Annotated in this window: 52 protein-coding genes and 4 pseudogenes (1 of these 56 only partly in view); 24 read left to right on the top strand and 32 right to left on the bottom strand. The window is 74.3% G+C overall.

The window, feature by feature from the left end:
• Positions 1-220: the final stretch of a carbohydrate kinase family protein gene (locus ACZ4WV_RS18410; RefSeq protein ID WP_465747855.1), read on the top strand. It extends 653 nt beyond the left edge of the window; only the last 220 of its 873 coding nucleotides appear in the window; its start codon lies beyond the left edge, outside the window; it ends in the stop codon at positions 218-220.
• Between the two features lie 147 nt (positions 221-367).
• On the opposite strand, the gene ACZ4WV_RS18405 is transcribed toward ACZ4WV_RS18410, so the two are convergent.
• Positions 368-2182, bottom strand: a complete 1815-nt coding sequence (locus ACZ4WV_RS18405) for a helix-hairpin-helix domain-containing protein (protein ID WP_465747853.1) — start codon at positions 2180-2182, stop codon at positions 368-370.
• A 122-nt stretch (positions 2183-2304) separates the two neighbouring features.
• Positions 2305-2994: a sensor histidine kinase gene (locus ACZ4WV_RS18400; RefSeq protein WP_465747851.1), complete on the bottom strand. Its 690-nt coding sequence runs from the start codon at positions 2992-2994 to the stop codon at positions 2305-2307.
• A gap of 260 nt (positions 2995-3254) precedes the next feature.
• On the opposite strand from ACZ4WV_RS18400, the gene ACZ4WV_RS18395 reads away from it, so the two are divergent.
• Complete coding sequence (locus tag ACZ4WV_RS18395; protein WP_465747849.1) at positions 3255-3860, top strand: helix-turn-helix domain-containing protein; 606 nt, start codon at positions 3255-3257, stop codon at positions 3858-3860.
• Complete coding sequence (locus ACZ4WV_RS18390; RefSeq protein ID WP_465747847.1) at positions 3857-5185, top strand: MFS transporter; 1329 nt, start codon at positions 3857-3859, stop codon at positions 5183-5185. Before ACZ4WV_RS18395 ends, ACZ4WV_RS18390 begins: the two co-directional genes overlap by 4 nt.
• Here the strand turns inward: ACZ4WV_RS18390 and ACZ4WV_RS18385 are convergent.
• Positions 5182-5859, bottom strand: a complete 678-nt coding sequence (locus ACZ4WV_RS18385) for a DUF6629 family protein (protein WP_465747845.1) — start codon at positions 5857-5859, stop codon at positions 5182-5184. The two genes, ACZ4WV_RS18390 and ACZ4WV_RS18385, sit on opposite strands and share 4 nt — an antisense overlap.
• A gap of 310 nt (positions 5860-6169) precedes the next feature.
• A pseudogene (locus ACZ4WV_RS18380) lies at positions 6170-7009 on the bottom strand (DMT family transporter); the annotation flags it as partial.
• A 297-nt stretch (positions 7010-7306) separates the two neighbouring features.
• On the opposite strand from ACZ4WV_RS18380, the gene ACZ4WV_RS18375 reads away from it, so the two are divergent.
• Positions 7307-7570: a dsRBD fold-containing protein gene (locus ACZ4WV_RS18375; RefSeq protein WP_350736967.1), complete on the top strand. Its 264-nt coding sequence runs from the start codon at positions 7307-7309 to the stop codon at positions 7568-7570.
• A 73-nt stretch (positions 7571-7643) separates the two neighbouring features.
• Here the strand turns inward: ACZ4WV_RS18375 and ACZ4WV_RS18370 are convergent, their stop codons facing one another.
• Together ACZ4WV_RS18370 and ACZ4WV_RS18365 are read right to left on the bottom strand one after the other, a co-directional pair.
• Positions 7644-8024, bottom strand: a complete 381-nt coding sequence (locus ACZ4WV_RS18370; protein WP_465747843.1) for a helix-turn-helix transcriptional regulator — start codon at positions 8022-8024, stop codon at positions 7644-7646.
• Between the two features lie 239 nt (positions 8025-8263).
• A complete protein-coding gene (locus tag ACZ4WV_RS18365; protein ID WP_465747841.1) occupies positions 8264-9151 on the bottom strand; it encodes an alpha/beta fold hydrolase in 888 nt (295 codons plus the stop codon).
• Between the two features lie 142 nt (positions 9152-9293).
• Here ACZ4WV_RS18365 and ACZ4WV_RS18360 point away from each other — a divergent pair, with 142 nt between their 5' ends.
• Positions 9294-9731 carry a MarR family winged helix-turn-helix transcriptional regulator gene (locus ACZ4WV_RS18360; RefSeq protein WP_465747942.1) on the top strand — a complete coding sequence of 146 codons (438 nt, stop codon included), beginning with the start codon at positions 9294-9296 and terminating at the stop codon, positions 9729-9731.
• 21 nt (positions 9732-9752) lie between these two features.
• Here the strand turns inward: ACZ4WV_RS18360 and ACZ4WV_RS18355 are convergent, their stop codons facing one another.
• Positions 9753-10679 (bottom strand): AEC family transporter, encoded by a 927-nt coding sequence (locus ACZ4WV_RS18355; RefSeq protein ID WP_465747839.1) that lies wholly within the window; start codon positions 10677-10679, stop codon positions 9753-9755.
• A gap of 155 nt (positions 10680-10834) precedes the next feature.
• On the opposite strand from ACZ4WV_RS18355, the gene ACZ4WV_RS18350 reads away from it, so the two are divergent.
• Positions 10835-11293, top strand: coding sequence for an HD domain-containing protein (locus ACZ4WV_RS18350; protein WP_465747837.1), 459 nt, complete (start codon positions 10835-10837; stop codon positions 11291-11293).
• A 297-nt stretch (positions 11294-11590) separates the two neighbouring features.
• On the opposite strand, the gene ACZ4WV_RS18345 is transcribed toward ACZ4WV_RS18350, so the two are convergent.
• Both ACZ4WV_RS18345 and ACZ4WV_RS18340 read right to left on the bottom strand, forming a co-directional pair.
• Positions 11591-11959 (bottom strand): aggregation-promoting factor C-terminal-like domain-containing protein, encoded by a 369-nt coding sequence (locus ACZ4WV_RS18345; protein WP_465747835.1) that lies wholly within the window; start codon positions 11957-11959, stop codon positions 11591-11593.
• A gap of 501 nt (positions 11960-12460) precedes the next feature.
• Positions 12461-14002, bottom strand: a complete 1542-nt coding sequence (locus tag ACZ4WV_RS18340) for a carboxyl transferase domain-containing protein (protein ID WP_465747833.1) — start codon at positions 14000-14002, stop codon at positions 12461-12463.
• 330 nt (positions 14003-14332) lie between these two features.
• On the opposite strand from ACZ4WV_RS18340, the gene ACZ4WV_RS18335 reads away from it, so the two are divergent.
• The 3 genes from ACZ4WV_RS18335 to ACZ4WV_RS18325 all read left to right on the top strand — a co-directional run bounded on the left by ACZ4WV_RS18335 (position 14333) and on the right by ACZ4WV_RS18325 (position 16315).
• Positions 14333-14725: a ribonuclease gene (locus tag ACZ4WV_RS18335; RefSeq protein ID WP_465747831.1), complete on the top strand. Its 393-nt coding sequence runs from the start codon at positions 14333-14335 to the stop codon at positions 14723-14725.
• A gap of 163 nt (positions 14726-14888) precedes the next feature.
• Positions 14889-15560: a TetR/AcrR family transcriptional regulator gene (locus ACZ4WV_RS18330; RefSeq protein ID WP_465747829.1), complete on the top strand. Its 672-nt coding sequence runs from the start codon at positions 14889-14891 to the stop codon at positions 15558-15560.
• A gap of 230 nt (positions 15561-15790) precedes the next feature.
• Positions 15791-16315, top strand: a complete 525-nt coding sequence (locus ACZ4WV_RS18325) for a universal stress protein (protein ID WP_465747826.1) — start codon at positions 15791-15793, stop codon at positions 16313-16315.
• A 31-nt stretch (positions 16316-16346) separates the two neighbouring features.
• Here ACZ4WV_RS18325 and ACZ4WV_RS18320 read toward each other — a convergent pair whose 3' ends face one another.
• Positions 16347-17069 (bottom strand): dienelactone hydrolase family protein, encoded by a 723-nt coding sequence (locus ACZ4WV_RS18320; RefSeq protein ID WP_465747824.1) that lies wholly within the window; start codon positions 17067-17069, stop codon positions 16347-16349.
• A 292-nt stretch (positions 17070-17361) separates the two neighbouring features.
• Here ACZ4WV_RS18320 and ACZ4WV_RS18315 point away from each other — a divergent pair.
• Positions 17362-17484: pseudogene (locus ACZ4WV_RS18315) on the top strand (carbohydrate ABC transporter permease); the annotation flags it as partial.
• Positions 17485-17513: 29 nt separating this feature from the next.
• On the opposite strand, the gene ACZ4WV_RS18310 reads toward ACZ4WV_RS18315, so the two are convergent.
• Entirely contained in the window at positions 17514-18269 is a 756-nt protein-coding gene (locus tag ACZ4WV_RS18310; RefSeq protein WP_465747822.1) for a VOC family protein, read from the bottom strand.
• Positions 18270-18407: 138 nt separating this feature from the next.
• Positions 18408-19049 carry an alpha-ketoglutarate-dependent dioxygenase AlkB gene (locus ACZ4WV_RS18305; protein WP_465747820.1) on the bottom strand — a complete coding sequence of 214 codons (642 nt, stop codon included), beginning with the start codon at positions 19047-19049 and terminating at the stop codon, positions 18408-18410.
• Between the two features lie 113 nt (positions 19050-19162).
• Between ACZ4WV_RS18305 and ACZ4WV_RS18300 the strand changes: the two genes are divergently transcribed.
• From ACZ4WV_RS18300 to ACZ4WV_RS18285, 4 genes are all read left to right on the top strand, one after another.
• The gene (locus ACZ4WV_RS18300; protein ID WP_465747818.1) at positions 19163-19582 is read left to right on the top strand and encodes an ester cyclase; all 420 of its coding nucleotides are present in this window, start codon (positions 19163-19165) and stop codon (positions 19580-19582) included.
• Positions 19583-19611: 29 nt separating this feature from the next.
• Positions 19612-20697, top strand: coding sequence for a LuxR C-terminal-related transcriptional regulator (locus tag ACZ4WV_RS18295; protein WP_465747816.1), 1086 nt, complete (start codon positions 19612-19614; stop codon positions 20695-20697).
• Positions 20698-20730: 33 nt separating this feature from the next.
• Complete coding sequence (locus ACZ4WV_RS18290; RefSeq protein ID WP_465747814.1) at positions 20731-21354, top strand: hypothetical protein; 624 nt, start codon at positions 20731-20733, stop codon at positions 21352-21354.
• A gap of 105 nt (positions 21355-21459) precedes the next feature.
• Positions 21460-21978, top strand: a complete 519-nt coding sequence (locus ACZ4WV_RS18285; protein WP_465747812.1) for a universal stress protein — start codon at positions 21460-21462, stop codon at positions 21976-21978.
• 35 nt (positions 21979-22013) lie between these two features.
• Here ACZ4WV_RS18285 and ACZ4WV_RS18280 read toward each other — a convergent pair whose 3' ends face one another.
• From ACZ4WV_RS18280 to ACZ4WV_RS18235, 10 genes and pseudogenes are all read right to left on the bottom strand, one after another.
• Positions 22014-23657: an amidohydrolase gene (locus ACZ4WV_RS18280; RefSeq protein WP_465747810.1), complete on the bottom strand. Its 1644-nt coding sequence runs from the start codon at positions 23655-23657 to the stop codon at positions 22014-22016.
• On the bottom strand, positions 23642-24505 hold the full coding sequence (locus tag ACZ4WV_RS18275) for a PaaX family transcriptional regulator (RefSeq protein WP_465747808.1): 864 nt from the start codon (positions 24503-24505) through the stop codon (positions 23642-23644). The genes ACZ4WV_RS18280 and ACZ4WV_RS18275 overlap by 16 nt, the downstream gene beginning before the upstream one ends.
• Before the next feature lie 152 nt (positions 24506-24657).
• The gene (locus tag ACZ4WV_RS18270; protein ID WP_465747806.1) at positions 24658-25410 is read right to left on the bottom strand and encodes a maleate cis-trans isomerase family protein; all 753 of its coding nucleotides are present in this window, start codon (positions 25408-25410) and stop codon (positions 24658-24660) included.
• Between the two features lie 57 nt (positions 25411-25467).
• A complete protein-coding gene (locus ACZ4WV_RS18265) occupies positions 25468-26361 on the bottom strand; it encodes a fumarylacetoacetate hydrolase family protein (protein ID WP_465747804.1) in 894 nt (297 codons plus the stop codon).
• Positions 26362-26376: 15 nt separating this feature from the next.
• Positions 26377-27516 (bottom strand): cupin domain-containing protein, encoded by a 1140-nt coding sequence (locus tag ACZ4WV_RS18260; protein WP_465747802.1) that lies wholly within the window; start codon positions 27514-27516, stop codon positions 26377-26379.
• A complete protein-coding gene (locus ACZ4WV_RS18255; RefSeq protein ID WP_465747800.1) occupies positions 27513-28484 on the bottom strand; it encodes a carbon-nitrogen hydrolase family protein in 972 nt (323 codons plus the stop codon). Before ACZ4WV_RS18255 ends, ACZ4WV_RS18260 begins: the two co-directional genes overlap by 4 nt.
• Positions 28485-28486: 2 nt before the next feature.
• Positions 28487-30841, bottom strand: coding sequence for an oxidoreductase (locus ACZ4WV_RS18250; RefSeq protein ID WP_465747798.1), 2355 nt, complete (start codon positions 30839-30841; stop codon positions 28487-28489).
• A pseudogene (locus ACZ4WV_RS18245) lies at positions 30838-31182 on the bottom strand (acyl-CoA thioesterase); the annotation flags it as partial. The pseudogene ACZ4WV_RS18245 and the gene ACZ4WV_RS18250, both read right to left, overlap by 4 nt.
• A gap of 72 nt (positions 31183-31254) precedes the next feature.
• Positions 31255-32907: pseudogene (locus ACZ4WV_RS18240) on the bottom strand (AMP-binding protein); the annotation flags it as partial.
• 254 nt (positions 32908-33161) lie between these two features.
• Positions 33162-34235 carry a hypothetical protein gene (locus ACZ4WV_RS18235; RefSeq protein WP_465747796.1) on the bottom strand — a complete coding sequence of 358 codons (1074 nt, stop codon included), beginning with the start codon at positions 34233-34235 and terminating at the stop codon, positions 33162-33164.
• A 353-nt stretch (positions 34236-34588) separates the two neighbouring features.
• On the opposite strand from ACZ4WV_RS18235, the gene ACZ4WV_RS18230 reads away from it, so the two are divergent.
• The 7 genes from ACZ4WV_RS18230 to ACZ4WV_RS18200 all read left to right on the top strand — a co-directional run bounded on the left by ACZ4WV_RS18230 (position 34589) and on the right by ACZ4WV_RS18200 (position 41214).
• A complete protein-coding gene (locus ACZ4WV_RS18230; RefSeq protein WP_465747794.1) occupies positions 34589-35788 on the top strand; it encodes a peptidoglycan-binding protein in 1200 nt (399 codons plus the stop codon).
• Between the two features lie 215 nt (positions 35789-36003).
• Positions 36004-36636 carry a DUF2269 domain-containing protein gene (locus ACZ4WV_RS18225; RefSeq protein WP_465747792.1) on the top strand — a complete coding sequence of 211 codons (633 nt, stop codon included), beginning with the start codon at positions 36004-36006 and terminating at the stop codon, positions 36634-36636.
• Between the two features lie 133 nt (positions 36637-36769).
• Positions 36770-37777: an LLM class flavin-dependent oxidoreductase gene (locus tag ACZ4WV_RS18220; protein ID WP_465747790.1), complete on the top strand. Its 1008-nt coding sequence runs from the start codon at positions 36770-36772 to the stop codon at positions 37775-37777.
• 604 nt (positions 37778-38381) lie between these two features.
• A complete protein-coding gene (locus tag ACZ4WV_RS18215) occupies positions 38382-38765 on the top strand; it encodes a hypothetical protein (RefSeq protein ID WP_465747788.1) in 384 nt (127 codons plus the stop codon).
• A gap of 70 nt (positions 38766-38835) precedes the next feature.
• Positions 38836-40221, top strand: a complete 1386-nt coding sequence (locus ACZ4WV_RS18210; protein ID WP_465747786.1) for a hypothetical protein — start codon at positions 38836-38838, stop codon at positions 40219-40221.
• 82 nt (positions 40222-40303) lie between these two features.
• Positions 40304-40699, top strand: coding sequence for a roadblock/LC7 domain-containing protein (locus ACZ4WV_RS18205; protein ID WP_465747784.1), 396 nt, complete (start codon positions 40304-40306; stop codon positions 40697-40699).
• Between the two features lie 140 nt (positions 40700-40839).
• A complete protein-coding gene (locus tag ACZ4WV_RS18200) occupies positions 40840-41214 on the top strand; it encodes a hypothetical protein (protein ID WP_465747782.1) in 375 nt (124 codons plus the stop codon).
• 79 nt (positions 41215-41293) lie between these two features.
• Here ACZ4WV_RS18200 and ACZ4WV_RS18195 read toward each other — a convergent pair whose 3' ends face one another.
• The 7 genes from ACZ4WV_RS18195 to ACZ4WV_RS18165 all read right to left on the bottom strand — a co-directional run bounded on the left by ACZ4WV_RS18195 (position 41294) and on the right by ACZ4WV_RS18165 (position 48417).
• Entirely contained in the window at positions 41294-41695 is a 402-nt protein-coding gene (locus ACZ4WV_RS18195; RefSeq protein WP_465747780.1) for a DUF6188 family protein, read from the bottom strand.
• 10 nt (positions 41696-41705) lie between these two features.
• Positions 41706-42848: an NUDIX hydrolase gene (locus tag ACZ4WV_RS18190; RefSeq protein ID WP_465747778.1), complete on the bottom strand. Its 1143-nt coding sequence runs from the start codon at positions 42846-42848 to the stop codon at positions 41706-41708.
• Between the two features lie 350 nt (positions 42849-43198).
• Positions 43199-44083 (bottom strand): SGNH/GDSL hydrolase family protein, encoded by an 885-nt coding sequence (locus tag ACZ4WV_RS18185; protein ID WP_465747776.1) that lies wholly within the window; start codon positions 44081-44083, stop codon positions 43199-43201.
• The gene (locus ACZ4WV_RS18180) at positions 44080-45261 is read right to left on the bottom strand and encodes a glycosyltransferase (protein ID WP_465747774.1); all 1182 of its coding nucleotides are present in this window, start codon (positions 45259-45261) and stop codon (positions 44080-44082) included. The genes ACZ4WV_RS18185 and ACZ4WV_RS18180 overlap by 4 nt, the downstream gene beginning before the upstream one ends.
• Positions 45258-46586: a glycosyltransferase family 4 protein gene (locus ACZ4WV_RS18175; protein WP_465747772.1), complete on the bottom strand. Its 1329-nt coding sequence runs from the start codon at positions 46584-46586 to the stop codon at positions 45258-45260. The genes ACZ4WV_RS18180 and ACZ4WV_RS18175 overlap by 4 nt, the downstream gene beginning before the upstream one ends.
• A 111-nt stretch (positions 46587-46697) precedes the next feature.
• On the bottom strand, positions 46698-46886 hold the full coding sequence (locus ACZ4WV_RS18170) for a YegP family protein (RefSeq protein ID WP_465747770.1): 189 nt from the start codon (positions 46884-46886) through the stop codon (positions 46698-46700).
• A 127-nt stretch (positions 46887-47013) separates the two neighbouring features.
• Positions 47014-48417 carry an amino acid permease gene (locus tag ACZ4WV_RS18165; RefSeq protein WP_465747940.1) on the bottom strand — a complete coding sequence of 468 codons (1404 nt, stop codon included), beginning with the start codon at positions 48415-48417 and terminating at the stop codon, positions 47014-47016.
• A gap of 391 nt (positions 48418-48808) precedes the next feature.
• Between ACZ4WV_RS18165 and ACZ4WV_RS18160 the strand changes: the two genes are divergently transcribed.
• Entirely contained in the window at positions 48809-49033 is a 225-nt protein-coding gene (locus ACZ4WV_RS18160; RefSeq protein WP_465747768.1) for a hypothetical protein, read from the top strand.
• A 73-nt stretch (positions 49034-49106) separates the two neighbouring features.
• Here ACZ4WV_RS18160 and ACZ4WV_RS18155 read toward each other — a convergent pair whose 3' ends face one another.
• The gene (locus ACZ4WV_RS18155; protein WP_465747766.1) at positions 49107-50048 is read right to left on the bottom strand and encodes a deoxyribonuclease IV; all 942 of its coding nucleotides are present in this window, start codon (positions 50046-50048) and stop codon (positions 49107-49109) included.
• A gap of 286 nt (positions 50049-50334) precedes the next feature.
• On the opposite strand from ACZ4WV_RS18155, the gene ACZ4WV_RS18150 reads away from it, so the two are divergent.
• Together ACZ4WV_RS18150 and ACZ4WV_RS18145 are read left to right on the top strand one after the other, a co-directional pair.
• On the top strand, positions 50335-51414 hold the full coding sequence (locus ACZ4WV_RS18150; protein ID WP_465747764.1) for a right-handed parallel beta-helix repeat-containing protein: 1080 nt from the start codon (positions 50335-50337) through the stop codon (positions 51412-51414).
• 96 nt (positions 51415-51510) lie between these two features.
• Positions 51511-52545: a methyltransferase gene (locus ACZ4WV_RS18145; protein ID WP_465747762.1), complete on the top strand. Its 1035-nt coding sequence runs from the start codon at positions 51511-51513 to the stop codon at positions 52543-52545.
• A gap of 94 nt (positions 52546-52639) precedes the next feature.
• On the opposite strand, the gene ACZ4WV_RS18140 is transcribed toward ACZ4WV_RS18145, so the two are convergent.
• Positions 52640-53338 carry a class F sortase gene (locus tag ACZ4WV_RS18140; protein ID WP_465747760.1) on the bottom strand — a complete coding sequence of 233 codons (699 nt, stop codon included), beginning with the start codon at positions 53336-53338 and terminating at the stop codon, positions 52640-52642.
• A gap of 187 nt (positions 53339-53525) precedes the next feature.
• Positions 53526-53972 carry a hypothetical protein gene (locus ACZ4WV_RS18135; protein WP_465747758.1) on the bottom strand — a complete coding sequence of 149 codons (447 nt, stop codon included), beginning with the start codon at positions 53970-53972 and terminating at the stop codon, positions 53526-53528.
• Between the last annotated feature and the right edge of the window lie 333 nt (positions 53973-54305).

The following is a 54305-nucleotide window of genomic DNA, read 5'->3' as shown; positions in this document are numbered from 1 at the left end:
CGGAGCCGAGGCGACCACCGTCGACGTGCCCGGCGAGGGGCTGTTCACCGTGCCGGTCCCGCCGGTCGCGCAGGTGCGCGACCTCACGGGGGCGGGGGACGCGTTCGCGGCGGGTTTCCTGGCCGGCTTCCTGGACACCGGGGACCTACGGCTGGCTGCCGGACTCGGGCACCGCAGTGCGGCCCGGGTGCTGGCCTCGCCGGGGGCCAGCGTGGGGTAGGCGGTGCCGTCGAGGGGGCTGCCCGGTCGGGGTGCTGCCCGGCGAGGGTTTTGGGGGCCCGGGTCCGCGGGTCGGTCGCGCGGTGGGGCGGGGCTATCCGTGCAGGGCGGTGGGGCGGGGCTATGCGCGTAGGGCGGTGGGGCCGGGCTATGCGCGCAGGGCGTCCTTGCGGAGGAAGCGCTTCAGCCGCTGCCACGTCCAGGCGTTGACCACGTCCTCCGTGGTGAGCCAGCCGCGCTGGGCCGTACCGATGCCGAGGCGCGGGTAGGCGAGGTGGCCGGTGGCGTGCGCGTCGCTGTCGATCGCGAAGCGCACGCCGTGCCGCTTGGCCCGCAGGATGTCCTCGTCGCGCAGGTCGAGCCGCTGCGGGGCGCTGTTGATCTCGATCGCGGTGCCGGTGCGGGCGGCGGCCGCGAACACCGCGTCCAGGTCGACGTCGATCGGCCCGCGCCGGCCGATCCGGCGGGTGGTGAGGTGGCCGATGACGTGCACGTGGGGGTTCTCGCAGGCGCGGATCAGCCGGCGGGTCTGGGCGGCCCGGTCGAGGGTGAAGTGCGAGTGCACGGACGCCACGCAGATGTCGAAGCCGGCCAGGAACTCGGGCGGCCAGTCCACGCCGCCGTCCGGGCCGATGTTCAGCTCGGTGCCGTGCAGCAGCCGCAACTTCGGGTGCCGGTCCGCCAGTCGGCGCAGCTCCGCACGCTGGGCGAGCATCTTCTCGTCGGTCATCCGCTGCATCACCAGGTCCGGCGCGTGGTCGGTGACGGCGAAGTAGGAGTAGCCGCGCGCCGCCGCCGTGTCGATCATCTCGGTGAGGGTCGCCAGGCCGTCGGTGAGGTCGGTGTGGGTGTGCAGGTCGCCGCGTAGGTCCGACTCCTGGATGAGGTCCGGGAGTTCGCCGTTCAGCGCGGCCTCGATCTCGCCCCGGTCCTCGCGCAGCGTCGGCGGGATCCAAGGCAGGCCGAGCGCGGCGTAGACCTCGTCCTCGGTCTCCGAGACGATCTTGGCGCCTTCCTCCTCGGCGCCCTTCTCAGCGCCTTTCCGAGGAGCTTTCGCGGCCTTGCCGGTGCCCGTCCCACGTCGCTTCCGGGCTTCGTCGCCCACCTGGAACAGCCCGTACTCGGAGAGCTTCAGCCCGGCCCGCACCGCCATCGTGCGCAGCTTGATGTTGTGCGCCTTCGACCCGGTGAAGTAGACCAGGGCCGCGCCCCAGTCCTCCTCGGGGACGACCCGGAGGTCCACCTGGACGCCCTGGGTGGTGCGGACGGAGGTCTTGGTCGGCCCGCGCGCGATCACCTCGGCCACGTACGGGAGTTCGGTCAGCGCGGCCATTAACGGGGCGGAGTCGGCGGCGGTCGCCAGCACGTCGATGTCGCCCACCGTCTCCCGCATCCGGCGCAGCGAACCCGCGTACGCGCAGCGGGTGCAGCCGGGGACGGCCGAGAGGGCCGCCACCACCTGGTCGGCCAGCTCGATGGCGGTGTCGAGCAGGGTACGGCCGCCGGACTGCCGCATCAGCTCGATGCCGTGCAGGATCTTCTCGCCGCTGCGCTCCCCGAAGCCCGCCAGGCCGGACAGCTTGTCGCCGCGGACGGCTTCGGCGAGTTCGTCGACGGAGGCGATGCCGAGGTCGCGGTAGAGGGAGAGGGCGCGCTTGGGGCCCACGCTGGGGACGGCCATCATCTCGCGCACGCCGGCCGGGATCTTGGCGCGCATGGTCTCCAGCGCGGGGATGCTGCCGGTGGCCAGGTACTCGGCGATCTTCTCTGCGGTGGACTTGCCGACGCCGGGGATCTGCTGGAGGCCCTTGAGGTCCAGACCGGCCAGGTCCTCGGGGTGGCCGCCGACCGCTCGGGCGGCCTTCTCGTAGGCGCGGGCCCGGAAGGCGTCCCCGCCGGTGATGTTGATCAGGTCGGCGTACTCCTGGAGCAGTTCCCTGACCTGGTCGTTGAGCCGGGGCATGGGGCAAGTCTAGGTTCGACGGGCGCCGTTCGCCGCCCGTGGCCGGCCAGTCGCAGGTCGGTCAGTCGCCAGGTCGGCGAGTCGTAGGTCGGTCAGTCGTAGGTCGGTCAGTCGTAGGTCGGTCAGTCGTAGGCGACGGTCAGCAGCAGGACCACGGTGAGGCCGCCGCCGGGGGTGGGCTCGACCGCGAGCCGCCCGCCCGCCGCCAGCACCAGGCTGTGCAGCGCCGGGCCCACCGGCCCGGTGGCGCGCACGCCCGTCGACAGTCGGTCGAACCCCTCGGGCGGCTCGTACGATCCGCGGTCGCAGATCCGCAGCTCGACCCGCTCCCGCCCGTACGCCTTGGCGCCGCGTCCGGCCGCGGTCCAGGGCGCCGTCCCGCCGGTGCCGGTGACCTCCGCCCGGACCAGCACCCGGCCGCCGAGCGGGCTTCGCCGGATCGCGTGGTCGACCAGCCCGGCGAGCGCGGCCTCCATCCGCCGGGCGTCCCCGGTCACCACCGGAAGCCCGGGAGTCAGCCGGACCGTGACCGCCGCGGCCCGGCCGCCGCCCCGCACCACCCGGCGCACCACCTCGGCGACCTGGACGTGCCGCGCCTGCGGCTCGCAGCCTGCCGGCCGGCCGGTCCACCGCAGCCGCTCCAACTCGGTGCGGGAGAGCGACCGGGGCGAGGCCATCGCGAGAGGCCGGAAGGGGCCGCGGCCCTCCGGCTCGGCACCGCCGCCCTCGCGGGCGGCACCGCGCGTGCCGCCGAGCACGCCCAGTGCCCGGGCCCCCGAAGCGACGTAGCCCCAGAGCTTCCCGCGTGCCATCGCCCAGCCCCTCGTGCCTGACCGGTGGCCGTCATCCGTCCCGCGGCCGACCGGGGCGGGCCGCTCACCGGGCCCTGCTGCCAGCCTGCGCCTGCTCCGCCCGGGTGACAATCCGGCTCCGGGAGGCGATGGCGGCGGCCGCCCCCGCCGAGCGGCGGGCCCGGCACCCGCCGACCGGCGGGGGCTCTTGCGGGCGCCGCAAAAGGACCTTCGCAAAAAACCCTTTGCAAACATCCCTTTGCGGTCTTACGCTGCCGGCCATGACCGAAGAACGCGGTTGGATGCACAGCGCCGATCCGCAGATCGTCCTGACTGCCAAGGGCATGAGGGCGATGGCCCACCCGGTGCGCATGCGACTGGTCGGGCTGCTGCGCAAGCACGGCCCGTCCACGGCGACCAGGCTAGCCGAGCAACTGGGGCTCAACTCCGGAGCCACCAGCTACCACCTGCGCCAGCTCGCCGCGGCGGGCTTCGTCGAGGAGGACACGGAGCGGGGCAACGCCAGGGAGCGGTGGTGGCGTTCGGCGCACCGGCTCACGGTCTGGACGGGGGACGACATGGCCGACGAGGAGCCCGAGACGGCCGTCGGGTTCCTGCATTCGGTGCTCGCCGCCCACACCCTGACCGCCCATCGTGCGCTCGACGCCTTCGAGACCATGCCGCGGGAGTGGCGCAAGGAGGTCCAGCTCAGCGACCTGCTGCTGCAGCTCACGCCGGCCGAGACCGGGCAGCTGGCCGATGAGCTGAACGCGGTGGTCCGCCGCTACCGCCGGACCGGTGCCGAGGGGCCGGCCCCCGAGGGCAGCGAACAGGTCTCCGTGGTCCTCCACGTGCTGCCCGACCCGGCCGAGGGGGGAGCCGAGTGACCACCGCCCTCGCCGCTCCACCGGCGCGCAGCCTCCGACCCCTGGCCGGGGTGCTCGCCGCCACCGCCGTCTCCCTGAGCGGGACACGGATCTCGGCCATCGCCCTGCCCTGGTTCGTCCTCGCGACCACCGGCAGCGCCACCATGACCGGCCTGGTCGCCTTCGCCGAGATGACGCCGTACGTGCTGGTCAAGGCACTGACCGGGCCGCTGGTCGATCGGCTCGGGCCGCGCGTGGTGTCCTGGACGACGGACGCGGTGAGTGCCGTCGCGGCCGGGCTGGTCCCGCTGCTGCACTCCCGGGGCCTGCTGCCGTTCTGGCTGCTGCTCGCGATGGTGGCGGTGATCGGGGCGATGCGCGGGCCGGGGGACCTCGCCAAGTCGGTCATGGTCCCGGAGGCGGCCGACCACGCCCGGGTGCCCATGGAGCGCGCCACCGGGCTGGCCGGCGTCACCGAACGGCTGGCCTCCACCATCGGCCCGGCGATCGGCGGCGGGCTGGTCGCACTGATCGGGCCGTTGGCCGGGCTGGTGGTCAACGCGGGCACCTTCGCACTCGGCTCGCTGCTCATCGCCCTGGCCCTGCCGCGGGACATGGGGCGTCCGGCCGTCCCGGCCGTCCCGGCGGGCGCGGTGCCGACGGAGGAGTCCGACCAGGGCGGCGGCTACTGGCGAATGTTCCGGGAGGGCTTCGGCTTCCTCCGGACGGAGCCGCTGCTGCTCACCGTGACCGTCATGGTCGGCATCACCAACCTGCTCGACGCCGGGTTCAGCACCGTTCTCGTCCCGGTCTGGGCCCGGGAGTCCGGGAACGGCCCGGCCGGGATCGGCCTGATCGGCAGTGTCCAGGGGGTCACGGCGGTGGCCGGCAGCCTGATCGCCGCGGCGCTCGCCCACCGGCTGCCCCGCCGTACGGTCTTCTTCGTCGGCTTCCTGGTCGCCGGCGCGCCGCGATTCCTGGTGCTCGCGTCCGGCGCGCCGATGTGGGCGGTGGTCGCGGTCTTCGCGGTCGGCGGCTTCGGGTCCGGTTTCCTCAACCCCATCCTCGGGGCGGTCCTCTTCGAACGGGTGCCCCGCCACCTCCTCGGCCGCGTCCACGCCCTCGGCGACTCCCTCGCCTGGGCGGGCATCCCCCTGGGCGGGCTCGTCGCGGGCGGGGCGGTCGCACTGGTCGGCCTGATACCCAGCCTGCTCACGGCAGGGATCCTCTACTTCGCCACCACGACGCTGACCGGTCTGCGGCCGGAGTGGCGGGACATGGACCGCTTGCGGGCACACGCGAGCACCGCCGCCGTCGAGCAGGAGACCGAGCCGGCTCGCACCTAGCCCATCGACCAGTCGTGCGCGGGCGGGCGACCAGCCCAGCGCAGGAGCAGGAGGCTGACCACGGCGGCGAGGGCGCACCAGGTGGAGACGAACGCGAACCGCCAGAGCAGGGCGCAGACCACGGCGCCCGCTCCGGTGAGCAGACCGAGGCGGTGGAGCAGACGGTCACCACTGACCAGGAGGGAGCCGACGGTGGTGAGGAGGTAGCCGGTGAGCAGGAGCGCCGGGTGCGGGATACCGATCGCGTAGCCGAGGGTGTGGCCGTGCGGCGCGGCCGTCACCGGGTGGACGGCGACGGCCGCGGTGAGCGGGATCGCCACCGCTGCGCCCAGCAGGGCCAACGTGGCGAGCACCCGGCGGCGGGCCGGACCGCCCGGGCGGTCCGGCTCGGTGGCCGCGCACCACACCGCCGCCGGGACGAGGACGGGCAGCAGCGGCAGGGCGATCACGGCCCAGGCGATCCGGGCGGCCCCGGCCGGCCCGTCCGCCAGATCGCCGTCCGCGCCGAACCAGACCACCGCTTCGATCAGCTGGTGCACCCCCAGCACCAGCGGGAGCGCGGCCAGCAGCAGGCGCTGCGGTCGGCCGGAGCGTCGGGCGCGGACCAGGCACGCCACGCCGACGCCCGCGACCAGCCCGCCGGCCAGGGCGTCCGCCTGCGCACTCCAGCACATCGGACCGCTACCCGCCCCTCGGCTGCCCGTCCTCCGGGTCCCGGCGGTGCGTGCCCCGGCGGTGCGCGTCCTTGCCGTTCGCGTCCCGACCGTTCGGGCCCGCGGCGTTCGGACCCTCGGCATTCGTATGGCCGGCGTTCGCGCCCTTGCCGTTCACGTTCTCGGTCGCCGGGCCGTCGCCGTTCCGGCCTCCGCTCTCCCGGTGGCCGACCGCGTCCCCGTCCCCGTTCCCCTCTTGGTTCCCGCCGTCCTCGCCGGCTCGGGGGTCGCTGCCCCCTGACCCGCCCTCCAGCAGCTCCCGGACGGTGCCGGGCATCGCCGGATGCCGGCCGATCACGATCACCCCGATCACGATGGCCAGCAGCCCGATCACCTCCCAGGCCAGCGCGGCCGGGGTCACCCGCAGCCGGTCGCCGAGGAAACCGACCGCGCAGGCGATCCCGGACAGCGGCTGGGCAGCGGTCAGTGCCGGCAGGGACATCCGCAGCGGCGCGGCCTCGAAGGCGCTCTGCACCAGCAACAGCCCGACCACGCCCGCCACCACCACCGCGTACGGCTGCCAGGTGCGCAGCACCGCCGTCAGCCCCTCGTGGTCCAGCCGCTGGGTGGTGGTGCGGGTGAGCGCGTCCTGCAGCCCGTACAGCAGCCCGGCGGCGAGTGCCAGCAGCGTGGCCTCCTCGAACAGCGGCATTCGGCGGGCGAAGGAGACCAACAGCAGGGTCAACCCGACCACCGTGCCGACCACCAGCCAGTGCCGCAGCTCCCCGGCGGGCGCCCCACCCCCGGTGGGCTGCCCGGCCACGATGAACGCCGTCACCCCGAGGCCCAGCAACAGCACCCCGCCCCAGCCGGAGCGGCCCAGCGTCTGACGGGTCAGCACCCGGGCGAGGGCCATGGCGAAGAGCAGATTGGTCGCCAGCAACGGCTCGACCAGGGACACCTCGCCCTGGTTGAGCGCGAACGCGGAGAGCAGCAGCCCGCTGACCATGAACCCGGTGCCGAGCAGCCACTCCGGCATCCGGATCAGGTCCAACAGCAGCCGCCAGTGCAGCAGGTCGGCACGAGGAGCCCGCTGCGCCGCGTGCTGCTGGAGGACGAAGCCCAGTCCCAGACAGCAGGCCGCGCCGAGGGCGAGGAGGAAGACCGCCACGGAGGGACCACCAGGTTGTCGCTGCCCCGCGCCGCGCCGGCGGGTCCGGGGTGGGGTCGGCGGTCGCGGCGTGCTTCCGTCAGCGTACCGCCGGGGCGGCGGCCGGGCAGACCGGACGCGGCCGCACCGGCGATCCCGGTCCGGGCCCGGGAGCGCAGCGCTGCCGTGCGGGCCACCTGCGGCCGCGGTTGCCGCTTCGCGCGGGGCAGGCGCACGCTGGTGTGAGCGGCCACCACGGGCCCACCGCCCGTGCCGGCCCGGTCAGGCGCGACGGGGGACTGCGCCAGGAGGTGTGGCATGCACAACCAGTGGGACGTGGAGCTGAGCTTCGATGAGGACGGTGTGCACACGGCGTGCAACGCCAGACTGGTCGGCGCGAGGGCGCCGGGCCTGAGCGCGCACGGCGAGGCCGTGAAGAGCGCGGACGACCGCCCACTCGCCAGGATCGGCGAAGAGGTCGCGGCCTCCCGGGCCCTGGAGGAGCTGTCCCGCAAGCTGCGGGCCCAGGCCACCGGGGAGATCGAGGACGAGGGGCACCGCCCGGGCTACCTGATCTACTGAAACCTCCGGTCCTCGGCGGTCTCCCGTCCCCGCGGAATGACCAGCCGCTCCCCGTGGCAGCGCGATGTCCTGCTCACTCGGGAGGGTTCGCCCTCCGCAGGGCGGCCGGGAGTTGAGATGCGCGGGCGCCTGGCCGGTGACCGGTTCGGTAGCGGCCCGGTGTCGTTCCGATGATGCCGGTGAACGCTGCGATGAAGCCGCTGGGGTTGGCGCATCCGCAGGCGTAGGCGGTCCGCGTGGTGTCGTGGCCGTCGGCCAGGAGCACGAGTGCGTGGTGGACGCGCAGCTGGGTGCGCCACTCGTAGAAGGTCATGCCGAGTTCGCTGCGGAACAGTCGGCTGAGGGTGCGGGTGCTGGCCCCGACCGTTCTTCCGAGTTCGGCCAGGGTGGCGTTGTCCGCCGGATCCTCGGACAGTGTCCGGGCGACGGCTCGCAGCCGGTCGTCCCGAGGCACCGGACGAGTCCTTGCCTGGTCGTGCAGTGTTGACCGGCCGGGTGGTGCGGCGGGCGCCTTCGCCGCTGATGGCCAGGTCGAGGTGGCGGCGGTCTGCGCATCGGGGTGGGGGAGGGCCGCGCAGGTCGCGACGCGTGGCAAGTCGGCGGGGTCGACTTTTGGCGCGGGGCTCGGCAAGCGATGCGGGACGGCTGCGGGGAGATCGCCGCTCGACGCGCCCCGGTCGGGATCACGGGTGGCTAAGCGCCGGTGCGGAGGAAGGTGAGCACGTGGTGGTTGACCTCCGGGGCGCCGGCTGTGGGGAGGGTGTGGTGGGAGGTGTGGGGGAGGACGGCGACGGTCGCGTGGGGTACGGCGCGGCGGGTGGCCTCGGCGGCCTGGTGGGGGTCGTGGGTGCGGGAGTCGGCGGCGTAGAGGGCGAGCAGTGGGGTGGTCAGGGTGCGCAGGCGGGCGTCGGTGGGGCGGGGGCCGGTGATGACGGGGGAGGCGGGGAAGTCGGCGTAGCCGAGGGCGTACAGCTCGCGCCAGGCGGGGTCGAGGCCGTGGCCGCCGCCGGACTCCCAGTCGAGGTAGGAGCGGGCGCGGGCCGGGGTGCGGCGGGGGAAGAAGAGGGGGAGGACGCGTAGCAGGTAGCCGGGGCGGAGGCCGGTGAAGCTCTGGGTGGGGTCGAGGAGGGCGAGGCGACCGACTCGGGCGGGGGTGTGCAGCGTGTATTCGAGGGCGATCCAGGCGCCGTAGGAGTGGGCGCAGAAGTCGGCTTCGGCGACGCCGAGTCGGTCGAGCACGGCGTCCAGCCAGCCGAGCAGGCCGGGGAGGTCGCCGAGTGGCGCGCCGTCGTGGACGCTGCGGCCAGGGTCGCCGATGAGGTCGACGGCGAGGACGCGGTGGCCGGCCTCGGCCCAGGCGCCGGCGTTGGCGGACCACATGGTGGAGGTGGCGCCGCCGCCGTGGAGGAGGACGAGGGGGCGTCCGCCGGCGGGGCCGCAGGCGTTGATCCGGGTGGTGCCGTGGGCGGTGTGGACGGTGAGCGGTTCGACCGGGACGGGCCAGCGGGCGAGCAGTGCGTCGTAGGCCGCGAGGAAGTGGGCGGCGACGGTACGGGAGCGGCGGGTGGTGCGGGCCGACATGGTGGGCCTCCGCGGTGTGGTGTGATCGGCGACCGGGATCACGAATCGGATCCCTTGTTGAGCAAGTATCTCGCTGAGCGAGAGAATAGTGGCATGGGCGTGCCCGAGGAAGGACGAGAGGGTGTCCGAGGTTGAGGAGCCGATGCAGCTGGTGCACCTGCTGCGGGGTCTGACGGTCGAGCTGGATCTGTTCGGGGCCGAGTTCGCGGCTCGCAACGGACTGCATCCGACCGATCTGCGGGCGTTGATCCACCTGCTGGACGCCGCCCGCGCGGGGGAGGTGGTCACCCCCGGCCGGCTCGGGGAGGCGCTGGGGCTGAACTCGGCGGGGACCACCGGCCTGGTGGACCGGCTGGAGCGGCTCGGCCTGATCCGCCGCGAGCGCGACCCGCGGGACCGGCGGAAGGTCCGGCTGGTGGTGGAGGACCGGGCGATGGAGCTGGGGGAGGGCTTCTTCGGCGGGCTGATCGGGGACCTGGTCGCGGCGATGGGCCGGTTCGGGCCGGCGGACCTGGCGACGGCGCGCCGCTTCCTGGAGGCGATGACGGCCGTGGTGGCCGCCGCCCGAGCGGAGGGGTGACGGCCGCCGGGCTGGGCGAGGTTACGCGGAGCCGAGGCCCCAGCTGATCACGGAGAGGGTGAGCATCGAGGCCAGCGTCGACCAGAGCACCGTGTTCCGGGCGAGGTCGGCGCCCCGCCCGTACTCGCGGGCGTAGGTGTAGACGTTCTGCGCCGTCGGCAGCGCCGAGAAGAGCACCACGGTGAGCAGTTGGTGCGACGGCAGGTGGAGCAGCGGGCCCGCGACGACGAGGGCGGCGAGCGGCTGGACCAGCGTCTTGACCGCGACGGTCAGCCCCACCTCGGTGCGGCGTGAACGGCCGTCGGCCGGCGGGCGGTTGTGCAGCGACATGCCGAGGGCGATCAGCGCGGTCGGGACGCCCGCGCCGCCGAGCAGTTCGCAGGAGCGGTTGAGCTCGGCGGGCAGGTGCAGTCCGGTCACCGAGGCGAGGGCGCCGAGTGCGGCCGCGAGCAGGATCGGGTTGCGCAGCGGGAGGGTGAGCAGTGCCCGGCGCCCGGCCGCGCCGCTGTCGAGGACGGCGAGGACGGGCGGGGTGACCAGAAGGATCTGGAACAGCACCACCGGCGCGACGAAGGAGGCGTCGCCGAGGACCTGCACGGCCACGGGTATGCCGAGGTTGGCGGAGTTGACGTAGCCGGAGGCCATCGCGCCGATGGCGAGTTCGCCGGGCTTGCGGTGGAAGAGCAGGCGGCCGGCGAACAGTCCGAGGCCGGTGGCGACGGCGGTGCCGGCCGCGAAGGCGAGCATCGAGGGGTTGGCGAAACGGTCCAGCGGGGTGCGGGCGATCATCAGGAAGAGTGCGGCCGGCATCGCGACGTGGAAGACGAAACGGTTCAGCACCACCTCCGCCTGCGGTCCGAGCAGTCCGCTGCGGCCGACGAGGTAGCCGACTCCGGTGAGGACCCAGATCGGGGCGAAGCCGGACAGCAAGGGGTGCAGGGATGGCATGGTTCCTCGGATCGCTCGGACGGGTCCGCCGGGTCCGGCGGGGGTCGCCCGCCGAGGGCGTCAGCGCACCCGGGCGGTGACCCTGGGCGCCGTGGAGCCCCGGGGCAGTAAACCAGCAGCCGTCTGCCCGGCGATCACGGGCCTACGATGAGCTGATGGAGCACCAGTACCTGAGCCTGTCCGAGGTGGAAGCCGTGGCACGTCGCGCCCACCACGGGCAGAAGGACAAGAACGGGCGCCCGTACAGCGAGCACATCGCGGCAGTCGCCGCCGGGACGGCCGCCCGCGGCGGGAGCGAGGAGCAGATCGCCGCCGGCTGGCTGCACGACACCGTCGAGGACGACCGGCTGAGTCGGGAGTGGCTGGCGGCGGCAGCGCTGCCGGAGGCGACCAGGGCGATCGTGGACGCGCTCACCCGCCGCCCGGACGAGGCGATGGAGGAGTACACCGCGCGCATCCTGGGCACCCCCGGCGCGCTGCTGGTCAAGCGGGCCGATCTGGCGCACAACTCGGATCCCGCCCGGCTGGCCGCGCTGGACCGGGCGACCGCCGAGCGCCTGACCGCCAAGTACGCGCGGATGCGGGAGCTGCTGGGGATCACCGGGGAGCTGTGAACCGCGTTGCGGTGAACCCGGGAACTGTGAGCCGTGAGCCGGGAGCCTGCGAGCCGGAGAGCTGTGAACCGGGAGCCGTGAGCGGGGGACCTGGGTGCTGGGAGCCGGGAGCCGGGTGCCGGCGGGCCAGGGGAATGGGGAAGCGGTGCCGGGGGAGCCACGAGAGGGCCCGGGGCCGCGCGGATCGCGCGGGCCCGGGCCCTCTCGGGTCACCCCAGCGGTCCCTGTCCGACCCCCGGGGTGAGGGGGGAGTGGTCAGGAGACGGGGGGAAGTCGGTACGCCGGTGGTCGGTCGGCTTAGTACCAGTGGTGGTTCTGCCAGAAGGTCCAGGCGGCGTTCGGGCTGCCGTAGCGGGAGTTCATGTAGTCCAGCGCCCACTTGATCTGGGTCTTCGGGTTGGTCTTCCAGTCCGCGCCGGCGGAGGCCATCTTGGAGCCCGGCAGCGCCTGGCCCAGGCCGTAGGCGCCCGAGCCGGGGTTGGTCGCGGTCACGTTCCAGCCGGACTCGTGCGAGATGATCTGGCTGAAGGAGGCCAGCTGGTTCGCCGGGACGATCTGGGCGGCGATGGTCTGGGGGGTGGCGGCGTTCGCGGTGGCGGGCAGCACACCGGCGCCCAGGGCGGTCAGACCGGCGGCGCCGGCGAGAATCGCGGCGGAAGTACGCATACGGAGCTTGAAAGCGGGCATGAAGAACAAGACCTCAATCAGGTTGGGCCGGGTCGTGCCCCGCCCAGGACCACGGGCCGGACAGGGGCCGTTGCGGTTGCGGGGCGCGACTCGGCGGTAAGCCGTTCACCGGCGGGACAGGAGCCGGTGCGGCTGGCGACGAGAGCAATTGTTGCCAGACGGCATCGGCCCCCGCCAAGACCCCCTCATTACGACGCACCGTCGTAGCCGGCGCGCACTCCGTGGATTCGAAGGGTCGACGTCCGGGCGGCGGAAAAACGCCGCTGAGCTGGGAGAACGCCCGCCGGAGGGCGTCGCGGACGGTTGTCGGTGGACGCGCAGCGTGTTTCTACTACTCACCCTCGTAGCCTTGTTTCACCTGTGAGCGCACTCACCGTTTGGCAGGGGCGGTCGTCACCCGGCGATCCGGTGACAGCACTTTGCGTGCAGACGATCTGTGCCCGGCGCCACACGGATCCGTCGCACGGCGGAGGCGCCCGTTCACCGAACGTCGCCGAGTCGGCGGTGCCTGGCGGCCCGGGCGGCGAGGCGTTCCGCTTCGCCGGCGATCGCCAGGGTGTCGAGTGCGGCACCGATGGCGACTCCCATCCGGGCGCAGAAGGCCGCGGGTTCCTCGGCGGCGTCCGGCAGCTCCGGGACGACCTCGTCCACCAGCCCGACCTCCGCCAGGTGCCGAGCGCCGATGCCCTGGGCCCGGGCCAGCTCGGCCGCGTGCTCCCCGTCCCGGTGGACGATGGCCGAGGCGCCCTCCGGCGGCAGCGGCGCCAGCCAGGCATGCCCGGCGGCCAGCACCCGGTCGGCCGGGAGCAGCGCCAGCGCGCCACCGCCGGAACCCTGGCCGAGCAGGACCGCGAGGACGGGCGTGCGCAGCGCGAGCAGGGTGGTCAGGCAGTGGGCGATCTCCACCGCGATCCCGTCCAGCTCGGCCTGGACGGAGAGCTCGGCCCCGGCGGTGTCCACGACGGTGACGAGCGGCAGCCCCAGCTGTTCGGCGAGCCGGGCGGTGCGGCGGACGGCCCGCAGGTCGGCGGCGGTGAAGGGGCGCTCGTGCCCGGGGCTCTGCCGCTGCTGGCCGACGACCAGGACGGGGCGGCCACCGAGCACGGCGAGTGCCCGGACCAGCGCGCCGCCGCGGCCGCCGGGCGCGTCCAGCAGGACCAGTTCCTCGGCGGTGCGGCGCAGCAGCTCGCGGGTGCCGGGCCGGTCGGGGCGGCGGGTGCGGCGGACGGAGTCCCAGGCGTCGGGGTGCTCGGCGGGTTCGCCGGCCGCACCCCGGCCGTCGGGCTCATCGGTTTCATGGGACTCGCCAGCCTCATCGGCCTTCTCGTGAGCGGCCCTATAGGAGTGAGCGTCCCTATAAGAGGGGGAAGAAGGGGTCGTGCCGAGGACGGCGAGGGTGCGGCGGAGCAGTTCGCGCAGGTCCTGCGGCGGCACCACGGCGTCCACCAGCCCGCGCCCGGCGAGGGTCTCGGCCAGTTGGACGTCCGCCGGCAGTTCCACGCCGCGCAGTTCCTCGTACACGCGCGGGCCCAGGAAGCCGAGCCGGGCGCCGGGCTCGGCGAAGACCAGCTGGCCGAGCGTGCCCCAGGAGGCGAAGACGCCGCCCATGGTGGGGTTGCGCAGATACGTGAGGTAGGAGAGGCCGGCCGCGCGGTGGGTCTGGACGGCGGCGGTGATGCGGAGCATGCAGAGGAAGGCCGCCGAACCCTCCTGCATCCTGGTGCCGCCGGAGACCGGCAGGGCGAGCAGGGGCAGCCGTTCGGCGGTGGCGCGCTCGACGGCCCGGGTGATGCGTTCGGCGGTCGCCACACCGATCGAGCCGCCGAGGAAGCCGAACTCGGAGGCGATCAGGGCGACGGGCCGTCCGTCGATCAGGCCGAGGCCGGTGAGCACGGCCTCGTCCAGACCGGTGCGCCCCCGGGCTCGGTCGAGCGAGGCGCGGTAACCCGGGTCGGCGGGCGGTCCGGGCGGTGGTTCGTCCCAGCTCTGGAAGCTGCCCGCGTCGACCAGCAGTCCGACCAACTGGTGCGCCGTCGGCGAAGTGCGCGCTCCCGTACCCAATGTCCACCCCGTCAGTGATCGTCGCGGCCCAGCACGGTGCGCCACTCTATGCGGCGCGGGTGGCGCGTTGTGGGAGGGCTGTGAAGGTGTGAGCAGGCCGACAGCGGCGCTCCCGGTGGTTTCGACGGCCGTCGACCCAAGGGCGGTACGGGCGGTTCGTGGACGGCTTCGGGCGGGCGGCCCGGGGATCGGCGTACGGGTGAAGTCGCTGACAGGACAGGGGAGTTACCCGCTGGTTAAAGCTTGAGTCAGGGCTTCCGTGGTTGACCGTGGCTCGCCAGACTGGTGGACATGACCCGCACTCTACGCGCGTGGAAGACCCGCGCTGCCGCCATCACCGCCGTCGCCATGATGACCCTCGCCCCCGTCGCCGTCGCCACCGACGCGCACGCCGACGTGAGCGGCACGGTGTGCCTGTCGGCCCTCCCGCCGGAGGCCACCGACACCCTCGACCTGATCGCCAGCGACGGGCCGTTCCCCTACTCGCAGGACGGCGTGGTGTTCCAGAACAGAGAGGGCGTCCTGCCCCCCGAGTCCTACGGGTACTACCACGAGTACACCGTCATCACCCCGGGCGCCCCGACCCGCGGCACCCGCCGGATCATCACCGGCCGGCAGGACCAGGAGGACTACTACACCGGCGACCACTACGCCACGTTCTCCCTGATCGACCAGACCTGCTGACGCCTCCCGGCGCGCCCGAAGCCCCGGCGGACCTTCCCGCCGGGGCTTGGAGCGCACCGGGCCCGCCCCGGTCACCCGACGGGTAGCGGCCGGATAGCGGCCGGTCGGTACGGGATCGAGCCGCTGAACACCGGGCCCGTCGCGCGGTTGCTAGGGTCGGGGCATGGCACCGAGCAGCGCGAACCCCCCGGGACGGCTCCGGCGCGACGCGCAGCGCAACCGCGACCAACTGCTCGCCGCCGCCCGCGAGATGTTCTCCCGGCACGGCCTCGACGTGCCCCTGGACCAGATCGCCAAGGAGGCCGGCGTCGGCAACGCCACCCTCTACCGGCACTTCCCGACCCGCGAGGCGCTGATCGCCGAGGTCTTCGCGGACGCGGGCGCCGCCCTGGCCGCCGCGGGGCAGGAAGCCCTGGCCGCCGACGACGCCTGGACCGGCCTGGAGCGCTACTTCGGGCGGATCTTCGAACTCGTCGCCGCCGACCGGGGCATCAACGAGCTGGTCACCCAGGCCATCCCGGCGATCCCCGGGATGATGGAGATCAGCCGCGGGCACGCCGCCGCCGTCGGCGCCCTGATCGCCCGCGCCCAGCAGCAGGGCACCATGCGGCGCGACGTGGTCACCATGGACCTGCTCTTCCTGCTCGGCCCGCTCTGCCGCGCCCTGCCCGCCACCACCGCGCTGCGCCCCGACCTCTGGCGCCGCTACCTCGCCCTGCTGCTGGACGGCTTCCGGGCGCAGGCCACCCACCCGCTGCCCGTCCCGCCGATCGGCGAGGAGCACCTGGACCGGATGTTCGCCGACCTGTGGGAGGCGGAAGCGCCCGAGGCCTGAGCGGCCGCAGGCGGGGTATCAGGGAGGCGTACGGAACGCCCGGCTCGGCGTCAGAGCGGTGTCAACCGCCCGGTCCGTGAAGGGTGCGGGCCGCTTTGCTGGGTGGCACGGGCCGGAGTCGGCGCGGCGGCGCGACACCAGTCGGTGCGCGATCAGTTGGTGCGATACGAGCCGGTGCGACACCAGTTGGTGCGCTACCAGTCGGCGAGGACGAGAGGCGGTTGAGCGGCATGGCGGAAACGGACGCGGACGAGGGGCGAATCGTGGTCGGCGTCAGCGGCTCGCTCGGCAGCCTCGCCGCCCTCCACCACGCGGTCGCCGAGGCCCGGCGTCGGGACGCCGAGGTCCTCGCGGTGCTGTGCTGGACCCCGCCCGGCGACGAGCTCGGATTCCACCGCTCGGTCTGCCCGCCGACGCTCGACGCGGGCCGCGCCGCGGCCGTCGCCCGGCTGCGGCAGGCGCTCGACGAGGCCTTCGCCGGTCGCCCCGTCGGCGTCCGGCTGCGCGGCCAGGCCGTGCGCGGGGAGACCGGCCACACCCTAGTGCACTGCGCCGACCGGCCCGGTGACGTGCTGGTGCTCGGCGCCGGGCGTGAACGCGGCCGTCTGTCCAGGGCGTTCAGGCCGTCGGTCGCCGCCTACTGCGTGCGGCACGCCGCCTGCCCGGTGCTGACGGTGCCGCGCCCGCCGCTCCACCGCGACCTCGAAGCGCTGGAACGCGGGTACGGGCTTAGGGAGTTGGTGTCGGGAAGTTGACGCCCGGAGCCTGAGACCCGACTGGCGGCGGCTACCGGAGTCCGGCGGCCCGGGCGAGGGCGGCGGCGGTCCGGCGGCCCGCCTCCAACGTGCCGGGATCGGTGGCCGGCACGCAGCGCTGGGCCCGGGGGTCGTAGACCGTCATGATCACGCCCGCGTGGTCGGTGGGGAGTTCGAGCAACTCGACCGCCGACCTCTGCTTCGTCAGAGCAGCGTTCAGTTGGCGGGTGAGCGCGGCGGGCACCAGCTTGTCCGCCGTGCCGAGCACCAGCCGGATCGGGACCGGCGAGGGGGCCGCGCTGAGCAGGTCGAGCGGGCAGTCCCCGGTGGTGGCGGCCGGGCGGCCGTAAGCGGAGGCGATGCCGACGGCGGCGGTGGGGCGCAGCTCGGCGGGGGTGTCGGGGTGGGTGGCCACGGCGATCGCCTCCCGGCCGCCGAGCGACCAGCCGGCCAGCACGAAGCGTTCCGGGTCCCCGCCGTACGCAACGGCGTTGCGGCGGGCGAAGGCGAGCGAGGCGAGCAGTTCGGCGCGGCCGCCGTCCGCGCGGTCGGAGCGCCAGTCCGGGACGAGCACCAGCAGGCCGAGTCCGGCGGCCTCCCGGGCGAGCGTCGCCATGATGTCGCGCTCGTCGGGGCCCGAGCCGTGCCAGAGCAACACGACCGGGGCGGGCTCGCCGCCGTCCGCAGTGGGACGGTGGATGTCCAGCAGCCGCCCGTCCGCGTACGGAACGACCTCAGGTTGAACGCTCGTCATGCCGGGTCCGCCTCCGATTCGGTGCTTGATCACGGAACTGGTACTGTACTTCCTGTCGCGAGGGAGATGATCTCTCGTCAGGCGTCAGCGGTGCTACCAGAGCACGTCCTACTTTCAGTAGGAAGAGTCCGTGCGATCCGGGCCTGGCGCTCCATCGTCGGACGGGGTCCGGTGCCTTTCCCAGGTGCCGGGCCCCTTCCGCGTTCCCGACCGGGGTTCCCGGCGGCCTCCGGACGGCTGGCGGTCGGAGCCCAGTTCGCGGGAGATCCGCAGCCCGACCTGGGCGACGATCCCGGACGCGAACGACTGGGGCGGGATCATGGCGGCGTCCACGCCGATGACGGTGCCGGTGCTGGTCTTCTTCGTGGCGGTGCAGCGCAGGCCGGTGTCGGGACCGGCGGGCGCGGTCAAGGAACTGACCCCGCCGGCCGGGGCGCGGCGGGCTCAGGCGGCGTCTCCGGCCCCGTCGGCCGGTAGGGCGATCAGGACGAACTCCGCGTCGGCGTCGTCCCGGACCAGCGCGGAACGGCCGAAGGGCGTGGGCTCGGGGCCGCGGAGGACGCTGCCGCCGAGGGTCCGGAGCCGGTCGGCGGCGTGGTCGGCGTCGGCGGTGGCGAAGTGGGTGCGCCAGGAGGCGGCCTGCTGCCCGTCCGCGGGGCCGATGCCGCACGCGGGCAGGCCGTCGACCCGGGCGAGGGTGTGCCCCGCGCGCGGGCGGTCGTAGCCGTAGCCGAAGACCCGCCGGTAGAAGGCGCGGGCGGCGTCCGGGTCGGGGGAGAGGTGCTCGTTCCAGGTGAGCGTGCCGGGCTCGTTGACCAGTCCGGAGCCCTCGACGGCGTCGCCCTGCCAGAGGCCGAAGGGCACGCCGAGCGGGTCGACGGCGAGGGCGGCGTGGCCCTGGTCGGGCACCTCGTACGGCTCCCGGGCGATCCGGCCGCCGTGGGCGCGGATCAGTGTGGCGCTGCGGCACAGGTCGCCGCAGGCGAGGTGGGTGATCCAGGCCGCGGGCGCGCCGGCGGCCGAGGGGGCGATCGCCGCGACCTGCGCGCCGTGGCGGGTGGCGACCGCCTCGCCGGGTCCGGTCGGCACGAAGTCCCAGTCGAACAGCGCGCCGTAGAAGCGCTGCGCCCGGGTGACGTCCGGGGTTGTGAGCACGAGCCAGCACGGGACGCCCTCGTGGTACTTGCCGGCCTTCGGCATGCCGCCTCCCGCGCCGCCCTTCCGGTGCCGTCGGTCCTGTGCGGCCATGGGGCCGAAATGCCCGTGCGGCCCGTGCGGCCCGTGCGACGGCCCTACCCGCCAGCCTCCACGCCCGGCGGAACGGAGGCAAGCCGGGGCTCAGCCGACCCCGCGCGGGCGGAACTGGATGCTGATCCGCGGGCCCACCGGGCGGGCCGTCTTCGGGATCGCGTGCTCCCAGGTGCGCTGGCAGGAGCCGCCCATCACCACGAGGTCCCCGTGGCCGAGCGGTCGGCGGACGACCGTGCCGCCGCCGAACCGCGGCCGCAGCGCGAGGATGCGCGGCTCGCCGACGGACAGGATCGCCACCATGGTGTCCTCGTGGGCGCTGCGGCCGATCCGGTCGCCGTGCCAGGCCACGCTGTCCCGGCCGTCGCGGTAGTAGCAGAGCCCGAGGGTGCGGAACGGCTCGCCCAGTTCCGGTGCGTAGTGCCGGCTCAGTGCCGTCCGGGCCTCGCCGAGGACGGGGTGCGGCGGCTCGGCGTCGGCGGTGTAGTACGCGAGCAGCCGGGGGACGTCGACGGTGCGCTCGTACATCTCGCGCCGTTCGGCCCGCCAGGGCACGGTCGCGGCCAGCTGTTCGAACAGCTCGTCCGCGCCGTGCAGCCAGCCGGGCAGCACGTCCAGCCAGGCACCGTGGCCGAGCACCAGCCGCCGCAGGCCGTCGAGCGGGCCGAGGCGGATGCCCCCGGTGTCGACGCCGTCGAACAGCGAGGGCTGGAGGTGGACGGTGCTGTGCATGGGACCAGCGTACGCCTCGAATCGAACGCATGCTCGAACGATGGCGGCCGATCCGCGAAGAACCCCAGGATTCTGGGGTACTCGGCCGGTCGGGCCGGTCGAAGACTGTGGGTATGGATACCAACGAGCAGAACAAGAGCACGGTCACCGCGTTCATCGACGCGCTCTTCACCAAGGGTGACCTCGGGGCTGTCGACGAGTACCTCGCCGAGGACTTCGTCAACCACGACCCGCCGCTCGGCAGTGCCGCCGACCGGGAGGGGATGCGGACGGCCGGAGCGATGTTCCGGTCCGCCTGCCCGGACTGGCACAGCGACCAGCACCTGGTCATCGGGGAGGGTGACCTGGTGGTCGAGCGCTTCACCGCGAGCGGCACCCACCGCGGCGAGCTGCTCGGCGCGCCGCCCACCGGCCGGACCGTCACCCTGCCGGGGATCAACATCTTCCGGGTCCGCGACGGGCGGATCGTCGAACGCTGGGGCCGCCTCGACGAACTCGGGCTGTTGCGGCAGCTCGGGCTGCCCCTGGTGTGACCGGGGCTCCGGCGCGTAGCGTCGATCCCATGGCGACCTCGCTGGTGGAGCGCCGGACGGCCGGGCTGGTCGACCGGTGCTACGCCGGGTCGGACCCGGCCCGGCTGCGGCAGGAGGTGTTGCCGCGCCTGCTGCGGCTGGTCCCCGCCGACGCCGTGTTCTTCGCGACCGCCGATCCCGACTCGCTGCTGTTCACCTGGACCGCGGCGGACGAACCACTGGTCGGGGCGGCCGCCCGCTTCCTGGACAACGAGTTCGGCCGGGCGGACGTCAACAAGTTCACCGAGCTGGCGCGGTCCACCGATCCGGTGGCCACCCTCGGCCGGGCGACCCGGGGCGACCTCGCGGCCAGCCCCCGCTACCGGGAGATCATGGCGCCGCTCGGGCTCGGCGACGAGCTCCGGGTGGCGCTGCGCGCCGGCGGCAGCTGCTGGGGGTTCCTCTGCCTGCACCGCGAGCGGGCGGACAACGGCTTCGACGAGACGGACCTCACGGTGCTGCGGACCGTCGCCCCGCACCTGGCCGAGGGGCTGCGGCGTGCGGTCGCCGTCGGGCTGGCCGGCTCCACGCCCGCCCGGGCCACCGCGCCCGGGGTGCTGGTGCTCGACGCCGACGCGGCGCTCGTCTCCGCCAGCGCGGAGGCCCGGGACTGGCTCGCCAGGCTGGAGCCGGCCGACTTCCCCGCCGGCGCCCGGCTCCCGGTGGCCGTCAGCGCGGTGGCCGCGTGGCTGGCGCGGCTCGACCGCGAGCCGGCCGAGCGGGTTCCGCCGCCGACGGTGCGGGTGCGGGATCGTTTCGGCGCCTGGTGGACGGTGCAGGCCAGCCGCCTCACCGGGCCGCCCCGGCCGCAGACGGCGGTGATCGTCGAGCCCACGCCGCCGCAGCAGCGGTACTCGCTCCTGCTCGGCTCCTACGGGCTGAGCCCGGCCCAGACCCGGGTCGCCGCCCTGGTGCTGCGCGGCTGCTCGACCCGGGAGATCTCGGCCGAGCTGTGCATCTCGCCGAACACCGTGCAGGAGCACCTCACGGCGGTCTTCGACCGGCTCGGCGTACGCAGCCGCCGGGAGCTGGTCGCGCTCGCGCTGACCGGGAGCGGCCGGGGCCCAGCGGCCTGAACCTCCTCCCGGGACAGGACCTAGCCTGCCGGTATGGCGATCAACGGTTTCGGGGTCACCGAGTTCCAGCTCGTTCTGCTGCGTCGGATGGCCGACTACCAGCCCGGCCTGGTCGAGGACGCGGTGCGGCGGCTCGGTGCCACCCGCGCCTCGATGCGGGAGGCCAACAAACGATGGCAGGCGATGGTCCGCGCGCCCCGGTTCCCGCGCGGCGCCGGTCGGTTCGCCGCCGTGCTGGGGCCGGCGGAGGCGAGCCTGCCGCGCCGGATCGGGGACCTGGCGTGCGTGGCGCGGCAGTGGGTGCTGCCGCTCTGGCCGGAGTTGCGCTTCGAGGTCCTGCTCGGTCCGGCGGAGATCGGTGCGCCGGTGCTGAACGAGTGGCTGGTCCGGGCGGCCGACGCACCGGTGCCCGCTCTGCGGACGGCGGCCGACCTGGCGCCGTGGAGCTGTGTGGTGGGTGATGTGGGCGCCGCCTTCCCGGGGGCCGTACCGCGTGAGGGGAGCGCGCCGACCCGGTTCCAGCTGGATCTCGGGGCGCCGGACGCGGACGGGCGGGTGCGCGCGTGGACGGCCGACTTCACCTGGGGACTGTTGCAGGAGGTCCGGCCGGGGGAGGGACTGTCGAGCGGGGCGCAGCCGAGGTCACCAGCTGGCTGATGCAAGGCGGTATTCAGTTAATGCCTTTGATTTGCAGGCAATATTGTGGATGTGGCAGCATAATCGCAGACATAGAACGGTCTCGGTATCGGAAAGTGAAGGATCATGTCGGACGTCGCGCGCGTCATCGTCGGAGTCAGCGGCTCGCTGCACAGCCTCACCGCCCTGCACCGGGCGGCCGAGGAGGCCCGGGCCCGGCGGGCCGTGCTGGTCCCGGTGCTCGCCTGGACCCCGGTCGGCGGCGAGCGCAGCTACCGCGCCCGGCCCTGTCCGCCGCTGCTGCGCGCCTGGCGCGACGCCGCCGAGGCCCGACTGGAGCGGGCGCTCGAGCAGGCCTTCGGCGGCCTGCCGGTCGGCGTGCCGGTGCGACCGCTGGTCATGCGCGGTGAGCCCGGCCGGGTACTCGCCGAACTGGCGGACCGGCCGGGCGACCTGCTGGTGGTCAGCGCCGGCCGCCACGCTACGCCGCGCGGACGACTGCGCCGGCTCCTGCGCGGCTCGGTCAGCCGCTACTGCCTCGACCACGCCCCGTGCGGCGTGCTCGTCGTCCCGCCGTCCACCCTGCACGACGACCTGCGCGCGCTGCACCGCGGCATCGACCTGCGGGAACTCATCGCTGCCTGACGGTCCGTCGACTCCTGTGCAGGCCTGACGGACCGTCAACTCGGATGGACGGTGCGCCCGCCGACCACCGTCCGGACCGGCCGCAGCTCCCGCAGCGCGGCCACCGGGCAGGTCAGCGGGTCCAGCGGCCACAGCGTGAGGTCGGCGAGCGTGCCCGGTCGCAGGCAGCCCCGCTCGGCGCTCTCGCCGGTCAGCCGGGCGGCGTTCACGGTGTGCAGCGCGACCGCCTCGGCCCGACCGATCGCGTGCTCCGGGCCGACCACCCCGGCCGTGGTGGAGCGGGTGGTCATGCCCCACACCGACACCATCGCCCCGTACGGGCCGACCGGGAAGTCCGAGCCGGCCGAGAGCTGCGCCCCCTCGTCCAGCCACTCGCGCAGCGGGAACAGCGCCGCGGTGCGCTCCTCGCCCCAGGCCCGCTGCTGGGTGAGCGCGCCGTCGTGCAGCAGCGGGTGCTGCACCGTCACCGGGACGCCGAGCGCGATCGCTCGTGCCCGCTGGTCGGCCCGGGCCAGCCCGCCGTGCTCCACCACCAGGCTGCCGGGCGGCAGGCCGGGGCGGCGCTTCAGCACCTGCTCGAAGGCGTCCAGCAGCATCCGTAGCCCGCGGTCGCCCCAGGCGTGCACGCCGACCCGCCAGCCGCGCTCGACCACCCGGTCCACCGCCGCGAGCAGCTCCACCGGTTCCCAGAGCAGCCGGCCGTGGTAGCAGGGCTGCCCCTGGTACGGCTCCTCGAGCGCGCCCGCCTCGAAGCCTCCGTCGATGCCGAACTTGACGCCCCACAGCCGGAGTCGGTGGTCGTCCCGGCTGCCGGCCCGCCAGTCGTCCATCCGGTCCAGCAGTGCGTCCACCTGCTCCGGCGTGCGGGCGGTGAAGCCGGAGACGAGCGCCCGGACCCGCACCGCGAGCGCGCCCTCGGCGCGGGCCGCGTCCAGCACGTCGAGGTCCTCGACCGGGACCAGGCAGTCGCGCACGGTGCCGATCCCGGTGGCGGCGTAGTCGGCGGAGGCGGCCCGCAGCCCCTCGATCCGCTCGGCCAGGGTCGGGCGGGGCAGCACCCGCTCGACCAGCTCGGTCGCCCGGTTGATCAGCCGGCCGGTCAGCCGGCCCCGCTCGTCGCGCTCGATCACCCCTCCGGGCGGCGCCTCGGTGGCCTCGGTGATCCCGGCCAGCCGCAGCGCGGCCGAGTTGAGCACCATGTTGTACGCGCCGCGCCGCACCAGCACCGGGTGGTCGGCGGTGGCGCCGTCCAACTCCTCGGTGGTGGGCATCCGTTGCTCGGCCAGCAGCACCTCCTGCCAGTTGATCGTGGTGCGGATCCACTCCCCGGCCGGGGTCCGGGCGGCGCGCTCGCGGATCAGTCCGAGGAATCCGGCGAGGTCGTGCGCCCGGTGGACGGGGACGCCGTGGACGCTGTGGCCCGCCAGGATCAGGTGGGTGTGGGTGTCGTCGAAGGCGGGCAGCACGGTCGCATCCGGGGCGTCCACCACCTCGGTGCCGGGCCCGATCAGGGCGTCCAGACCGTCGGGCGCGGGGGAGAGGGCGGCGATTCGGCCGCCGGTGACGGCCACCGCCCGCTGCGGCGGCTCGTCGGGCCTGCGGCCCGGGTCGAGGGTGTGCACGGCGGCGGCGCGGATCAGCAGGTCCGCGGGGGCGTGGTCGGTCATTCCGTCGGACATGGCGGCTCCTGGGATTCGGACAGCCCGGTGACCTTCTCGACGTATCGCAGGCTGGGTTCGGCGAGCCGTCCGTGCAACTCGGTGAACACGGCGCGGGCCGGGACGGCGTTCCAGTCGGCGGGCAGCAGCGGCTCTGGCAGGCCGGGGTCGAGGTAGGGCAGCCGGCGCCACTCGGTGAGCATCGGCACGTAGTCCCGGAACGCCTCGACCGGGTCGGTCGGGTCGGTCGGCTCCCGTCCGCGCAGCTCCTCGGCGACCGGCCGCCAGGCGTCGGTGAACGCGGCGTACTGCGCCTCGATCGCCGGGAGGTCCCACCAACTCGCGACCGCGGTACGGAGTTCGGCGAAACCGGCGTACTCGGCGGAGAGGAAGAGGTGGACGTAGGCGCTCAGCCCGAGGCGCTCCAGCAGCCGGCGGGCGTCCGGCAGCAACCGGGCGGGCGCCAGCCAGACGCCGGGGGCGGCGTTGCCGAAGCCGAGCCAGCTGAGCCGGGAGCGCAGCTGATGGCGGTGGGCGCGTTCGGACTCCGGCACCGAGAAGACCGCCACCACCCAGCCGTCGGAGAGTTCGGCGGGCTCCAGGCTGTGGAAGATCCGCCGGTCGCCCTCCTCGAACACCGGGTCCATCGCGGGGGCGAGCCGGTAGCCGGTGCCGGTGCGGCGTTCCTGGAGCAGGGTGCCGGCCTTCTTGAGCCGGGAGATCGCCGAGCGGACGGCCTGGCCGTCGACGTCCAGCTCGGCCATCAGCGCGATCAGGTCGGCGATCGATATCCAGCCGCCGAGGCGGCGGACGTACTCGCCGTAGACGGTGTGGATCAGGGAGCTGGGCCGGGGTGCGGTCTCCGGCATTCCTGGGCCCTCCTCCCCGACGGCTGGGGGTGATCATAGCGGTGGTGCCGGCTGCCGGGTGCGGGGCCCTGCGCGGGCGCCGTCGAGGGCCCTACGGGGGCCTTCGCGAGGGCTTCGGGGGCTTGCCGCGGCGGGCCGCGCGCCGGACGGCGCTACGCGTAGGCGCCGGAGAGCAGGTGCCCGGCGCCGGGGGCGACGGCGGGCAGTCCGAGGGCGCGCAACAGCTGGTGGGTGGTGCAGATCGAGGCGGAGACCACCGGCTTGCCGAGCTGCTGCTCGGCCTCCGCCACCGCCGCCAGCGAGGGCATCTGCACGCAGGCGGAGAGCACCACGGCGTCGGCCTCGGCGTGCGCGAGACCCTTCGCGATCGCGGGGAGTCGGGCCGGGTCGTGGGCGGCCACGTCGAGGTTGTCGGCGATCTCCAGGGCGGCGTGGTCGAGCACCTCGATGCCCTCCTGGGCGAGGTAGTCGACCACCGTCCGGGCCAGCGGACGCAGGTACGGGGTGACCATGGCGATCTTGGCGGCGCCGAGCGTCCGCAGGCCGGCGACCAGGGCGCCCGCGCTGGTGACCACGGGCGCGGGCGCGCCGTTCTCCACCGTGCGCCGGTGCAGTCGCCGCTCGGCCTCGCGGTGGTAGCCGGGACCGGTGGCCATCACGGCAACCAGGCAGGCGTAGCCGATCACGTCGACCCGGGCGTCCGAGAGTTCGGCGGCGCAGCGGTCGGACTCGGCGTCCATGGCGCGCAGTTGCTCGGGGGTGACCCTGGTCATCCGCATCCGGCTGGAGTGGAAGGTGAACCGTTCGGGGGCGACCGCCTCGCGGGCCCGCAGCAGGGCGGGCACCTCGGTCTCCATGGTGACGTTGGAGCTCGGGACGATCTGGCCGATCCGGAACGTCGGCATCAGCGGGTACTCCCTTCGGCGGGCGCCCGGGCCGGGCGGCGGGCGCGGATCGCGGGGTCAGCGGGCGTCGATCACGGGGTTGGTGAGGGTGCCGATCCGCTCGATGGTGGCCTCGACCACGTCACCGGGCTGCAGGAACTGCGGCGGGACCATCCCGGCGCCGACCCCCGAGGGCGAGCCGGTGGCGATCACGTCCCCGGGCTCCAGGGTCATGCCGGAGGAGATGTCGGCGATCAGCCGGGCGATGCCGAACAGCATGTGGCGGGTGTTGGAGTCCTGCCGCAGCTCGCCGTTGACCCGCAGCGAGAGGTCGAGCCGCTGGGGATCGGGGATCTCGTCGGCGGTGACCACGACCGGGCCGAAGGGCGCGTAGCTGTCCTGGCCCTTGGAGAAGAACCACTGCCCGGAGCGGCGCTGGTCGCGGGCGCTGACGTCGTTGACGATGCTGTAGCCGAACACGTGCCGCAGGGCGTCCCGTTCCTCCACCCGGAAGGCGGGTTCGCCGATCACCACGGCGAGTTCGCACTCCCAGTCGAGCTGCTTGGTGAGGTCCGCATTGTGCAGGATCGGCTGTCCGGGCCCGGTGACGGCGGTGGCCGGCTTGCCGAACAGAACCGGGCGGTCCGGGAGTTCGCGTTCGGTGTCCAGGCTGCGGTGTGACTCGGCCACGTGCTCCACGTAGTTGAGGCCCACACCGATGATCTTCCCGGGGCGCAGCGGTGCGCGCAGCGAGACCTCGGCGAGCGGCCGGGTGGCCGGTGTTCCGGCGAGCAGCTCGCGGGCGGTGGCCAGGGCGGGCCCACCGGCCCGGATCAACGCGAGCAGGTCGCCCGGCAGTTGGGCACCGGCGGCGGTGGCCAGGGCGGTCAGGTCGGCGACCCGGTCGGTGCCGATCCGGGCGCCGAGGCGCGGGGTGTCGTCGCCGTCGGCGCAGTAGGTCAGCAGGTGCATGGCTCCGGTCTCCTGTTACGAGGCGGTGGTGGGCTGGTGTCCGTCGTGGTCCGGGTAGGCCTCCTCGCGGTAGAGGCCGAGCGAGTGCATCACCGGGAAGTCGTTGAAGGAGAACAGGCAGGCGTCCTCGCTCTGGTCGAGGTTCGCGTGCTCGTGCCAGGCCCAGGAGGGGGCGACGAAGATGTCGCCCTGCTGCCAGGCGAAGCGCTGTCCGGCGATCACCGAGACGCCGTGCCCCTTGGCCGCCGTGTAGACCACCGAGCCGGTGTGCCGGTGCGCGCGGGTGGCCTGGCCGGGGCGCAGCAGTTGCAGGTGGGCGGCCATGGTGGGCATCACCGAGCCGCCGGTGACGGGGTTGGTGTACTCCATCACCACGCCGTCGTAGGGCGATCCCTCGGTGGCGCGGGCGAGTCGGCACAGCGCGTGGTAGCTGGGCTCCCAGGGCCAGCCGAGCAGCGGGGAGTACGGCCTGGTCCACTTCTCGACGCCGTACGGGAGCAGGTTGCCGCCGTAGCTGAGCAGCGAGGAGTTCACCACCGGGCCGGGGCGCTGGTGGAGCTCGGGGTGGACTTCGTAGAAGTTGGCGTCGAGGGTGTTGACCAGCGGGATGTCCAGGCCGTCCTGCCAGATGACCGGGTTGTCGTCGGCCTCGTTGCCGTGCTCGTGCCAGGTGTTGTTGGGGGTGATCGCGAAGTCGCGCGGGCCGACCCTGAGCTTCTGCCCGTCCACGATGGTCCAGGCGCCGCTGCCCTCGTGGACGAAGCGCAGGGCGGCGGCCTGGTGGCGGTGTGCGGTCATCGCCTCGCCGGGGCCCATGATCTGCAGGCCGGTGTACAACAGGCCGACGGCGGCGCTGAGTTCGCGGCGGCCGGGGTTGACCAGCATCACCACGCGGCGGCCGGCGTCGTCCGCCGTCACCAGCGGGAGCGCCTTGCGGACCAGCGGGCGCAGGTCGGCGTAGCGCCAGAGCACCGGGACGGACCGGGGCTGCGGGTACCAGGGCTCGATCTCGTTGGCCACCGTCCACAGGGCGCCGGCCTCGTGCTTGGCCAACTCCTCGTAGTAGGCGAGCAGTTCAGGGCTGTCCTCGACCCTCGCGCGGCCGATCCGGTCGTCGTCGTTCGCGTCGTCGCGGTGGCTGTTCTCGCTGGTCATGCCTCCTCCTCGGGGAGCACCAGGGGCCGCAGCGGGCGGTTGTCCACGTGCAGCCGGAACACGTCGAAGCGGTTGTAGTGGCCGACGATGTCGTGCATCTGCTTGGGCTGGATGCAGCGGCCGAGGTCGATCTCGGCGTAGACGATGCCCTCCTCGTCCACCAGCGGTTCGGTCACCGGCCGGCCGTCCGGGCCGAAGACGCCGGACAGCGCGCTGCGCGGGCGGGCCAGTTGCTTGCGGACCTGCTGGTCCTCGCCGGCGATCACCTCCACCATCTCGGGCGAGATGGTGGAGCAGGACACCACGGTGAACAGCTTGCCTTCGAAGCAGTGGGCGGCGGCGCGCAGCGCGATCGCCTCGGCCATGTCGTAGTCCTCCGGGGCCACCGGCAGGGCGATGTAGCCGGCGGCGTGGACCAGTTCGCCCTGCGCCAGCAGGGTGAAGCGGGCCAGGGTGTTGGTGTTCTCGCCGCAGGCCAGCGCGCCGAGCGGGCCGACGGCCGTCTGGTGCACCCGCAGCGAGCTGCCGTCGCCCTGGGTCCAGGTCAGCTTCTCCGCCCAGGTCGGCACCAACTTGCGGTGAACACCCAAAAGTTCGCCGTCGTCGCCGATGATCAGCAGGGTGTTGTAGAGGACTCCGAGGCTGTGCCGGCCGCGCTCGTTGACGCCGATCACCAGCACCACCCCGGTCTGCCGGGCGGCGGCGCGCAGGGTGTCCACGTACGGGCCGGGGACGTCCACGGCGGCACGGTAGAGCCGCTCGTACCAGGGCGAGCCCTGCACCGGGGTCATCGTCCAGTTCCAGTAGGGGTAGCCGGGCACGAAGACCTCGGGGAAGACCACCAGCCGGGCGCCGTGGTCGGCGGCCTCGTGGATCAGCGCGACGGCCTTGTCCACGGTGGCGGCCGGGTCCAGGTAGACGGGGGCGGCCTGGACGGCGGCGGCGGTGAAGCGGGGCAGGTCCGGCATGGTCACTCCTCGGTCCGGGGCAGCCAGCGGCGGTGGACGGGCGGGACAGGCTCGCGCAGCAGGTGCAGCCGTGGGGCGACCCGGTCGGCGCCCGGGCCCGGCGGCTTGCGGCTGCCCGCCTGCCAGGGCTCGGGCCAGCGGGCGCCCGGGCCGGTGTAGCCCTGGTCGGCGGCGGCGTGCAGGGTCCAGAGCGGGTCGTGGAGGTGGGCGCGGCCGATCGCGACCAGATCGGCGCGACCGGCCAGCAGGACGGAGTCGGCGTCGTCGGGTCCGGAGATCGCGCCGACCGCCATGGTGGGGACGCCGGTGGCGGCGCGGATCAGTTCGGCGAACGGCGTCTGGTAGCCGCGCCCGTACGGCGGTCGCTGGTGGGACACGACCTCGCCGGTGGACACGTCCAGCGCGTCCGCCCCGGCGTCGGCCAGCGCGCGGCAGATCGCCACCGCCTCCGCTTCGGTGGTGCCGCCGGGGGCCCAGTCGGCGGCCGAGATCCGCACCAGCAGTGGCCGGCCGGCGGGCCAGACGGCGCGGACGGCGGCCAGCACCTCCAGCGGCAGCCGCAGCCGGTGGGCGAGCGGGCCGCCGTAGTGGTCGGTGCGGTGGTTGGTGAGTGGGGAGAGGAAGGAGGAGAGCAGGTGCCCGTGGCCGAACTGCAGCTCCAGGACGTCGAAGCCGGCGCGCGCGGCGTGCTCGGCGGAGGCGGCGAAGTCGGCGGTGACGGCCGCCAGTTGGATGTCGTTGGCCTCGTGCGGGGTCGGGCTGTGGGTGTCCCAGGGCAGCGGGGAGGCGGCGAGCAGCGGCCAGCCCTCGGCGAGCGGACGGCCGATGCCGTCCGGGCCGGGGACGGTCGTCGCGCCCCGGCGGCCGGCGTGGGTGAGCTGGATGCCGACCGGGGCGTCGCTCACCGCGCGTACGGCGGCGCGGAGTTCGGCCCAGGCCGCCTCCTGGTGGTCGCTCCACAGCCCGGGGCAGCGGTCGGTGGCCCGGCCCTCGGGGCTGACGGCCGTCATCCCGGCGATCACCAGCCCGGCACCGCCGAGCGCGTGCGCGGTGAGCTGGGCCCGGTCGAAGGCGCTGGGCAGCGCGTCGGGGGAGGTGAAGGTGGCGAGCGGGGGCACCACGATCCGGTTGCGCAGTTCCAGGGCGGAGAGCTTCAGCGGCCGGAACATCGGCGGCACCCCGGGCGAACCGCCGACGGCGGCGTTCACCGCGTCGGTGAAGGCGCGGTCGCGGGCGCGCAGATTGCCGTAGGTGACGCGGCGGCTGCGGGTGAGCAGGTTGAAGGCGAACTGGTCGATGCCCTGACCGGTGCGGCGGCCGATCGTCTCGAACCACTCCAGGCTGGCCTGCGCCGCCCGCTGGGTGGACTCCACCACGGGCCGCCGCTCGGCCTCGTAGGCGGCCAAGGCGGTGTCCAGGGTGGGCTGTTCGTTCAGGGTGGCGGCCAGGGCGAGGGCGTCCTCCAGGGCCAGCTTGGTGCCCGAGCCGATCGAGAAGTGCGCGGAGTGTGCGGCGTCACCGAGCAGCACCACGTTGCGGTGGCGCCAACTGGCGTTGCGGACGGTGGTGAAGCGGATCCAGCGGGAGGAGTTGGGGATCAGCCGGTGGCCGTCCAGGTGCCCGGCGAACAGCTCCGCGCAGCGCTGGACGCTGGCCGTGTCGCTCTCACGGCGCGGCAACTCCCGCTGGGCCAGGGCCTCGAAACCCGCACGGCGCCAGGCGTCCTCGGCGGCTTCCACGATGAAGGTGGAGCGGCTCGCGCTGTACGGGTAGGCGTGCACCTGGAGGACACCGAAGTCGAACTCCTCGACGATGAAGGTGAACGCCTCGAAGACCCGATCGGTGGCGAGCCAGATGTAGCGGCAGTCCCGCTCGTCCGATTCGGTGCGGAAGGAGTCCGGGTAGGTCGCCCGGGTGGCCGAGTGGATTCCGTCGGCGGCCACCACCAGGTCGTACTCGGCGGCGAGCCGGGCGACCGGCGGGGCGGGCGTGCGGTAGCGCACGTCCACCGCCAGCTCCGCGCAGCGCTGTTGGAGGATGGCGCGCAGCCGGTTGCGGTCCAGGGCGGCGAAACCGTGGCCGCCGCTGGTGCGGACCTGACCGGCGTAGCGGACGTCGATGTCGCTCCAGCGGGCGAACTCGGCGCTGATCGCTGCGAAGACCTGCGGGTCGGCCCGGGCGATGCCGTCCAGCGTCTCGTCGGAGAACACCACGCCGAAGCCGAACTCCTCCTCCCGGGCGTCCCGCTCGAACACGGTGATCTCCCGGTGCGGCGCCAACTGCTTGGCCAGCGCGGCGAAGTAGAGCCCGCCCGGGCCCGCTCCGATCACCGCGATCCGGCGGACCGCCGCCGTCATGCCGGCACCTCCGCCTGCTGCGGACCGGCCTCGCTCAGGGCCCGGCGCACCGGTGCGGGCCAGGGCTCGGCGCCCTCGGTGTGCGGGGAGGCGTGCACCACCGACATCCGGCCGCTGGCGGCCAGCCCGTGCGGGCCGTGCACCTCGAAGGCGTAGTGCAGCGAGGAGCCGCCGACCCGGACCACCCGCAGGTCGGTGCGGACGACGTCTCCGAACCAGAGCCGTTCGCGGTAGTCCGCCTCGAAGTGCACCCTGGGGATCCGGCCGAACAGCTCGGCCAGGCCGAGCCGGCGCAGCAGTGCCGCCTCGGCGGCCTCGGCCCAGCGCTGCACGGCGGAGAAGTGGTAGTGCCCGGCGGCGTCGGTGTCGGACCACTCGACCCGGCGCTCTATGGTGACGCTGGCGGGGTTCACGGCGGCCCTCCTGCGGAGTTCGGCACGCAGCAGCTTGCCGGTGGCGGTGCGCGGCAGTTCGGTGACGAATTCGACGGCGCGCGGGTACTTGTAGGGCGCGATGGTGCGCTTGACGTGCTCCTGGAGCTCCTTGACCGTCTCGGGCCCGGCGGACACGCCATCGCGCAGCACCACGTACGCCTTGACGACCGTGCCGCGCCGCTCGTCCGGCGCGCCGACCACGGCGCTGTCGGCCACTGAGGGATGGCCGGCGAGCGCCTGCTCGACCTCGGGCCCGGCGATGTTGTAGCCGGCCGAGACGATCATGTCGTCGTTGCGCGCCTGGTACCAGAAGTAACCGTCCTCGTCGCGGATGTAGGTGTCACCGGTGAGGTTCCAGCCGTTGCGGACGTAGCGGCGCTGACGCTCGTCGTCCAGGTAGCGGCAGCCGGTCGGGCCCTTGACGGCGAGCAGGCCGGGCCGGCCGTCCGGCACCGGCTCGCCGTGCTCGTCCAGTATCGCCGCCCGGTAGCCGGGTACCGGACGGCCGGTGGAGCCGGGGCGGATGTCCTGGTCGGCGGCCGAGATGAACACGTGCAGCAGTTCGGTCGCGCCGAGGCCGTCGATCAGCCGGTGCCCGGTGGCCGCGTGGAAGGCCTCCCAGACGGCGGCGGGCAGCGGCTCGCCGGCCGAGACGCAGCGGCGGACCCCCGACAGCCGGTCGGCCAGCCCGGCGGCCAGGATCGTCCGGTAGGCGGTCGGCGCGGTGAACAGCACGCTCACGCCGTGGCGGGCCACCTGCTCGGCCAACTGCTCGGGCGTGGCCTGTTCCAGCAGCAGGCTGGCGGCGCCGGCGCGGAGCGGGAAGACCAACAGGCCGCCGAGGCCGAAGGTGAAGCCGAGCGGCGGGGTGCCGGCGAACAGGTCCTCGGGCGTGGGGCGGAGCAGGTGGCGGGAGAAGGTGTCGGCGTTCGCCAGCACGTCGCGGTGGAAGTGCAAGGTCGCCTTCGGACGGCCGGTGGTGCCGGAGGTGAAGGCGATCAGTGCGACGTCGTCGGCGGCGGTCGGCACGGCCGTGAAGCCGGGCGGCCGGGCGGCACAGCGGGCGGTGAGGTCCTCGGGGGAGGGGCCGCCGAAGGGGAGCACGGGGAGGTGGGGGAGGCCGGGGAGGTTAGGGAGGTGGAGGTCGGGGAGGCCGGTGCCGTTCGCCTGGTGGAGCTCGGCGAGGAAGCGGTGGTCACACAGGGCGACGGTGGGCCGGGCGATTCGGATCAGCTCGCTGAGCTCGGCGGCGCGCAGCAGCGGCATGGTGGTGACGACCACTCCGCCGGCCTTCAGGACGCCGAGCCAACAGGCTGCCAGCCAGGGGGTGTTGGGGCCGCGCAGCAGGACGCGGTTGCCGGGGACGAGGTCGAGCTCCTCGGTCAGCAGCCGGGCGACGCGGTCGGCGTGGTCGCGCAACTCGCCGTAGCTCCACCGGTCGGTGGGGGTGAGCAGGCAGCGTCGATCCGGGCCGTAGCGGGCGATCGGGTCGTCGAGCAGGACGGCGGCGCAGTTCAGGCGGTCGGGGTAGGCCAACTCCGGGAAGTCCAAGAGGAGTTCGGGCCACTGGTCGAAGGGTGGGAGATGGTCGCGACAGAACGTGTCCACATGTGCCGAGGGGGAGAGCTCCATGGGCGGGCACCTCATCGTGCGGCGGGAGTAGAGCCAGTATGGCGCGCTCGTGACGCCAGTCAAGAGAGCGATACACGCATTCGGCCGACCGGGGCGGACTGGGATGACGGCGCGGTGCGGTGGAGGGCCGGCAGCGGGCGGCGAACAGAACGCCCCGCGGCCGGTGGACTGCGGGGCGTTGGGCTCGAGTGCGTCGGGCTCCAGGAGCGTCGGCTGCGTGCCCTGGCCTGCCGGGCCTTGGGCTGCCGCGGTCCTCAGGCCGCGTCGCCGGGGAAGACGGCGTCCGGAGTACGGCCGTCCTGCGCCTGCCGGGCGCGCTCGGCGAGCAGTCGGGCGAACAGCACCAGGGCGGGCGTCGCGGCGGCCGCGCCCGGGCCTTCGTCGCGCACCTGCAGTAGCGTCGAACCGACCCGGACCAGCGCCTCCGTCGCGGCCGTGCCCTGGGCCCGGGCCGCGCTCTGGTCGCCGATCCCCGGGATGGTCAGTGCGGTAGCGGAGCCGGCGCCGCCATCGGTGCCGAGCTTCGTGCCGAAGGCCCGGCCCGCCGTCTCGGGGGAGGCGAAGGTGACCACGGTGAACCGCACGGACTGGCCGGGCGCGGCACGGAAGGTCACGGTGGCGTAGGCGAGTTGCTGGTCGCAGGCGTCCGGGAGCAGGCAGGGCACGCCGTCCCCGGAACCGGCTCCGGACCGCGGCCCGCTCTCCACCTGCCAGCCTCCCGGCATGGCCGCCGCGTCCGGCAGCACGCCCCGCACCCGGGCGGGGTCGCGGATCGTCCCCGCGGCGTGCGCGATCTCGGGCCCGGTGGGGCGGAGCAGCGGACGCGAGCCGAGGTTGACGCCCAGCGCGATCAGTGCCGCTATCAGGACCAGCGCGAGCGCGACGATGATCGCGGTGTTGCCGCGGCGGGCGGCGAGGGCCGGGGCGCCGGCGGTCGCCGGGTCGACCCGGAGCTGGACGGTGGTCGGGTCGGCGGGTTTCGCCGCGCCCGGCCGGAGCTGGACGGTGGTGGAGTCCCCTTTCGGACTCGCCCGCAGCTGGACGGTGCTCGGATCGGCGGGTCTTCCGAGGTCGGTGGTGGTCAGGTACTGCGCGAACGCCGCGTCGGCGACCAGCAGTTCCGCGACGGCGGCGGTCAGGGCGTCCCGCGCCCCCGGATCACCCGGGCTCGCCTCGACCGCCGCCACGGCCCGGGCCCCCTCCGGCGTCAGCCGCAACCGGGCCCGTACCACTTCGGCGACCGCCGGTCCCGGCCCGGCGGCCGCTCCCCGGGCCAGCCGCACCAGTGCGCCCACCACGTTCGGTACCAGCTCGCGGTCCTCACCCATGGCAACTCCCCCCGCCGCACGAGCCGTTGTCCACACGATTCCGTCCTGGCGGCCGGTCCGCACCCCGGCGTACGGAACGGAGACGCAACTGCAACCGGCCCGACGTGCTCGGCGGCGTGGGCGGCCTCCTCGGCAGCGGGCCGAGGGAAGGCCGGTCGGGAGGTCGAGAGGTCGGTCGGGAGGCCGGTCTGGAGGGAGGCGGTCGTACGCGGTGGCGAATAACTGTCAATAATCCGAACGCCAGGGCGGCCCTCGGCGGTTCGCCACCACACATTCCGCCGCCGGGGTCAATCCGGGACGCGCGCGTGCCGATACCTTCGAGTGACGTCATTACGCCGTTCGGAGGAGACCACATGCCTGAGCTGTGGCTGCCCGGCGCCGAGGTCCACGACCTCGGCGACCACGCGCCGACCGACCAGCAGTACCCGCCGAAGGCCATCGCCCACATCACCTGGGACCGCAACGCGACCGCTTCGGCGCCGCAGGACTGGTGCACCTACGAGTCCCTCGTCAGCTACTTCACCGGCGGCGGCGCCGGTGACGCCCCGCACCTGATCTGGGACCCGTTCAGCGGCCGCGCGGCGCAGCTGTTCCCGGCCGACTCCCGCTCGAAGAGCCTGCTCAGCCCGACCCAGAGCCCGACCCGCACCAACCGGGCCGGGAAGGTGGTGATCCAGATCGAGGCGGTGTTCTTCCCGTACTGCCGCTACCAGGGCACCGTCTACCCGCGACTGGTCGACACCCCGTGCGCGGGCTGGGACCGGATCCACGCCTGGATCTCCTCCTGGGGCGTGCCCGACGCGTGGCCGATGGGCCGCCCGACCGACTTCTCCGCGCACCGCGACGAGCAGGTGTGGGAGACCCGCGGCGGCTGGTACGCCCACGCCCACGTGCCGTACAACGACCACACCGACCCGGGCTCCTGGCCCGACTTCAGCGGCCGCTCCGGCTCCCCCTCGGACCCGCCCTCGCAGCAGCAACCGGCGCCACCGGGCAACTCCACCCCGGCCCGGTACCAGACCACCGTCAACGGCCTGGCGTACGGCTACGGCGCCCACGGCTACCAGGTGACGACGGTCGGGCGCGCGCTGGTCGCCCGGGGCTTCGGCGCCCACTACCAGTCCGGGCCGGGGCCGGACTGGACGGACGCGGACACCGAGAACTACGCCGACTACCAGCGGAGCCTCGGCTACAGCGGGCAGGCGGCGGACGGCGTGCCGGGCGAGGCCTCGCTGCGGCGGCTGCTCGGCTACCTGCCCGGGCCGCGGACGGTCTCGCTGGCGCACGTGGTGGCGGCGGGGCGCAGCGATCCCGGGGCGGCGCAGGGGCACCTGACCTACGGGGCCGAGGTGGCGATCGTCGAACAGGCGCTGGCGGACGAGGGGTTGCTCGAACAGCGCTGGGTGGACGGCTCCTACGGCAGCCTCACGGTCAGTGCGTACGCGGGCTGGCAGCGTCGCTGCGGGTACGCGGCGGGGGCCGCGGACGGGATCCCCGGTCGGGACTCGCTCCACCGGCTGGGCACGGCGCACGGATTCGCGGTGACGGACTGAGCCGACGGGCCGGGCGGCGGCGCCAGCCGGGCCGGGTGGGGTCGGCCGGCGGCGGGGACCGCGGCTACTCCCGGGGGAGTTGGCCGCCGGTGGCGACTCGCGGGCGCGTACTCGGCTGGGAGTACGTGAGGTTACTTCCGTCGTCAGATGCCCGATGAGGGCCGGGCGGGGCAGTCTGGGCGCGTTCTCGTGATCCGGACTCGAAGGAGGTAACCGTGGGCCCGTCCACCGGAGCCGACGCGGCGCCCCGGCCGTCCCCCGACGCCGGGCGCCGCTTCGGCGGCCGTCATTCCGACCGCCGCCGCGCTGACCGGCGGCTGTCGCCGGGGGCGCGCAAGCGGCTGGTGGTCCTGCACGTCGTCGTCTCGGTGAGCTGGCTGGCGCTGATGCTCTGCCTGCTCACCCTGGCGGTGACGGCCCTGGCCACCGACGACGCCGACCGACTCAGAACGGCCTACCGGGCGATGGGCATGCTCGGCGACGCACTGATCCTGCCGCTGAGCCTGCTCACGTTCCTGAGCGGGGTGGCGCTGGGGCTCGGCACGTCCTGGGGGCTGTTCCGGTACTACTGGGTCAGTGCCAAGTTCTGGCTGACGCTCGCGGCGCTGGGGGCCTCGGTGTTCGCGCTCACGGCCCGGCTGCACGACGCGGTGCGGGTGGCGGACGCGCACCCGACCGGTCCGATCCCGGCGGCGGACCTGGGGTTCGTCCGCTACAACACGGTGATCGTCCCGGCGGTGGCCCTCGCGGTCTACCTGGTCAACGTCATCCTGTCGGTGTACAAGCCCTGGGGCCGCCGCAAGGACGCGGCGGGGTGCCCGGGCCGAATACCCGCGGCGGGCGCCTGAGCCGAGCGCACGGAGGGTGACGGCGCGCGGCGGCCCCTACGGCGGCTCCCGGGGCGGCTCGCACGGCGGCCTCGACAGGGCCGCTCGGCAAGGCGGGGAATGCCCGTGTGACGGGCAGGCGTTGTCCACGGGCGTGACCAGCGCTACGCCCCCGACCAGGCTCTCCGTCCTCGACCGCTCCCGGACCAGACAGGGCGAGGAGCCCGCGCAGGCACTGCGGGACACGGTGGTCTTCGCCCAGGAGATCGAGCGGCTGGGGTACCACCGGTTCTGGGTCTCCGAGCACCACGGGGTGCCCGGGGTGGCCGGTTCGGCACCGACGGTGCTCGCCGCGGCGGTGGCTGCGGCCACCACCCGGATCCGGGTCGGCACCGGTGGGGTGATGCTGCCCAACCACCAGCCCATGGTCGTGGCGGAGCAGTTCGGGGTGCTGGCGGCGCTCTTCCCCGGGCGGATCGACATGGGGCTCGGCCGCTCGGTGGGCTTCACCGACGGTGTCCGGCGGGCACTCGGACGGGAGAAGGACGCCGCGGACGACTTCGGCGCCCAGCTGGCCGAGCTGCTCGGCTACTTCGACGGCTCTCAGCAGGTGCACCGCGACGTCCACGCCCGCCCGGCGGAGGGCCTCCACGTCCCGGCCTTCGTCCTGGCGACCGGCGCGGGCGCCGACCTGGCGGCCGAGGCCGGGCTGCCGCTGGTCATCGCCGCCGCGCGGGGGGAGGACCGGATGCTGACGGCGATCGACCGCTACCGCGCCCGGTTCCGCCCGTCCGCCCAGTCCGCCGAGCCGTACGTGGTGGTCTCGGGCACCGTCGCGGTCGCCGAGAGCGAGGAACGGGCCCGCGAGCTGCTCCTCCCGGAGGCCTGGGCCGGTGCGTACTCCCGCACCCACGGGGAGTTCCCACCGCTGGCCCCGGCTGCCGAGATCCGGGCGCGGGCGATGAGCGCGCGAGAGCGGGCCGCTTTCGAGCAGTCACTGAAGGGGCACATCGCGGGCACCCCGGAGCGGGCCGCCGCTGAGCTCGCCGACTTGGTGGACCGCAGCGGAGCGGACGAGTTCCTGGTGGTGACGAGCACCTACGACCGCAGCGCGCTGCTCGACTCCTACCGGCTGCTCGCCGAGGCCGTCGGTCAGGTCTGAGCCGGGCCACCGCGGCGTCCCCGGTTCGGGCGGAGGCGATTTCTGACCAGGCGTGATGAGCTGCTAGTGTTCTTCCCGTCGAGAGGAAGTGATCTTCCAAAGAGGCGAACTCTCGAGCAGGCGTCAGTGGTGCTACCAGAGCACGTCCTACTTTCAGTAGGAAGAGTCCGTGCAAACCGGGCCTGGCGCTCCACCCGAAGGGGCCCGTTCCGTCCAGCGGAACGGGCCCCTTCGCCGTGTCGGTCGCGATCTCGACCGCCACGCTTCGAACCGGCGGCGGCCCGGCGCGTCCGGGCGTCCTCTTATCGCACGTTCTGCTCCGAAACCCTGGGGTCCAGCGCGATATCGGCCAAGGTCCCGTACCAGGTGGCCCACCGACGCCGCCACGCCGCAGCCGATCAGCCAGAGGCTTTGCCTGCTGGGCAGGCCTGACATCACCTCAGACCTTGGCCGGAACTCGCCGCGACTGATGTGAATATGCCATTGGAATGTTCGTCATACCGAAACCGGCAGTAGCCTTCCGTGTCGAACCTGCCACTGCTGGTGGCGACCCGGCCGGAACCGCGTAGCGCCCGGCCACCCCAGAAACCGCGAAGGAGCCGGTGTGCCGGGTATCGACGAATGCCTCTCCGGAGCGATGGCGATCGCCGGCGCCCGCGCCGCGAGCCTGGTCGACTGGAGCAGCGGACTCGCCCTCGGCAGCCTCGGCGACAGCCCGACCGGTGACCACGAGACCGCGGCAGCCGAAGCAACCGACCTGGTGCGCGCGGCCGTTGAGAGTCAGACCTTCACCGTGGCGGAGGACCGGCAGTTCCCGCTGGAGGACATCATCGTCACCGCGGGCCGCAGTTACCACCTGATCCGCTTCATCGACACCGCCTTCGACAGCCGTCTGGTGCTGCACCTGTGGCTGGACCGCGAGGAGGGGAACCTCGCCGTCGCCCGCTTCCGCCTGCAGGCGCTCGCCGAAGAACTGGTGCTGGGGTGAGCGTGACACCCGCCCGAACCGTCGCACTCCGGCCGGCCCGCCGGACCGCCGCCCCCCGGCGGGGGCTCAGGTGACCGCCGCGCCCTCCGCCGCCCTGCCCGCCCCGACCGGCGCCACCGCGACCGGCGCCACCGCGACCGGCGCCACCGCGACCGATCTGAGGGCAAAGGGCCCCGCTGCCAACCATCTCGCTGCCAACGATCCCGCCGCGAACGATCCCGCCGCGAACGATCCCACCGCGACCGATCCCACCGCGACCGATCCGGGCGTGACCGCCTCCGTCACCGCCTTCGGCCCGACGGAGGCGACGGTGCCCACCGGACCGGTCGCACCGGCCGGTCCCGCCGCCCCGAGGGACCCGGGTGAAGCGGTCGCCCTGCTTGCCGCCCGTCGGGCCACCGGCGCCCTGCACGGCCCGCTCGGCACGCTGTACCTGGTCGACGGCCAGGTGACCGCCGCCGAGTCCCCGCGCGCAACGGGGCTGGCGGACCTGCTCACCGGCTGCGGCCGGATCGGCTCGGAGAGCTGGCTAGAGCTCCTCCGGCTCCACGGCCCCCGCGGGCGGGTCGGCGAGGTGCTGGTCGAACGCGGGCTGCTCACCAGAGGAGAACTCGAACTCGGCCACCTGGGCGCGCTGTTCGACGCCGCCTACTTCGTCCTCGCCGACCGGGAGGGCGGTACCTGGCGGTTCGAGCCGGACGCCCGGCACTGGCTCGGGCCGGTGGCGGCGGTCGACCCGGGGCGGCTGCACCGTGAGGTCGAGCGCCGAGTCCGACTCCTCGAGCGGATCTGGCCCTGGCCGCACCTCGACACCGCGCCCGTCCGCCCGGTCGAGCGCACCAGGCGTCCTACGCACCGGCCGCCCGGGCGCCGTCGGCGCGAACTGCTGGACCACGCCGACGGCCGAAGAACCCCGGCGGACCTGGCCCGGCTGCTCGGCCGCTCCGGCTTCGGCGTGACGGCGGACATCCGCCGTCTGGCCGCCGCCGGACTGCTCGACGGCCCGCGCCCCGCGGCCCCACGCCCTGTGCCCCCCGGACCGCAGAGCGCCGGAACCCAGGGCACCAGCACCAGTGCCCGGCCCCTCGGAGCCGAGGACGCCGAGCCGAACGCACCTGCGCCCGCCGCCCCACGCTCCGCCGCCCCGCGGCACGCCGCACCGACCGCCGCGAGGCCGGAGCTCCCCCCGCAGCGGGGCAGAGCACCGGCCGGTGGCCTGCACCGCCGCGTCCCCGGCGCCACCCTCCGCGGCACGGCGACGGCTGACGGCCGCGGAGCCCCGGCAACCGGCCGCCCGGAGCCCACGCCAACCGCCCTCGACCGACCCGACCACCCCGCCCACTCCGAAAGCCCCGACCGCCCGCCGACCCCGGCAGCGTCCCACCCGCTGACCGTCCCCGACCCGGACATCGCGCTGCTGACCCGGGTCCGAGACCTTCTGGAGGCCCGACTTTGAGCAACTCTCCGCCCACGTCCCCGTCGTACCGGCCATGAGGCGGGCGCTCAAGCAGCGTGTCGGAAGGAGACAACTGATCGCCTTGGAGACCGAGCTGCTCGCCGAAATCCGTGCCGTGAAACGGCGCGTCCCGCATCTCGCGGGCGGTCTGGTGGCCAGCGTCGACGGCCTGCTGGTCGCGCACGACACCCACGGGACCGAGCCCTCCGGACTGGCCGCGATGACGGCGGCCTCGCTGTCGTTGGCCCAGCGGCTGGCCGACACCACCGGGCAGGGCGAGTTCCGCGAGTCACTGGTGCGCGGCGAACACGGCTACGTCGCCACCTATGCGGCCGGCGGCAGCTGCGTGCTGACCCTGCTGGCGTACCCGGACGTCAACATCGGCCGACTCCATCTGGAAGCCCGACGCTGCGCCGGGCACATCGCCGGACTGCTCAACGACAGCCTGCTGCCGAAGGACCCGCGCGACGCCGGCTGACCCCGGATCCCGGATCCGGACCACCGGCCCGCTACCGACCACCCGCACCCGACCCGCACCCTCACCCGCTACACCCTCACCGAGTTACACCCCACCGACCTACACCCACCAACCCACCACCCAAACGGGAGTTGACCGAAATGACCGACGCAGCCGGCGCCCTCAAGCAGGCCATGACCGCCATCGAGGGCGCCATCGGCGCGGCCCTCGTCGACTACAACAGCGGCATGGCGCTCGGCACCCTCGACGGCCCGGGCGGCCTGGACCTCAACGTGGCAGCGGCCGGGAACACCGACGTGGTCCGCGCCAAGATGCGCACCATGGACATGCTGGGCCTCCAGGACGGCATCGAGGACATCCTGATCACCCTGTCCAGCCAGTACCACCTGATCCGCCCGCTCACCGGCCGTACCGGCAAGGGCCTGTTCCTCTACCTCGCGCTGGACAAGGGGCGCGCCAACCTGGCGATGGCACGCCACCAACTTTCCAAGGTCGAGGCCGACCTGGAGGTCTGACCCGGCCCGGGTGGCCGGCAGGACGCGGCCCTGGCGGTGGCCCCGGAGGTGGCCCCGGAGGTGCGCCCCCGGCGGCGGCTCAGGCCCCGCCGGGCGCCGTCCACCGGACCGCGCCGCCCGGCAGCGCGGCGCACACCGCGCCCTCGGCGGTCAGCACGCTCCAGGGCGCGAGCACCGCGTGCGGCGGGACGGCCAGCTCACCGCCCTCCGCGAAGCCCAGCTCCAGACCGCCGGCCGGGGTGATCCGGGCGGTGTCGACGGTCCGGCCGACGAGTGCCAGCAGTCTGGGCGTCGGACGGAAGGTCAGCGCCGGAAAGACGTGCTCGACCGCCTTCGGCGCGGCGAAGGACGGCGCCGCGAAGCGGAACTCGTGCGCCACCCGGACGGTCACCGGCCCGTCGAGCCGCAGGTCGAGCCGGTCGCCGCCGCTCACCGTCGCCACCCGCCGACCGGCCAGTACCTCACTGATCCCGTTCTGCATGGCCCCAGTGTCACCCATCGGCCACCTCAGGTCCCACCACCCGCCCGCGAACCAGCTCGACGGGGCCGCCCGGCCGCTCCCGGGCGGCCAGCGCGCCGGCCGTTCGACCCCAGGACGGCCCGGTCAACAGCGCCCGCGCCTCGGCCGGGTCACACAGCCGCCACTCCACCAACTCCTGCTCCTGGAGGGCGATCGTGTCGAGCATCGCCTCCGTCACCGCGCCGCCGTCGAAGACGTACACCAGTACGGCGGTGTCCCGGCCGGTCGCCGGGTCCGCGCCGGGATCGGCCGCCGTGCCCGGTTGCCAGTCCAGCGCGAGCAGTCGTCCGGGCTCGACCTCCCACCCCAGTTCCTCGCGGATCTCCCGTCGCGCCGCCGCCCGTGGCCGCTCCGAGTCCGCCTCGACCCCGCCCCCCGGCAGCGTCCAGTGCGGCACCGCCCCGCGCGGACCCTCGTACGGGCGCAGCCGCACCAGCAGCACCCGTCCGTCACGGTCGGTGAACAACGCCCTGGCCTTCGCCCGGATCCGGGGCCGGGTGGCGTAGTAGGTGTCCTGGTCCATCGGCGGCTCCGGCTGCTGCTCCGCCCCGCCCGCATCCTGCGCTCCCAGGGTGGGCGCTGCGGCCAGCCCGGTGTACTCGGGCGCCGGATCCTCGGCCGGCAGCGCCCGCAGCGTGTGGCCGACGGGTCGGCTGTCCTCCAGCTCCAGCGGCCCGGCCGTACGCGGCGCCCGCAGACAGGCCGTCACCCGCCGTGACAGTTTGGGCGGCAATGCATGCCCGGCCTCGTCGGCCGTCAGCCACACCCACCCGCCGACCTCCGCCGCGTCCGGCCGGATCGCCGCCACCTGTTCCGCCGTCAGCGGCTCGCCCCAGTACAGGTACGCCACGATCGGCGGGTGCGTCCGGGACAGCGCCCAGTCCACGCAGGCCAGCCCACGCAGCCGGGGCGTGAAGCCGAGTTCCTCGGCGATCTCCCGTTCGGCGGTCTCGCGCGGTGACAGGTCGGCCGGCTCCCACCCGCCCCCCGGAATCGCCACCGGATGCTTCCGGTCGTACGGCAGCCGCACCACCAGCACCCGCCCCGCCCCGTCCGGGAACAGCACTCCCGCCGCCGCCAGTACCTCCTGGCCCCGCCCACTCGACGCTTCCACCCGCACTCCCTCCACCACACCCGGCTCCGCACCGGGGACAAGACCCTCGGCCGCAGCGATGGTTCCCCGCGAGCCCTCTCCCGGACCAGGGTTCACCCACCCACCCCGACAGCGGCCCCAAAGACCTGACGAACCGTCGCCCGCGTCCCCGGCCGGGCCGACGGGGGCAGCGTCCGGGAGGTTTGTCGGCCGATGCGGAGGCCGGTCCCGAGTTCGCGGGACGCGCGGCCGAGCGGCGCGGAGCCGACCTGCGCGAAACCACGGCGCTACGCCCCGGCCGTCCATCGCGACACCCGATCGCGGACGCCGCCGCCGTCCGCCGTCCGCCGTCCGCCGCCGGGTATCGGTCATCACCCCAAGGACGCCAGCGCCTGCGCCGCCGCCCTGGCCATCTGCTCGTCGTGTCGCCCGCTCGCCCCGCGGAGTCGGGCGAGGCCCTCGGCTGCTGCCAGCGCGAGCAGGCCGGGGAGCAGGTCGGTGCTGCGGGCGGCGAGCCAGCGGGTGCCCTTGGTGGCCATCCACCACAGGTCGGCGGCCAGGCCCGGCGGGGGTTCGGGTGCTCGGTCGGCGGGTGGTGTGCCGAGGGGGTGGCCGGCTTCGGTGAGGAGGTCGTGGAAGCGGCGGGCGATCAGGTGGTGCCCTTCGGCGCTGGGGTGGAGGCGGTCGACGCTCAGCAGTCGGCGCTGCGCGGTCCAGGGCAGTTCGGCGATGTGCAGGTGTACGGCCCGGTGCCTTGCGGTGAGTGCGTGTACCACCGTGTTGACCGCCCGCATCCGGCGGGCCAGCGGGCGGCCGAGCGGGGCCGGGAGCCGGAGCAGGGTGCCCGGGTCGGGCAGGCAGGCGGTCAGCAACACGGCTCCGTGCGCGGAGAGTTCACCGAGGGTGGCGTCCAACTCCAGGGTGGTGCGCCGGATGTCGAAGCCGGCTCGCAGCGTGTCGTTGCCGCCGACCAGCACCGCCGCCAGCTGCGGCCGCCGGGCCAGCGCCGCCGGAAGCTGACGAGAAGTCAGGTCGGCGGTCAGTGCGCCGCTGTACGCGAGGTTGGTGAACTCGACCTCCCGGCCCCCGGGTGCCAGCGAGTGGGCCAGTACGGCGGCCCAGCCGCGCCATTCCTCGCCGACCTGGTCCCCGACGCCCTCCGTGAGGGAATCCCCGAGGGCGACGAAGCGCAGCAGTTCGCCCGCCGTCGGCCGCTCCTCCGCCGCCCGGTCCGGCCCGGCGTCCAGCACGCTCATCCCAACCCCCTGTCCACCGTTTCCGCTGCGCGGTTCCGTACACCGTGTGCTGCCAGGAAGGCCGTCACCGCCGCCGGCCAGCCGTACCGCTCGGCCTGCTCCCGGGCCGCTGCCCGGCGCACCTCCTCCGGCCGCCTCAGCAATTCCCGCACCGCCCGGGCGAATCCGGCGCCCGTGTCGACGGCGGCCACCCCGGCCGGTCCGATCAGCCCGGGGAGTGCGGAGGAGCCGCTGACCGCGACGGGAGTGCCGCAGGCCAGGGCCTCCATCGCGGCCAGCCCGAAGGTCTCCACCGGCCCGGGCGCCAGCACTACGTCCGCGCAGCCGAGCAGCCGGGCGAGCGCCGCGCGCCCGCTCAGGTGCCCGAGGAAGCGCACGGGCAGCCGGAGCCGGGCGGCCCGAGCGGCCAGCCGTTCCCGTAGCGGCCCGGTGCCGGCCACCACCAGGACGGCCGGCAGGCCCCCGGCCCGCAGCCGGGCGAGCGCGTCGACGGCCCGGTCGGGCCGCTTCTCCGCAGACAGCCGCGAGCAGAGCGCCAGCAGCACTTCGTCCGGTCCGGCGTAGCGGGCCCGCTCCGCCGCCCGGACGGCCGGCGGCAGTGGCCGCATCGCGTCCAGGTCCACTCCGAGCGGGGCCCGGACCACGTTGGGCACGCCGATCCGGCGGAATTCGGCCGCCGCCCATTCGGTGGTGCAGAGCACCGAGTCGTACGCGCGGACCGTCGCCGCGTTGAGCCGGTCGGCGGCCGCCGCGGCCAGCGGTCCGGGCAGGCCCCAGGTGCGAAACACGCCGGTGGCGCTCTCGTGCGAGACCATCACCGAGTGGACGCCGTGCCGCCGCGCCCAGCCGCCGGTCCAGCGCAGGGTGGTCCGGTCGGACACCTCCAGCCGGTCGGGGCTGAGCCGGGTCAGCTCGGCCTCCACCGCCCGCCGGTCGGCGAGCAGCCGGTAGCCGCCGCTGGCCGGCAGCACCGGGCCCGGCAGGGTGACCACCAGGCCCTGTTCGGTCTCCTCCGACGAACGCCGCTCGCCGGGCACGATCAGCACCGGCCGGTGTCCGGCCGCCAGGTACCCGGCGCCGAGGTGGCGCAGCGCGGTGCGCAGGCCGCCGGAGACGGGGGTGACGAAGTTCGCGAGCCGGACGATGGTCAGTGGTCGGGGTGTGGAGGCCCCGGTCATGCCGGCAGCTCCTCGGGGAGGGCAGGGAGCGCAGGCACCACGGGCATCGCACGCACCGCAGGCACCACGGGAACGACCACCGAAGCCGCCGCATCCGCCGAAGGCGGCGCCGGAACGAAAGCCGAGACGGAAGCCGAAGCCGAAGCCTGCGGCGCCGGCACGGGCACCGGCACCGGCAGCCCCCGGTGCTCGGCGAGCACCTCGGCGTAGTGCCGCAGCAGCAGGTCCCCGACGGCCTCCCAGGTCCGGGCGGTCACCTCGGCCCGTCCGGCCTTCCCGTAGGCGTCCCGCCGGGCCGGATCGGCGGCGAGCTCGGCCACCGCCCGGGCGACGGCCGCGCCGTCCCGGGGTGGCACCAACAGGCCGGTGCGGTGGTGGGAGACCAGGTCGAGCGGGCCGCCGGCCGACGGGCCGATCACCGGTACGCCGCTGGCCATCGCCTCCTGGATGGTCTGGCAGAAGGTCTCCAGCGGGCCGGTGTGCACGAACACGTCCAGCGTCGCGAAGCAGCGCGCCAGTTCCTCGCCGGTGCGACGGCCGAGGAACACCGCGCCGGGCATGGCGGCTCGCAGCCCGGGCGCCGAGGGGCCGTCCCCGACCACCACCACCCGGACCCCGGGCAGTGCCGAGGCCCTCGCCAGCAGGTCGACCCGCTTCTCCGGTGCCAGCCGTCCGACGTACCCGACCAGGACCTCCCCGCCCGGTGCGAGCGCCCGGTGTAGCGCCTCGTCCCGGTGCCGCGGGTGGAACCGTACGGAGTCCACCCCGCGCGGCCACAGCTGCACCCGGGGCACGCCGTGCGCGGTGAGGTCCTGCGCGGCGGGGGTGGACGGCGCGAGGGTGCGGGCGGCCGCGCGGTGCACGGCCCGGATCCGGCGCCAGGCCGCGGCCTCGCCGAGCCCGCGACCGGCCCGGTAGGCGTGGGCGTACCCGGCCAGGTCGGTCTGGTAGACGGCGACGGCGGGCACCCCGAGCCGCGCCGCGACGTGCATGCCGCGGGCGCCCAACACGAAGGGGCTGGCCAGGTGCACGATGTCCGGTCGGTGTCCGGCGAGGGCGGCGGTCAGCTGCCGGCTCGGCAGGGCGATCCGCACCTGCGGGTATCCCGGCAGGGGCATCGAAGGGATGCGCACCACGGGGATCCGTCCCGCCGCGGGGCCGGAGCCGAAGGTCTGCGGTGGGCACTGGGCGCCCCGCGCGGGGGCGGGGGTGACGACGAGGGGCTGGTGGCCCCGGCGGAGCAGGTGCTCGGCCGTCCGCAGCACGCTGTGGGCGACTCCGTTGACCTCGGGAGGGAAGGATTCGGTGACGATGGCGACGCGCATGCCTGTGTTCTGTCCGGGCCCGGCGTGCTCCCGGCCAAAGGGATCTGTCGTACAAGCGAACGCGGGTCGGCGATTCGTACCGCCGACCCGCCTGTTCACCGCGGTGTTTCCTCAGGCAGACCCGGCCGTCTCCTTGAGCTCCGCGTACGGGGCGAGCTTGCGGATCGACTCGATGCTCTTCAGGCAGTCGTCCTTGCTCTCGTGCGGGTCACCGGTCACCACGATCGACCCGTTGCTCGCCTTGAGGCGGAACCGGTGCATACCGGTCTCGTCCGTGTACAGCTCGAATTTTCCGGCCATGCCAGTGGACACCTTTCGCTCGCGTGACCCCCTGGCACCGCAACCTAGGCGCCGCCCCGCGCCCCCGCCCGTCGGCCGGGCCCGTTCGGGTGGGCGAGGCCGCGAGCCGCCTACCGCCCCCGGGGGGTCAGTCGCTCCGACGGCGGCCGGCGAGCCAGACGTGGACGAGGACGCCGGCGAAGAGGAAGAGGACGCCCTGGTAGACGGCGGCGTAGCCGGCGCCGGCGAGGAGCCAGAGCGAGAAGGCGAAGGCGCCGAGGCCGAGGACGGCGTCGCGGACCAGGTGCGGGGTGGCGACCTTGTCGGTGGCGCCGCGGACCAGCCAGTACAGCTGGGCGGCGGTGGAGAGGAGGTAGGGCACGGTGGCGGTGAAGGTGGTGACCAGCACCAGCGTGTCGAACGCGCCCTTGGCGCCGCTGGCGAAGTTGAGGACGGTCAGCAGCGAGGCCAGGGCGACGCTGACGATCACGCCGAAGGCCGGCACGCCGCGCCGCTCCTTGCCGAAGGCGGCCGGGAACAGGCCGTCCTCGGCGGCCGCGTACGGGGCCTGGGCGGCCAGCAGCGTCCAGCCGTTGAGCGCGCCGGTCATCGAGACGAGCGCGGCGACGGCGATTGCGGTGCCGCCCCAGGAACCGCCGAACATGGCGTTCACGGCGTCCGAGAACGGCGCGGCGGAGTGCACCAGCCGCTCGTGCGCGACGGTGCCGAACACCGCGACGGTCCCCAGCAGGTAGACCACGGCCGCACCGGCGGTGCCGAGCACGCTCGCCCGGCCGACGTTGCGCTCCGGGTCGCGGACCCGGCCGGCGCTCATCGCGGCCGACTCCACTCCCAGGTAGCTGAACAACAGGATCGCGGCCGCGGCGGTCATGCCGCCCGTCCAGTCCTGGCCGTTGCCGTCGAACGGCCCGAGGTTCTTGGCGTCGAAGAAGAACAGGCCGCCGACGGCGACCAGCGCCAGCGGGATGAACTTCAGGACGGTGGACACCAGTTGGATCGCCCCGACGTAGCGGGTGCCGGCCAGATTGGCCAGCGCCGGCAGCCACTGGAAGGCCAGCGCGGCGGTGATGCTCAGCGCGGTGGAGTGGCCGACCGGCAGTAGCACGTCCAGGTAGCCGACCGCGGCCACGGCGAGCGCGGCGTTGCTGACCCAGGTGGTGATCCAGTACGACCAGGCGGACAGGAACCCGGCGAAGTCCCCGAAGGCCTCCCGGGCGTAGACGTACGGGCCGCCGGTGCGCGGGTGGCGTCGGGCGAGCTGTCCGAAGACCAGGGCCAGCGCGATCGCACCGACGGTGAGGACGACGAAGGCGAGCAGGCTGACCGTCCCGTACGGTGCCACGGCGGCCGGGATCATGAAGATGCCGCCGCCGATGATGTTGCCCATGACCAGAGCGGTGGCGGTGGTCAGCCCGAACCGGCCGTTCTTCCGGGATCTCCCGTCGACCGGGTCCGGGGTCTCCGGGGTCCCCAGGGTCTGCGGGGTGCTCGGTCGGGTCGCCTGCCGGGGTGCGGCGGGGCTGGTCTGCATGAGGGTGGTGCGCCTTTCCTGGTCCTGCTCGCGCTCGGTGGAGCGACCGTTCATGCTCGGGCCAGGGCGCAGCTTGCACCAAATCGATGGGATTTGTTCGTTCAGCCCGACGGATCACCGCAAGTCTTACGGTCGTAGGCCGATCGGACGAACACTCGTCCGGCGGTCTTCGCGAGGACGTTCGACCCGGACCGCGAGGGGTTCGGCCGGGCGGGGGAGATGTGTCACCCGGATGTCCCAGACCGGTTGCGGCGCGCGTCCGCCGGTGCGCGTTCGTGTGCCAACGTGGGCGCGGCGCCTCCCCGGTGGGGGCGGCCCGGTCCGCCGGGCGGTCGAACCGGCCGTTCGGGGGCGCGGGTTGAGGACCAGAGACGAATCAAAAGGACATCAGATGTCGCTTCGTGGGAAGATCCGCAAGCTCGCCGTGATCGCCGTCGTGACGGGTGCCGCCCTGGCGGCCGTTCCGACCTCGGCGGTGGCGGGCGGCCAGATGTCGGCGCAGGAATCCGGGCAGGTCCTGGACTCCGGCTCCGCGGGCGTCGGCATGTTCGGCCCGCACGCCAGCTGGTTCAACTACCGCGACCACAGCGAGAGCGAGAGCGACTGCGACTGCTGATCGCGCCGAACTCCGAGCCCGGGGGCCGTCCGTCGGCCCCCGGGCTCACGGCTGTCCGCCCGCCCGCGCTCTCTCAGGCCCGGACCGCGGCCCGCTCGCGCAGCTCCTTCAGCACCGCGATGTCCATCGCGTGCCCGGTGCCGTCCCCGCCGTGCTTGCGGTCCGGGGTCTCCACCAGCAGCGGCACCCCGGCCGTCTCCGGGTGCTCGAACAGCTCGCGGAACGGCTCGGCGCCGATCATCCCGGCGCCGATGTTGGCGTGCCGGTCCTTGCGGGCGCCGACCACGTCCTCCGAGTCGTTGGCGTGGATCAGCCTCAGCCGGCCCGGACCGGCGGCCGAGGCCAGCGCGTCCAGCGCGGCCGTCACCCCGCCGGGCACGGCCAGGTCGTGCCCGGCGGCGAAGGCATGGCAGGTGTCCAGGCAGACGCCCACCTTCGGGTGCCCGTCCAGCGCCGCCACGTACTCGGCCAGCTCCTCCAGCCGGGAGCAGAGCGAACTGCCCTGACCGGCGGTCGGCTCCAGCAGCAGCCAGGGGGTGTCCTCGCCGAGCGCGTCCAGCTCGTCCAGCAGAGGACGGACGTCCGCGCGGACCTGCGCCATCGCCTCGGCCCGGCGCGAGCCGCCGTCGGGCGCCGCACCGACCGCCGAGCCGGTGTGCAGGACGACGCCCAGGGCGCCGATCGCGTGGCCGCGGCGCAGTGAGTGCCGCAGGGAGTCCGCCGAGCGCTCACGCGTGGTCGGATTGTCCGACCCGAAGTTGATCAGGTACGGCGCGTGCACCCAGGCCGGGAGGCCCTGGTCGGCGCAGGCGGCCCGGAACTCCTCGTCGTGGCGCGGATTGCCCGGGGGAGTGGCCCAGCCGCGCGGGTTGGCCACGAACACCTGGACCGTCTCCGCGCCGACCTTCCGCGCGTACGCCAGTCCCGTCCCGGCCAGCCCGCGGCCGGCCACCGGGACGTGGGCGCCGATCGGGTTGCGGACGGTGGCGACGGGCGGGACGGGCGCGGTGCTCATGCCTTCGAGGATGTCACGGGCCGGGCCCGGTCCGGCGCGCGGCCCCGCACCGTCCGGGGCCATGCACGCCACGCCGGGACGTCCCACCAGCGGCCGACGCCCCGTCAGTCCCGCAGCCCACCCTGGTGGCGGGCCCACCCGGGCGCCCATACCGTCGACACGGCCGTACCCACCGACGGTCACCGCCCGGACACCCGGCGTCGGACCATCAGCCCAGCTTCCCCGAGCGTCCCCCACACCTCCACACCTCCCCTCCCATCGCGTGCCGAAAGACAGGTCACCTCTCATGCGCACCCGTCGTGTCCACCACCTCGCCGCGGCCACCGCCGCCGCCACCGCCCTGACCACCGCCCTCGCCGCCCTGGCCGTCGCCCCCGCGGCCCACGCCGCCGACTCGCGGACGCACCTCGTCCAGCCGGGCGACTCGGTTCAGCGGGCCGTCGACGCCGCCAAGCCCGGCGACACCGTCCAGCTGCTGCCCGGCACCTACCGGGGCAGCGTCCGCATCACCACCCCCGGTCTGACCCTGCGCGGCGCCGGCGACCTCAGTGTGATCACCCCCGGCGACGGCAAGGAGAACGCCTGCGCCGCCGCCGGGCACGGCCTCTGCGTGGTCGGCACCGAGCAGGCCCCGCTGGCCGACGTCACCGTGGAGTCCCTGGCCGTCACCGGCTTCGCCAAGAACGGCATCGACGCCAGCGGCACCACCCGCCTGACCGTCCGCGCCACCTACGTCCACGACAACGCCCAGCAGGGCATCAGCCAGGAGATGTCCACCAAGGCCACCATCATCGGCAACCGCTCGATGAACAACGGCCAGTCCGGCGTCTTCCTCGCCAACTACGCCTACCGGGAGGGCGGCGCGCCCGACACCGGGGGCACCGTGGTCAAGGGCAACGAGCTCGCCGGCAACCGGGTCGGCGTCACCGTCCGCCGGCTGCGCGTGCTGACCGTCGAGGGCAACGAGGTCAGCGGGAACTGCGCCGGCGTCTTCGTGGTCGGTGACGAGAACGCGCCCCGCGCCGGGGACCTCGACGTCCGGCGCAACCGGGTGGTCGCCAACAACAAGTTCTGCGCCGCCAACCCGCGCCTGGGCGCCATCCAGGGCGCGGGCATCGTCCTCACCGGCACCGAGGGCACCCGGGTGACCGACAACGACGTCCACGACAACGTCGGCACCACGGACTTCTCCGGCGGCATCGTCCTGTTCAAGAGCGCGGTCGGCGTGCCGAACAGCCGGGCGACCATCACCGACAACCGCCTGAGCGGCAACGCGCCGGCCGACCTCGCCGACCGCGACACCGGCACCGACAACGCCTTCGCCCGCAACACCTGCTCGGTCTCGCTGCCGTCCGGCCGCTGCTGAGCCCGGCAGACCCGTGGCCACGCAGACCCACAGCCCGGCAGACCCGCAACGCCACGCCCGCAGACCCGAGCCCCCACACACCCCCAGGGACCGCCCATGACCACCGCACCCGCCCACACCTCCGCCCAGGCCGCGATGCGCCTGCGCGAGCTCGTCTTCGGCGCCGCCTGCGCCGCCGCCGTCCGCGCGGCCGCCCGGCTCGGTGTCGCCGACGTGCTCGGCGACACCCCGATGGAGGTCACCGAACTCGCCGCCAAGCTCGACACCGAACCCCGCCAGCTGCGCCGCCTGATGCGCGCGCTCACCTGCTACGGGATCTTCGCCGAGGCCTCCGACGACCGCTTCGAGCACACCGAGATGTCCCGCCTGCTGCGCGAGGACGCCCCCAACTCGCTCCGCTACATCTCCCTCTGGTGCACCGAGCCGTGGACCTGGGAGGCCTGGCCGAAGCTGGACGAGGCGGTCCGCTCCGGCCGCAACGTCTTCCCCGAGCTGTTCGGCAAGGAGTTCTTCGACTACCTGCACAACGACGCGGGCGACTCCGCCAAGGTCTTCGACAAGGCGATGACCACCTCCAGCCGGCAGTCCGCCAAGGACTTCGCCGACTACCTGGACCTCACCGGCATCGACTCGGTGGCGGACATCGGCGGCGGCCAGGGCCACGTGCTGGCCAGCCTGCTGGAGAAGCACCCGGCCCTGCACGGCACCCTGCTCGACCTGCCCAAGGTGGTGGCCGGCGCCGATCCCCGGCTGCAGGACGGCGGCGCCTTCTCCGCCCGCGCCCGCCTGGTGCCGGGCGACTGCCGGATCGAGATCCCCGTCCGCGCCGACCTCTACATCATCAAGAACATCCTGGAGTGGGACGACGACAGCACCCGCCGCACCCTCGCCAACGTCGTCGCCGTGGCCCGCCCGGGCGCCCGGGTCGTGGTGGTGGAGAACCTCGTCGACAACAGCCCGTCGATGCGCTTCACCACCGCCATGGACCTGATGCTGATGCTGAACGTCGGCGGCGCCAAGCACTCCGAGGAGAGCATGGTCGGCCTGATGGCGGAGGCGGGACTGGACGTCGTCGCCGTCCGCCCGGTCAACCCGTACCTGCACGCCTTCGAGGCCGTCGTCCGCGGCTGAACCGCAACGCCGACGGCCGCTGCTCCCCGCACCGGGGAACAGCGGCCGTCGGCGTTCTCGGCGCTCTCGGGGACCCGCCCCAACGCGCCCGAGGTCAGGCCTTGTGCGAGGACTCCAGATGGGCGAAGACCACCACGTTGTCCAGGTAGTCCCGCCGCTTCTTGTCGTACGTCCCGCCGCAGGTGATCAGGCGTAGCTGGGCGTCCGGGGTCTTCCCGTACACCTTCTGGTCGGGGAAGGCGTCCTTGGCGAAGGTCTCCACCGAGTCGACCGAGAACACCGCGACGGTGCCGTCGGCCCGGCTCACCTCGACCTTGTTGCCCGGCAGCAGCAGGCTCAGCAGCAGGAACACCGCCGGGCCCTTGGTGGTGTCGACGTGCCCGGCGACGACCGCGCTGCCGCGCTCGCCCGGGGTCACGCCGTCCCGGTACCAGCCGACCAGGTTCTTGTCGTCCGGCGGCGGGGCGTTGAGCTGGCCGGCCGGGTTGAGGGTGAGTTCGGTGAACGGCGCGTCCACCGCGATCTGCGGGATCCGCAGCCGGGTCGGCTTGGAGCGCTTCAGCGCCGGTGCGCCCGGCGCGGCCGCCGGAGCCGCCGGGGACGCCTTGGCGGCCGCTGCCGCGGCCTGCCCCGGGACGGCCGGAGCGGCCGCCGCCGGAGGAGCGGACTGGCCGGCGGCGGAGTCGTCGTTCGGCTGGGTGTCCACCGAGTTGTAGATCAGCAGCAGCCCGACCGCTGCCGCGCCCATCCCGGCCTGCAGCAGCCGGGGCATTCCAGCGCCGGGAGCGCCCATCATTCCTGTCCTCCGCTAGAAGTCCTCCGCCGGGCCGCCCGGCCCGCCCAGACCGCCGGCCCGCCCAGACCGCCGGGCCGCCATGCCAGGCGCCCGCACCGGAGACCCGGGTACCGCAACGGTGCACCGCCCCCGCGCGCCCCGCCCCTGGGGAGGGGAGGGGCGCCCGGAGGCGGCAGTGGCAGGCTCAGACGGCGGCGACGCCGGCCGCACGCCGCCCGCGGCGCAGCGCGTAGGCGCCGGCGCCGAGGCCGCCGAGCAGCAGCACCGCACCGGAGGCGAGGCCGCCGCCGGACAGCGCCAGGCCGCCGCCGCCGGTGTGCACGCCGCCGTGCGGGGACTTGTGGTCCTCTTCCTTGCCTTCGTAGCCCTTGCTCTCGTAGCCCTTGCTCTCGGTGCCCTTGCTCTCCGAGCCCTTGTGCTCGCCGGAGCCCTTCTCGTCGGTGGCGCCACCGCCGGGCTTCTTGTCGTCGTAGCCCTTCGAGGCGTCGGAGGCGCCCTTGTCGGGCTGCTTCTCCTGCCAGGTGAGGTTCTTGCCCTGGTCGGAGGAGCCGTCGGCGAAGGCCATGGGAGTGCCGACGGTGAGGAGGGCGGCGACGGCCGCCCCGGCGAGCAGAGTGCGTGCAGAACGCATGAGGATGATCCTTCCGGCGCGAGGGTCCGCGACCGCCGGCACGGTGCCGGGCAGGGGACTCGCGAACGATGGCGCCTGATCCACCGTCAACCACCCTGGAGGCGGTTGCCACCGGAGCGTGGCGGTGCCGCTACGCGCTGTGCGCCCTTCGAGTGGAGTCCCGGGCGTGTTCACCCGATCGCCCCGGCGATCCGGGTGAATCGATGGGGGTGCGCAGTGGTACGGACATGGGCCCGGGGGGGGGGGGGGGGGGGGGGGGGGGGGGGGGGGGGGGGGGGGGGGGGGGGGGGTGAGCGGAGCGAGACTATCCACCGCTCTTTCCTTCTTTTCTTT

The sequence above is a fragment of the Kitasatospora sp. NPDC029312 genome, assembly GCF_055569215.1.
The sequence above is the reverse complement of the archived record's forward strand: the minus strand, read 5'-3'. Positions and strand labels throughout refer to the sequence as shown.

What these genes read in the sequence shown, in the direction of transcription:
- ACZ4WV_RS18405 (WP_465747853.1), bottom strand. Translation starts at nt 2,182, where the DNA reads ATGCCCCGGCTCAACGACCAGGTCAGGGAACTGCTCCAGGAGTACGCC.
- ACZ4WV_RS18400 (WP_465747851.1), bottom strand. Translation starts at nt 2,994, where the DNA reads ATGGCACGCGGGAAGCTCTGGGGCTACGTCGCTTCGGGGGCCCGGGCA.
- ACZ4WV_RS18395 (WP_465747849.1), top strand. Translation starts at nt 3,255, where the DNA reads ATGACCGAAGAACGCGGTTGGATGCACAGCGCCGATCCGCAGATCGTC.
- ACZ4WV_RS18385 (WP_465747845.1), bottom strand. Translation starts at nt 5,859, where the DNA reads ATGTGCTGGAGTGCGCAGGCGGACGCCCTGGCCGGCGGGCTGGTCGCG.
- ACZ4WV_RS18375 (WP_350736967.1), top strand. Translation starts at nt 7,307, where the DNA reads ATGCACAACCAGTGGGACGTGGAGCTGAGCTTCGATGAGGACGGTGTG.
- ACZ4WV_RS18365 (WP_465747841.1), bottom strand. Translation starts at nt 9,151, where the DNA reads ATGTCGGCCCGCACCACCCGCCGCTCCCGTACCGTCGCCGCCCACTTC.
- ACZ4WV_RS18360 (WP_465747942.1), top strand. Translation starts at nt 9,294, where the DNA reads ATGCAGCTGGTGCACCTGCTGCGGGGTCTGACGGTCGAGCTGGATCTG.
- ACZ4WV_RS18355 (WP_465747839.1), bottom strand. Translation starts at nt 10,679, where the DNA reads ATGCCATCCCTGCACCCCTTGCTGTCCGGCTTCGCCCCGATCTGGGTC.
- ACZ4WV_RS18350 (WP_465747837.1), top strand. Translation starts at nt 10,835, where the DNA reads ATGGAGCACCAGTACCTGAGCCTGTCCGAGGTGGAAGCCGTGGCACGT.
- ACZ4WV_RS18345 (WP_465747835.1), bottom strand. Translation starts at nt 11,959, where the DNA reads ATGCGTACTTCCGCCGCGATTCTCGCCGGCGCCGCCGGTCTGACCGCC.
- ACZ4WV_RS18335 (WP_465747831.1), top strand. Translation starts at nt 14,333, where the DNA reads ATGACCCGCACTCTACGCGCGTGGAAGACCCGCGCTGCCGCCATCACC.
- ACZ4WV_RS18330 (WP_465747829.1), top strand. Translation starts at nt 14,889, where the DNA reads ATGGCACCGAGCAGCGCGAACCCCCCGGGACGGCTCCGGCGCGACGCG.
- ACZ4WV_RS18325 (WP_465747826.1), top strand. Translation starts at nt 15,791, where the DNA reads ATGGCGGAAACGGACGCGGACGAGGGGCGAATCGTGGTCGGCGTCAGC.
- ACZ4WV_RS18320 (WP_465747824.1), bottom strand. Translation starts at nt 17,069, where the DNA reads ATGACGAGCGTTCAACCTGAGGTCGTTCCGTACGCGGACGGGCGGCTG.
- ACZ4WV_RS18310 (WP_465747822.1), bottom strand. Translation starts at nt 18,269, where the DNA reads ATGCCGAAGGCCGGCAAGTACCACGAGGGCGTCCCGTGCTGGCTCGTG.
- ACZ4WV_RS18305 (WP_465747820.1), bottom strand. Translation starts at nt 19,049, where the DNA reads ATGCACAGCACCGTCCACCTCCAGCCCTCGCTGTTCGACGGCGTCGAC.
- ACZ4WV_RS18300 (WP_465747818.1), top strand. Translation starts at nt 19,163, where the DNA reads ATGGATACCAACGAGCAGAACAAGAGCACGGTCACCGCGTTCATCGAC.
- ACZ4WV_RS18295 (WP_465747816.1), top strand. Translation starts at nt 19,612, where the DNA reads ATGGCGACCTCGCTGGTGGAGCGCCGGACGGCCGGGCTGGTCGACCGG.
- ACZ4WV_RS18290 (WP_465747814.1), top strand. Translation starts at nt 20,731, where the DNA reads ATGGCGATCAACGGTTTCGGGGTCACCGAGTTCCAGCTCGTTCTGCTG.
- ACZ4WV_RS18285 (WP_465747812.1), top strand. Translation starts at nt 21,460, where the DNA reads ATGTCGGACGTCGCGCGCGTCATCGTCGGAGTCAGCGGCTCGCTGCAC.
- ACZ4WV_RS18280 (WP_465747810.1), bottom strand. Translation starts at nt 23,657, where the DNA reads ATGTCCGACGGAATGACCGACCACGCCCCCGCGGACCTGCTGATCCGC.
- ACZ4WV_RS18275 (WP_465747808.1), bottom strand. Translation starts at nt 24,505, where the DNA reads ATGCCGGAGACCGCACCCCGGCCCAGCTCCCTGATCCACACCGTCTAC.
- ACZ4WV_RS18270 (WP_465747806.1), bottom strand. Translation starts at nt 25,410, where the DNA reads ATGCCGACGTTCCGGATCGGCCAGATCGTCCCGAGCTCCAACGTCACC.
- ACZ4WV_RS18265 (WP_465747804.1), bottom strand. Translation starts at nt 26,361, where the DNA reads ATGCACCTGCTGACCTACTGCGCCGACGGCGACGACACCCCGCGCCTC.
- ACZ4WV_RS18260 (WP_465747802.1), bottom strand. Translation starts at nt 27,516, where the DNA reads ATGACCAGCGAGAACAGCCACCGCGACGACGCGAACGACGACGACCGG.
- ACZ4WV_RS18255 (WP_465747800.1), bottom strand. Translation starts at nt 28,484, where the DNA reads ATGCCGGACCTGCCCCGCTTCACCGCCGCCGCCGTCCAGGCCGCCCCC.
- ACZ4WV_RS18250 (WP_465747798.1), bottom strand. Translation starts at nt 30,841, where the DNA reads ATGACGGCGGCGGTCCGCCGGATCGCGGTGATCGGAGCGGGCCCGGGC.
- ACZ4WV_RS18235 (WP_465747796.1), bottom strand. Translation starts at nt 34,235, where the DNA reads ATGGGTGAGGACCGCGAGCTGGTACCGAACGTGGTGGGCGCACTGGTG.
- ACZ4WV_RS18230 (WP_465747794.1), top strand. Translation starts at nt 34,589, where the DNA reads ATGCCTGAGCTGTGGCTGCCCGGCGCCGAGGTCCACGACCTCGGCGAC.
- ACZ4WV_RS18200 (WP_465747782.1), top strand. Translation starts at nt 40,840, where the DNA reads ATGACCGACGCAGCCGGCGCCCTCAAGCAGGCCATGACCGCCATCGAG.
- ACZ4WV_RS18195 (WP_465747780.1), bottom strand. Translation starts at nt 41,695, where the DNA reads ATGCAGAACGGGATCAGTGAGGTACTGGCCGGTCGGCGGGTGGCGACG.
- ACZ4WV_RS18185 (WP_465747776.1), bottom strand. Translation starts at nt 44,083, where the DNA reads ATGAGCGTGCTGGACGCCGGGCCGGACCGGGCGGCGGAGGAGCGGCCG.
- ACZ4WV_RS18180 (WP_465747774.1), bottom strand. Translation starts at nt 45,261, where the DNA reads ATGACCGGGGCCTCCACACCCCGACCACTGACCATCGTCCGGCTCGCG.
- ACZ4WV_RS18175 (WP_465747772.1), bottom strand. Translation starts at nt 46,586, where the DNA reads ATGCGCGTCGCCATCGTCACCGAATCCTTCCCTCCCGAGGTCAACGGA.
- ACZ4WV_RS18170 (WP_465747770.1), bottom strand. Translation starts at nt 46,886, where the DNA reads ATGGCCGGAAAATTCGAGCTGTACACGGACGAGACCGGTATGCACCGG.
- ACZ4WV_RS18165 (WP_465747940.1), bottom strand. Translation starts at nt 48,417, where the DNA reads ATGCAGACCAGCCCCGCCGCACCCCGGCAGGCGACCCGACCGAGCACC.
- ACZ4WV_RS18160 (WP_465747768.1), top strand. Translation starts at nt 48,809, where the DNA reads ATGTCGCTTCGTGGGAAGATCCGCAAGCTCGCCGTGATCGCCGTCGTG.
- ACZ4WV_RS18155 (WP_465747766.1), bottom strand. Translation starts at nt 50,048, where the DNA reads ATGAGCACCGCGCCCGTCCCGCCCGTCGCCACCGTCCGCAACCCGATC.
- ACZ4WV_RS18150 (WP_465747764.1), top strand. Translation starts at nt 50,335, where the DNA reads ATGCGCACCCGTCGTGTCCACCACCTCGCCGCGGCCACCGCCGCCGCC.
- ACZ4WV_RS18145 (WP_465747762.1), top strand. Translation starts at nt 51,511, where the DNA reads ATGACCACCGCACCCGCCCACACCTCCGCCCAGGCCGCGATGCGCCTG.
- ACZ4WV_RS18140 (WP_465747760.1), bottom strand. Translation starts at nt 53,338, where the DNA reads ATGGGCGCTCCCGGCGCTGGAATGCCCCGGCTGCTGCAGGCCGGGATG.
- ACZ4WV_RS18135 (WP_465747758.1), bottom strand. Translation starts at nt 53,972, where the DNA reads ATGCGTTCTGCACGCACTCTGCTCGCCGGGGCGGCCGTCGCCGCCCTC.